The following is a 57,671-nucleotide window of genomic DNA, read 5'->3' on the forward strand; positions in this document are numbered from 1 at the left end:
CAAAGCTGCTGGGCTTACTGTAATTGTTCTTGTTTTTGAGATTGTCCTTCCTAGTTGGTCAGTGAAAGTCCAACTTTCAGTAACAGGTCCACCACAAGTTGATGGGATCGCACTTAGAGTTGAAGTTACAGAGCCACTAATGGGGCATGTTGTTGAATTATTACTATAACTAAGAGTGCTTGTTGTTAGTGCTCCACAAGCTACAGTAATATCTGATGTAGTAGCAAATTGTGTCCCTGGCGCAGCAAGAATTGTCAAAGTTACTGCAGTTCGATTTGAACTTGAACAAGTTCCGTTAGACGTTTGACCATATAAAGTGCGTGTCGCAGCAGTTGTACTTACTAAAGTCGGTGGATTTACCACATTTCCACCTATAGCTGCATCGTACCAAACGATACTAGATCCCGAAGGAACGGTGGCAGTAGCCGTCAAAGTCTGTGATGAACCCGTCTCGCATACTGTTACATTCATTGGTGCGGTTGGCGCAGCAGGTAAAGAATTAATTGAAACAACACCACTTCCTGTCATTGAAGTATTACATCCTGTAGTGGCATTTGTCGCTACAACAGTGTAAATACCTACTGCAGTTTTGTTGCCAAAACTAATCGCACTGCCTGTTCCTGCAACTGCTGCTCCGTCATTTACTCCTCCTATTTGTAATTGGTAATTGATACCTGATTGAGAATTCGCAAGTCCTACTGCAACACCTCCGCCTCCTGAACAATAAGCACCGCCACCTGTTACAGAGTATATAGATGGTAATGGATTTACAGTTATTGTCCCTCCTAAACTTATTGCTGTACATGGTGCTGTTTGACCAATTGTATTAACACTATAGGTCCCGGTTGCTGATGGTATACCAGTTATAGTAACTGTTTTTGCTGCTGCATTTTTTGTCGCAGTCAATCCCGTTGGCAAACTAGCCACAGTAACATCTGTAGCACTTCCACCCCATGTGTAAACAGTACTGCTAATTGCTGTTCCTGTACATACTGTTTGACTTTGGTTACCATTTGATAAAACAAGAGTTGGCGCTAAAATAAAACTAACATCATCTACATTAGTTGCCGCACCACTAAAGTTAAATCCTAATACGTTTCCAGATCCTCCAGTTTGATACGAGGTATTCGCTGAATTAAAAGCATTAACTAAAGGAGTAATCCTTCTAGTAGGCCCGCTAGCTGTTCTGGTGGGATCTAAATACAATGCTTGAGCATCGACACTATAGGTACCATTACTAATTGCTCCAACTATTCTTCCTGTTATGGTGATGGTAACATAACCATCTTTTGGTATGTTATACCCTCCCACAATAGGATTGTTTGCTGTACCTGTATTGATTAATGCTCCGGCAGGACCAGCTGCTCCCAAACTATAAATGGAAGTAGCTGTATCATATTCAATACCAACTGGAAATTTAAAATCCAATTGAACATTTCCAGCATTACCACTACCTGTATTTTTTATTTCAACTGCGTAGGAAAATGTTCCATTTACCTGATTACAAACTGTTGAAAATAAAGATGTAACTTTTGTTTCTAAGTTTGGTAGACATAAATTATTTAAATTCAAATTTGGTGGAAGATCTGTTGCTGCTACATAGTAAGACAAATAACCATCTTCCCCATCAATTGCTCCATGAGTGATTCCTGCACCTGCATTTGTTCTACCTGATACTCCTTTAGAGACATTAGCGCTAATTGTTACTGCTCCAACTAAGTTGTGCCTAACAATTCCACCACCACCACCACCACCTGGACCATGAGAATTATTGTTATCATTTTCTGTGTTACCACCATTTCCTCCCCTTGCTTGAATAATTATAGTAGCTGTACTACTGTTAGAAATATTTAAAAATACGGATCCCCCAGCTCCACCGCCACCTGCTCCATCAGGAGCATTAGCATAAGTCCCTGGTGCACCATTACCTCCATTTGCAAATATAGAACCATTGCCTTGTATTGTACCCGCATTGATGATTACAATAGCACCCCCAACACCTCCCTTTACTCCAGAAGTAGCATTGTTTGCATCGCCAGCACCTCCACCACCACCCATGATCAATCTATTCATATCTGGTGTTGCTGTTAGAAACGATTTAAAACCAGGGCGACCACCTCCTGTAAGCGGATTGATATCACCTCCATTACCTTGCCAGCCTCTTCCACCTAAACCGCCATTTCCACCATTACCACCACCACCACCACCTGCGTTGTGATCATTTCCTCCTCCTCCAGCATTAGCTGGAGCACCACGCCCAGCTGAGCCATTTGGCATTCCTTCTATTATATTATCTACTTGATTAAAACCATCCCACATAAATCTGGGCGTTCCCGCGATACCTTCTCCTTTTCCAGAAATTACTGTATTTGAAGAAAGTCCTACATAAGCACTTCCATTATTTGAACCAGATCCAGCTTGAGGGCTATACCCTCCTCTAAATCCTCTAGCATTTCCATCAATTGTAAAACCATTAAAATTAAAAGTACCTGAAACATTAAAGGCAATAACACCACCACATACCCCATTAAATGGAGGAGTTGTCACATTAGCAGTCAATGTTAAATTAGAATATTGAGGAACCCTAACAATTTGAAATGTCTTTTTACCAGAAGTTGTAGTTGCTGCAGCATTTACATAAGAATTCAACAGTCCATTTCCTGCTCCAGTCCCAACAAAAGTTAAGTTCCCCCCTGTTAATGGAACATTATTGGAAGCCACTACGTACTCATAAAGTCCTGTATTACCGATGCTTGTAAAACCAGTACCTCCCAACAAGTCGGGTCCTGAGTTAAGTTCTCCAGAACCATATCTATTATTATCTGTTGCATTTATCGAAGCATCTTGCATTTGAATAATCAACAACAAATCACCTGAATTAATTTGCAAAGTTCCAAAACTATTCCCATAAGAATCAGTTGGTGGAACTGCACCAAGGTTAACACTATTTTGACCAGCCGCCAAGGAGATGTTGGTCGCAATTGGGAAATAAGTATTAATAGAACTTGAAATTAGTATAGGACCATCTGCACCAGGTGTTCCGCAAACTTGGGAAAACAAAAATGGACTAACAAAAATTGCAAAAAATAAAAAAACAATTTTCTTGGAAAACAAATTATAATAATATGATGTTGAAAGCAAATTCGGAGTAAAGTTTTTAATCATAAATAAATAATAATTCAAATTTGTTAATAAGCCATTTTTACGATTAATACTCGCTGACGCAGTTAGAAAAAAATTGGATACGAAAAAGTGTAAGGACTTTATTCCAATTATGAATTTATACGTAGAATTAATACTACAAATAATAACTTTAATAATTGGCAAAATTAATAGTATTTCAATCATAACATAATAATTACTAGTTAATTAAACAAAAAATCGATTAAAAGCACAATTATATCGATGAAATGCATTTTTATCTTATAACTCTTCAATAATTAGTAATGATAAAGAGCAAAAAAAATCGATAAAAAGAACATCTTATCTTATAATAACATTTATTTTCCTGTTAATACGAGTAATGATTTTTCCTAAAAACAATAGATTTTAGGTATATATACTTGTTTTACAATATGTGTAACTTAATCGTTCCTAAGTATTTGCAAAAAATGAACCTATAACAAGAAAAGTAGAGGGAGGGAGTAATAACTTCTATGAGCTACCAATGCAAAAAATTTCAAAAAAAACATCAATGACGCTGAAATCCTTTTAAAATGGGAGATAACAATAGTAAGTTTTGAAAAAAAATATTTCTGATAAAACTTTAAAAAAAATAAAAAAATTTTGTTCAAAAGAACGAGAACTACTTTTTTGTTCAATTAATGGAAGAGAGTCCAAAAAATGGAAAGAATTGCCCGAAAAATTCAAAAATATAATATTGATGAATTTTTAAATAAAAAAAACACCAAAGGCCTTTGTATATAACAGAAGACCTTTGGTGATAGTAGAATGAAAATGAAGTTGTACCTAGATTAATTATAAATTATCGATTTCTTCTTGAACAATTTCCCAATCTGTAAGTAATTGATCTAATTCTTCTTTCTTTTTATTATAGGCAATAAAAAACTTGGCATCCTCAATATGCTTGTCGTAATTAGAAGCTAACATTTTATCATCATGTTGAATATCAATTTCCAATTGCTTAATTTGACTTTCAATTTTGCTCAATCTATTGTGCAATGCCTTATTCTTTTTTTGATCCTCGTAAGACGATTTCGACTTGGCATTGTCCTTTGGTAACGTCTGCTTTTCAATATCTTTTTTCTCAACTTCACGCATGTTTTCAAGATTGCGTTGCTCCAAGAAAAAATTTATATCACCTAAATATTGTTTAATTTTTTGATCTTTAAACTCATAGACAATATTTGACATTCCTTGCAAAAAATCACGGTCATGAGACACTAACAATAAAGTTCCTCCAAATTTTTGCAATGCGGCTTTCAAAACGTTCTTAGACTTTATGTCAAGGTGATTGGTAGGCTCATCCATCAATAAAACATTAATGGGCTGCAACAAGAGCTTGCATAACGCCAAACGATTTCTTTCACCTCCAGAAAGCACTTTTACTTTCTTCTCTACATCATCACCTCGAAACAAAAAAGCACCCAACATGTCCCTAACTTTCATTCTGTTTGTATCGGTTGCCGCATCTTCCATAGTTTGCAATAAGGTAATCTCTCCATCCAAATATTCCGCTTGATTTTGAGCAAAATACCCTACTTGAACGTTGTGTCCCAGCTTGATTTCACCAGAATACTCAAACTCGTTAACAATGGCTTTTATTAATGTGGACTTTCCTTGCCCATTTTGTCCCACAAAAGCTATCTTACTTCCTCGTTCTACTAGCAAATCTATTGCAGACAAAATGGTTTTATCACCATATTTTTTGGTCACATTATCTAACTCTAAAACCACTTTCCCAGGTTCTTTGGAAACAGGAAAGGTGATACTCATTACCGAGTTATCATCTTCATCTACCTCAATACGCTCCACTTTATCCAATTTTTTAATAAGTGATTGCGCCATCGATGCTTTGGAAGCTTTGGCACGGAATTTTTCAATCAATTTTTCGGTCTCTTCGATTTTCTTGGCTTGATTTTTTTGGGTCGCCAATTGCTTTTCGCGGATCTCATGTCGCAATTCAAGGTATTGAGAATAAGGCTTATTAAAATCATAGGCTTTACCCAAAGAAATTTCAATAGTCCTATTGGTTACATTATCCAAGAACATTTTATCGTGCGAAACAATGACAACAACGCCAGGAAAGTTACGCAAAAAACCTTCTAACCAAATGATACTTTCAATATCCAAGTGGTTAGTAGGCTCATCTAATAGTAGAATATCATTCGACTGTAATAATAATTTGGCCAACTCAATTCGCATTCTCCAACCTCCAGAAAAAGTATCGGTTTGATTATCGAATACCTCACGCTTGAAACCTAATCCTAATAAAATCTTTTCAGTATCACCAACATAATTATAGCCTCCAAGCAATTCAAAACGATGGGTATAATCAGAAAGATCTTCAATTATTTTACCGTATTCTTCACTCTCATAATCGGCACGAGTTACCAACTGATGATTGATCGCTTCAAGCTTTTTTTCGACAATTTTAATCTCTGTAAAGGCCTCATAGGCTTCTTCCAAAACAGTTCTTCCTGCCTCAAAATCGATATCCTGACGCAAAAAACCCATCCTAATTTCTTTCTCTTGAGCAATACTTCCAGAATCGGGAGCAAAATCTCGAGCTAAAATTTTCAGCATAGTTGATTTACCAGCACCATTCTTACCCACAAGTCCTACTCTATCACCAGCACCAAGCCGAAACGTTACTTCTTCAAACAAATAAGAACCCCCAAAAGAAACCGATAAATTATGTATATTGAGCATAGAATGTGACTAAAGTTACCAAGGAAGCAATCTAAAATTGTACCTTTGATTAAAATTTATGCAAATGTTAAAAAAAGGATCCAAACTAAATAGTATTTTAACAGGAACTTGTCCGAAATGCCAAAAAGAAAGCATGTATCAAGACAAGAATCCCTTTACTATCAATAAAGTACTTACAATGAACGAGACCTGCAGCCATTGTGGGTTAAAGTATCAAATTGAACCTTCTTTTTTTTATGGAGCGATGTATGTTAGTTATGGTTTAAATGTTGCCCTTGGTATCGCTACATTTATTGTTTCGTATTTGTTATTACATATTAGTATTAAAAATTCTTTTTTTGCAATAATTGGTGTTTTAGTCTTATTATTTCCTTTGGTTCTGAGAACATCACGCAACATTTACATTAATATATTTGTTGACTATGATCCTCAACAAGAAAAGTAATTTATCGCTTTATTTTTTTCAGAAAACGTGTCCAATTTATTTCGGTAGATAAAGGCTGATTCTCTTCAATACTTAAAAAAAGAGATTTGGCCATAGAAGGCGCGAGCATAACGCCACGTGTACCCAGTCCATTTAACACATGAATACAATTATATTGATCATGTGTACCTACTAGTGGTCTTCGATCTCGCACAGTAGGGCGAACTCCAGCAAAATGCTTTACAATTTGAAACTCACAGTTTATGATTTCTTTAATGCGATCCACTAACTCATCTCTTCCTTGATCCGTTGGCAAATTAGTTTTATCACTCCAATTATAAGTAGCGCCTACTTTATACAAATCATTCCCAAGTGGTAAAATAAAAATACTGGTATTAACAATAACATCAACAGACAACATAGGCGCTTTAATGATAAACAATTCGCCTTTGGTCCCGTCTAATGGAAGAAAATTAAAAAAAGGATTATGATGCAATCCGAAACCTTCTGCAAAAATGATATGTTTTGCTTGTATTCCATTGTATTCAACTCCATACTCTGTAAAAACTAAATTAGAATAGTGAAAATTTTCTTCAAAAAACAAATTCAACTCTTTAAGATAAGCTCGATAAAGATTCAACAAAAGTGCGGTGTCAACATAGCCAGTGTGTAAGACTTCACCATAACCAAAAGGAGCATCAATTCCTTTAAAAGCATCATAATGTAGCGTAGTGGATAGAAAAGGAGCTAAATTATGTTTGTCCGAAGCAGTGAACCAGTTATTTTGCTCTTCTACAGAAAAAAATTTTCTATAAATAGGCATCTTATGGTCCACATTGACATTAATCTTGTTGGCTAAGCAAGAATAAAAATCATTCATTTCTTTCAACTGTTGGGCAGCATCCCAAACTTCACTAAAGCGTTTTAAGATGACGGGGTTGTACAAACCACCAGCAACATTAGACGAATTTTGTGAATTGTTATCATAAACAACTACTTGTTTATGATTATTCAATGCTAAATCAGCAAAAGAAATACCTGCCAAACCAGCACCTACAATTATATAGTCAACCATATTTAAAAGTTAAAAAATGAACAAAAACAAAAAAACTCTTACCATAACAGTAAGAGTTTTAATTGTACTAATCTTAAAATTAATAATTCCACATATCCTGTTCGAAATTGCGGATTTTCTCTTTAATTCTTTCAGATTCTAAAAGTTGATTTTGAGAATTATCTTTCATATATTCTTCGATAGCTCTATCTCCGTATACATTCTCTTCTTTGTACACTACACCATTGAAACGTCTAGAATTCAAAATTTGATCAAAAGAAATCGGCATAGTAGAATTTTTCTCATTAAAAGCTTTAGCCTCATGCAAAACTTCTCTAGCGGCTGGAAAAAATATCCAGAACAATTCAATGTAATCTTTTTCCTCACTGTTCATGGTGAATACGTCTGGGGTAACTGGACAAATCCCAAGCAAACGATACTTCAACTCACTTTGACGCTTATCGAAATACCAAAATCCTTTAATTTTGTATTGCGCAACATCCTGAGCTGTTAAATCATTTTTAATGATGTACTCTAAAGGGATCGTCTTTGTAGGTCCAACAGTTTCATCAACATAAGAAACTTTCTTGTTTTTCCCAGTACCTGTAACCACTTTTTTCTTCACAACACGTGATCTGTAAGCATCTGGATCTTGATTTATTAACTCACGACCAGCATCAGTGGTATCAACACGGGAAAGAGAAGCTTGAATATCCTTAAGCGACTTTTTGGTATTAAAATAACTATCCGTATACACTTCAGTTATTTTACCCATTTTCATAGCCTTGGTTAACACATCATACATTGAACGTCTATCTTGACCAATGTTAGCTGTGTCGATAGGGAAATATAAAGGGAAATTGATTTTTTCACTTAAGTCAATGATCTCCCATGTGGTTTTACCCATTAAGATATCTCTGTCATGAACATACCCATATGCCAATGGCTTATCGTTATCCGAAATACGCTGTGCGGCTGTTTTAAGTCCAATTTCACTTGGAGTTTTAGCATTCAAAAGGTTGGATTGTGAAAACCCAGCTACACTACCGAATACTGAAACAATAGCTACAATAAAAAATCTTACATTCATCATGGTGTCTTATAAAATATTAAGCAATTTATAGAATACAATTATTGTATTTCAAAAATTACTGGAGCAGTTCTAGGTAACAAATAACTACCTGCTCCTACTAATTTAGTTTTAATTTCAGAAATAGTTACCTGATCTCCTCTTCCTGCTTTGGACAATGCAGAAACACATTGAGCATTTAAACGGTTTCCAGAAACCTGTACAGTAGGTTGACCTGCAATTTTAAAGTTAAAACCTACAACATCTAAACCAACCTCGAAATCAAAATCAACCAATTTCGCACCGATTGTAGCTACTTGCAAGTTAGACTTAGGCCCTTTAACAACACCCATTTCGCCTCTAATTGTTCCAGATGGCCCAGGAATACCTTTAATTCTATATACTCTTTTATCAGAAGCTACTTTACCATCTGACATTTTCCCAGAAACATTAATTACAACTTCAGAACCTGATCCTGGACTCATGTTGTATTTACCATTTCCTACTTTTGTCAAACCAGGAGCAGTAGCCACAACGTCTTTATCAGAAATACCAGCGAATGAAATAGACATAGGATTCACAACACCACGGTATACAACATTCATTTTATCAGCAGATATTGTCGCAGAATTTGGTCTAGGAACCACAACATATTTACCTGCGAATTTTAAAGGAATTGTTTTGCCATCTTCTAAGAAAGAAAACTGACCGTTAATGTTTTGCTCTCCTACACCACCAGCAGTCAATGAAATAACAGCTTGACCATTTTCTAAACGACCTGGACCTTGAAAAGAAGTTGGCTTGGTGTTTTCATCATAACGACCTAAAACCACCTTACCTTTAACATTTTCTCCTTGAAAATAAGCATTTTTCTCTAATACAACAATTGCTTGGTAATTACTATAAGAAGCTGCTTCAACAGCTGCTTTTCCTAAGGCAGAGTTATACACATCAGCCTCTGCTTTTTTAACATCATTTTGCCAAGCAGAAAGCTTAGCTACAGAAGCTACCGCTGGAAAACCTTTAAAGTGATAATTAAGATATTTAATCTTGTTACCATCTTTATCCGTTACTTCACCAATATTAAATTTATCTTGTACTTCACCAATAATAGAAGCGAATTTTTTATCAGAACCTAAAGCTGCTTTCATATCAGCTTTATAATTTTCAATTTTAGCAATAATTTCCTCTCCTTTTTTGGTATATCCTTCTCCAACAAACCAGTTGTCGATATTATCACCTTTATCCATATTTTCATAAGGCAATTTACCAGTTTCTGCATCAACTGTAAAACCTTTTAAAACATCAGATTTCAAAGTAGCTATGTAAGCATCAAATTCTTTAGTAATAACTTCTACTTTGTGTGCAGTAGCTGCAGCAGCAATAAAATTACCTTTTGCTTCGGCTGCTTTTGTATCCAAGGACATCAAAAGGGCTTGGTTATTTTGAGTAGAAGCAGCATTTGCACTTTCAAATTTTTCATTCATCAATCCAAAAGCAGACAATACTTCTTTGGACATATTCATTGCTAACATCGCGATGAAAACCAGATACATCAGGTTAATCATCTTCTGTCTAGGGGTTAATTTTCCTCCTGCCATTTTTTCTTAAATAATTAGTTTAATAAATAATAATTTTAGTGTAAAACTAATTATCCTTTGTTGTTCATTGCAGAAAGCATACCTCCATAAACATTGTTTAATGAAGCGATATTCGCAGTCATTGAAGCCATTTGCTCTTTCAATTTACTAGCGTTTTCTGCGATTTCTTTGTTCGCCTCAGCATTTCTTGAAGCGCTTTCTAATTGAACTTTATATAAACTATTTAAAGACTCCATTTGAGAAGCTGCCATTGTCAACTCATCGCTGTATTTTTTAGTAGATGCAATAGAATCAACTGTTGGAGAAATTGCTTTTGCAGCTCCTTCAAAGTTTTTGATACTTGTACCTAAACTAGCCATCAATTCAGAGTCGATTTTAGCCTCTTTCAACATGGCATCTAATTTTTGAGATAAAATTCCTTGAGCATCAACTTTTTCTTCTTTTTTAACTTGAGCCTTTGCTTGACCGTTAGCCAATTCTGGATAAACTAAAGTCCAATCCAATTCGTCTTCTACTGGTTCAAACGCAGATAAAGCAAAAATAGCCGCTTCAACTAAAAGACCGATTGACAACATCAAAGTTCCAGTTAATGGTCCTAATTCAAAGTGCGTAATTTTGAATAATGCTCCGATAATTACTACTGCCGCTCCCATACCGTAAGCGAAATTCATTGTTTTTTTGCTTAATAATGCCATAATAATTTACTTTTTTAGGTTAATTTAAAATATTTAGATTGGGTTTTTATTTTCTTTTTCCTTTAGATCCTGTTGCTTGAGTTCCCATGTAATCTTGAACAGTTCTAAATCCGATAAAACTTCTAGCTGAATCAGCATATTCAAAATCTCTAGTACTCACTTGCAAGAAGTACGCAACATCTTTCCAAGATCCTCCACGAACTACTTTTCGCTTATTAGAAGCGTCAGAAACGTTTGGATTCATTGTAGAAACATATTCAAATCCGTTTGGATCATAAGCATCATTAGTCCATTCTGCTACGTTACCAGACATATTATATAGGTTATATCCGTTTGGTTCATATGATTTTGCTTCAACAGTATATAAGGCATTGTCTGCTGCATAATCACCACGGCTTGGTTTAAAATTAGCCAAGAAACATCCTCTATCATTTTTGGTGTATGGACCTCCCCAAGGGTAAGTAGCAGATTCTAAACCACCTCTAGCAGAATATTCCCATTCCGCTTCAGTAGGTAAACGGAAAGAGTTTACTAAATCACGTCCTTTTTGTTTGGATTTAATGTAGGTGTTTTTGTTTTGTGTTCTCCAAGCACAAAATGCTTTAGCTTGCGTCCACTTCACTCCCACTACTGGATATTCGCCATACGCTTTGTGCCAAAAATAATCATTGTGCATAGGCTCATTATAAGAATATGCGTAATCTTTGATCCAAACTGTAGTATCTGGATATACATTAATTTCTTCTGTTCTAATAAAATCTTTTCTAGAACCATTTTTAGCTTTTGCAGCTGCTTGTATGTCCATCCAAGTATATTTATACTTCAATTTATTTACATCAATTGTTCTAAGACCGTTGTAGGATTGGTCTATTGGCAAATACATGGAATCCATTACCTCTGCATAAAACTCATCAGGATATTTTTTAGTTTCCTTGATTAATTTTACTCTACGATTTAATTTTCTGGCTGCATAAGGATCTTTGTCTGTACCAACACTGTAATAATTATCGTACATGTATTTATCATAAGCGGTCATTTTTGCTGGATCTGCGTCATTGAATGCAAAATCAGCAATACTACCAGCTTTCTTACCTTGGCCATCTGTAGGTTTCTGGCCATTCATATCAGCTAGAATTGCTAATCGAACTCTAATAGTAGAATCTTTCACCCATTCTACAAAAGAACGGTATTCGCTATTCGTAATTTCGGTTTCATCCATGTAAAAGGAACGCACGGTAACGGTTTTTGTTGGCGCATCATCAACAGCAGCTATATCATTATCTGATTTACCCATAATAAAAGACCCCCCAGGAACTAATGTCATTCCATACGGTTTCTCTGGGTGCCACTTGCCGCCTTTAACGCCTACTAATTCTCCTTTATCGCTTGATTTACCACAGCCGATCAACAGAGTTAATAAAGCCGTAAAAACAATGATTTTCTTCATATAAATTTGGGGGTTAACTATTCAATTAATTAAGGCCGTAAACCTATTTAATATTTTTTAAATAAACAATTTTTACTACTAACAAATACTTAAAATTTTAATTAAGTTTTAAACACTGTTTTTTCTTTGTGCTTTCCACCATCTTTCAGGCAATTCTTGATTGCAAGCCTGCAAGTATTCTTCATAAGAACAGGGTAACAACGTATTTCTTTTTAGTTTATTGTTACCATGCGATAAAAAAGGAATTTCAATCCACCAACGATCCGTTTTATTACTCTTATAAAAAACCAACTCTTCGTCTTCTAATGGCACTATATACTTGAGATAATTATCTTTTGTACCAAAAGGATATTCTCCTGAGCGATATTGAAAGCCTTCTATAAAATACCAAACAATTTGAGCCATCAGGACTGATTCATTTACGGTATTGGTATGATTAAAAATACCAAACATGGAAACCTTATCACTTATTCCAGCATATCGGGACAAAGCACAAATCTCTTTCCCAGTAAAACCATTAGGAGAAAAAGTATTAAAATTTCCTGAATCTGATGACTTAACAGATGTTAAATCCAAACTTACTACATCAGCATCTCTAAACACGGGTTCTGCTAAGGCAATATTATTGGAGATTTCTCCCAATCGATAAGCGTCAAAAAAAAGTTTTTCTATAATATCGATTTCTTCTTGTGAATTATAATAGGTTTGATAGCCAATATTACAATAGTTAAATAAATTATTTGGCGCATCAATCACCATTTTGGTCAAATAAGAATCATTAGATAATCCATCTGTTTCTTTACCAAAATCAAATTTATTATCAATGGCTACTAAATTCACCATTTGCTCTAAATCGTCATAAGCCCGATACAAGGCGTACGTTAAATCCTGAGAACCACCAATAACTATAGGCACAATTCCTTTTTTTATCAAACTTGAAGTCACTTTTTTTAAAGCAAAATAAGTATCTGAAGCAGCATTTCCAGGCAATATATCACCTAAATCCGCTATACCCATATTCCAATTTCCATTATACAATTGATATACGGATTGACGAAAGGCTTGCAGATCCACTCTAGAGAAATGTATTGTATCGCCTCGGTTTTCAAGTACGCCGATCAAAGCAATCTTAACTTCGTTTAAATCCGGAAAGGAATCATCAGTATGCACTAAAAGAGTCCCTCCGATTTGATGCGAAGACAACGTATGCTTAAAATCAAGCGTTTCACTATTTATGGGGGTAAGGAAATCAAACTCCATGGCTTACTTTTTTTTAGCTACAGTTTTCTTAGCAGTGGTCGTTTTTTTGGCCGCAGGTTTTTTAGCAGCTGCTTTTTTTGCTGGCGTCTTCTTTGCAATCATTTCTTGCACTTCAGCTAAGGTCAGTTTCGAAGCATCTACATCTTTACTCAATTCAATTTTAATCTTTCCTTTAGTAATCACCGAACGTCCCCAACGAGCTTTTTCAACCAAAATCCCCTCTTCTTCCCAATTATGAATAACTTTATCTATATTCTTTTGAATTTTATCCTCAATCAAAAATTCAATATCCGCTTGTGACAAATTATCAAAATCAAATTTTTTCGAAACATTGATAAAAATACCATTCCATTTGATAAAAGGACCAAATCGTCCGGTTCCCTTTTGAACACTTTCCCCTTTATACACAGCAATTGGTGCATCGGCTAATGCTTTCTCATCAATTAATTCTTGAGCTCGCTCTAACGAAACATCCAAGGGATCTTCACCTCTTGGCAAAGAAATAAAAGCTGCTCCGTGGCGAACATAAGGACCAAAACGACCATTACTCACCTCTACTTCTTCTCCTTTATATACACCTAAATTCTTTGGCAATAAAAATAAATTTAGTGCTTCTTCTAAAGTGATATTACCAATATTCTGTTCATTGCGCAAACTCGCAAACTTCTTTTCTTCATCTTCTGCATCGCCTATTTGCGCCATCGGACCAAACTTACCTAAACGAACCGAAACAGGTTTTCCGGTAGCAGGATCTGTTCCTAAAATCCGCTCTCCACTTTCACGATCAGCGTTGGCTTCAACATCTTTCACATTGGGATGAAATTTATCGTAGAACTCCTTCATCATTTGAGCCCATTCGATATTTCCTTCAGCAATTTCATCAAAATCCTGTTCAACTTTTGCCGTAAAATGATAATCTAATATGGAACCAAAATTCTTTACCAAGAAATCAGTAACGATTGTTCCGATGTCGGTTGGCACCAATTTCCCTTTATCTGAACCCGTATTTTCCTTTAAAAGTTTTTCAGCAATTTTGCCTGATTGCAAAGTCAGCTGTGTATACTTGCGCTCTTGACCTTCAAGTGTTCCTTTCTCCACATAATTTCTGTTAATAATAGTAGAAATAGTTGGCGCATAGGTAGAAGGACGACCGATACCTAGTTCCTCTAATTTTTTAACCAAAGAAGCCTCGGTATAACGAGCTGCTGGTCTAGAATAACGCTCTGTTGCTGTAATAAATGAATTCGCTAGTGGCTCATTTACCTTCAAAGCAGGCAACATCCCTTCTTGCTCTTCCTCATCATCATCATGCCCTTCTAAATAAACTTTAAGAAAACCTTCAAAAAGCAACACTTCTCCCGAAGCCACAAAAACCTCAGCATGATTATTTGCCTCAATTTTCACATTGGTACGCTCTAGTTCGGCATCACTCATTTGAGAAGCCAAAGTTCTTTTCCAAATCAAATCGTACAAACGTGCTTGATCTCGATCTACATTTACAGTATGCAAAGACATATCTGTTGGACGAATCGCCTCGTGAGCTTCTTGAGCTCCTTTACTCTTATTGGCAAAAGTTCTAGGTTTGGAAAATTCTTTCCCGTATGATTTTATAATTTCGGCCTCCGCAGCCGCCATAGCTTCTTTTGACAAATTCACGCTATCGGTTCTCATATAAGTAATCAATCCCGCTTCGTACAAACGTTGCGCTAACTGCATGGTAATACCAACTGGCAAATACAATTTACGAGCTGCTTCTTGTTGCAACGTTGAAGTGGTAAAAGGCGCAGTAGGTGATTTTTTAGTTGGTTTCGTTTCTAAATCAGCTACCTTATATAATGAACTAGCATTTTGATTTAAAAAATCTTCAGCTTCTTGTTTGGTAACAAAATTTTTAGGTAGTTTGGCTTTCACCGTTTTCCCTGCTTCGTTGGTAAACTCAGCAGCAACTGAGTAACTTGCTACGGCAGCAAAATTTTGTATTTCTCGCTCACGCTCCACAATCAAACGAACCGACACTGACTGTACACGTCCAGCAGAAAGCCCTCCTTTGATTTTTCTCCAAAGTACTGGCGACAATTCATATCCTACTAATCGGTCTAATACACGACGGGCTTGTTGTGCATTGACTAAATTATAATCAATTTCTCGAGGATTATCTATAGCTTTAAGAATCGCATTTTTGGTAATTTCGTGAAAAACGATACGTCTGGTTTTTTTTGCATCTAATTTCAATTCCTCTGCTAAATGCCAAGAAATAGCTTCTCCCTCGCGGTCCTCATCACTTGCTAACCAAACCATTTCGGCATTTTTAGAAAGTGTTCTTAGTTTACTCACCAAAGCCTTTTTATCGGCTGAAACTTCATACTTAGGTTTAAATCCATTCTCCACATCTACCCCAATTTCTTTAGAAGGTAAGTCGGCTATATGACCATAACTTGATTCTACTTGAAACTCACTTCCTAGAAATTTTTCGATTGTTTTGGCCTTTGCAGGTGACTCCACTATTACTAAATTCTTTGCCATATTCCATTTGTTTATGTCGGCAAAAGTATAGGATTTTTTTAAATTTCACCTTTTTATCATTTTAAAAGTCAAAATTAGCCGTTAAACAAAGACAGACATTCATGCGCAATCCATGTATTTATTCAATCAATAGAAATAAGATTAGTATTTTTCTACCAATTATTTTATCAAAAAGGAGTTAGATAAAGAATGTGATAATTTTTCATCCAACTTTAAAAAAAATATTGAGCTACTTAAAAAAACGAATGTTATTGATAATTCCACATCTGCCATCTTGTCATATTCGATAAAAATCTATTATCTTTGCGCTTTTAAAACACCCATGGAAAAGATTATTGAAGAAAGCAAACAAGGCGAAAGTCTCGTTTTAGAAAACAAACCCGAGAACACCAAAAAACTCTTTATAGAAAGTTACGGTTGCGCAATGAATTTTTCAGACAGCGAGGTAGTAGCTTCTATTTTATCAAGTAATGGTTACAATACGACTCAAAAATTAGAAGAAGCCGACTTGGTGCTAGTGAATACTTGCTCAATTAGAGACAAGGCCGAGCAAACCATCCGCAAACGCTTGGAGAAATACAATGCTGTAAAACGCATCAACCCTAAAATGAAAGTAGGCGTTTTGGGCTGTATGGCCGAACGTTTAAAAAGTCAATTTTTAGAAGAAGAAAAAATAGTAGACTTAGTAGTTGGTCCAGACGCCTACAAAGACTTACCAAATTTATTGAACGAAGTCGAAGAAGGCCGAGATGCTATTAATGTGATTCTTTCCAAAGAAGAAACCTATGGCGATATATCACCAGTTCGTTTAATGACCAACGGTGTGAGTGCTTTGGTGTCCATTACAAGAGGTTGCGACAATATGTGTACGTTTTGTGTTGTGCCATTTACTCGCGGACGCGAACGCAGTCGTGATCCTCAAAGCATTCTGAAAGAGATTCAAGATTTATGGAATCACGGCTATAAAGAAGTAACCCTTTTAGGCCAGAATGTCGATAGTTATTTATGGTACGGTGGCGGCTTGAAAAAAGATTTTGTAAACGCCTCCGAAATGCAAAAAGCCACTGCCGTGGATTTTGATCATTTATTAGAAATGGTAGCCGTAGGATTTCCGAAAATGAGAATTCGCTTCTCGACATCTAATCCTCAAGACATGCACGAAAGTATTTTGCATGTAGTGGCCAAATATCCAAATATTTGTGAACATATTCATTTGCCTGTTCAATCCGGCAGCAACCGAATTCTAAAAGAAATGAATCGCTTGCATACCCGTGAAGAATACATGACATTGATTGACAAGATTAATGCTATCATTCCAAATTGCGCCATTTCTCAAGACATGATTGCGGGCTTCCCTACAGAAACTGAGCAAGACCATCAAGATACGTTAAGCTTGATGGAATATGTGAAATATAGCTTTGGCTACATGTACAGCTATTCCGAACGACCTGGAACTTTAGCAGGAAGAAAAATGGAAGATGATGTTCCCGAAGACACCAAAGCCAGAAGATTACAAGAAATTGTAGACTTACAACAAGTACATGCTCGCTTTAGAACTGAACAATATATAGGACAAACCGTAGAAGTATTAGTAGAGAAAGTGTCCAAAAAATCACCTAACGAATTCTCCGGAAGAAATTCACAAAGCATTACAGTTGTTTTTCCGAAAGAAAATTATAAAATTGGTGATTTTGTAAACGTGCTAGTTGAACGCACCACTAGCGCTACACTTATCGGTAAAGCAATTGGGCTTAGCGAGATGAATTAAGAAAAAGTTTAATAGTTTAAAATGGTTTAAAGTCGTCCCAAAAAACAACTCGAAACCATTAAACACTTAAACCTTTAAACAAAACAATATGGAAACAGTTCAAGCAATAAAACAACGATTTGAAATTATTGGAAATGATTCCAAGCTCAATCGTGCCATCGAGAAGGCCATTCAAGTGGCTCCAACAGATATTTCCGTTTTGGTTTCTGGAGAAAGTGGTGTAGGTAAAGAAAACATACCTAAAATCATTCATTCTCTTTCACATCGAAAACACGGAAAATACATTGCCGTAAACTGCGGTGCTATCCCTGAAGGAACTATTGATAGTGAACTTTTTGGTCACGAAAAAGGAGCATTTACAGGTGCCACCAATACTCGTGAAGGCTATTTTGAAGTAGCCGATGGCGGAACCATATTTCTGGATGAAGTAGGCGAATTGCCTCTGACTACTCAAGTTCGTTTACTGCGTATTCTTGAAAATGGTGAATTTCTAAAAGTAGGTTCCTCTCAAGTTCAAAAAACCAATGTAAGAATTGTGGCCGCCACCAATGTTAATTTATTTGATGCGATAGAAAAAGGAAAATTCAGAGAAGATCTATACTACCGTTTAAGTACAGTAGACATTACACTACCACCATTGCGAGATCGCAAAGACGATATTCATTTATTGTTCAGAAAATTTGCAGCCGACTTTGCGCATAAATACAAAATGCCTCCGTTAAAACTAGACGATAATGCCGTTTTGGTTTTGCAAAAATTCCGCTGGGGCGGTAACATTAGGCAACTTCGAAACGTAGCAGAACAAATCTCTGTCTTAGAAACCAATCGCGATATCAATGCTGCCACTTTGCAATCTTATTTACCTGTCGAGAGTAGCAACTTACCCTCGGTAATAAAAGACAAAAAAGGTGATAGTGACTTTAATACCGAAAGAGAAATTTTATACAAAGTCCTTTTTGATATGAAAAGCGACTTGCACGATTTAAAAAAACTCACCTTAGAATTAATGCAGAATGGTAGCTCAACAGTGCAAGAAACCAATCAGAATTTGATTCAGAAAATTTATGGTTCAAAATCAGATAGTGAAATTGAGTATGAAGAAGAGCCGAGAACAGCCGTAATTACTACTCAAAACATCGACAACAATTATCAAGAACCTGAGGAAAACTATCTTTTTGCCGAAACCATTGAAGAAGAAGAAATTCTGAAACTAGAACAAAAAGAAATCGAGCTGATTAAAAAATCATTAGAAAAAAACAAAGGAAAGCGAAAAGCCGCCGCCGATGAATTAGGCATTTCAGAACGCACTTTGTATCGAAAAATCAAACAATTTGATTTGTAAGAAGTAATTGTAATTCAAAGCAAAACAACAGTACCTAATACAAAACAGTGAACCTTTCACTTTATATTATATGAAAAAAATACTTTATTTATCTGCCGTAGTAAGTCTTCTATTACTTAACAGCTGTGGTGTATACAACTTCACAGGATCAGGAAAAATAGACGCTAAAACCTTTCAGGTCAATTTCTTTCAAAACAATGCCGAGTTGATTGAACCTGGAATCGACCGAACTTTTACCTTGCAATTGCAAGATTTGATTCAAAACCAAACCAATCTAAACCTAGTAAAATACGGTGGTGATCTAGTATATGATGGTGAAATTACCGATTACCGAATCAGTCCAATGACCGCAACCGCCGATCAAAAAGCGGCTCAAAACCGATTAAAAATAAGAATCAAAGTAAATTTTACCAACAAAAACAAGGAAACCGATAATTTTGACAAAACGTTTGAGTTTTTCTATGACTACCCCGCCGACCAACAACTTACAGGCGCTACCTTAAATACCGCACTCAAAGAAATTTTTGACCGAATTTCACAAGACATATTTAATGAGTCATTGGCCAAATGGTAATTGAAATAAATTCCTATATTGCAACCCTATGAATGTTACCGATTATACTTTTCTGCTCAACCAACCCGAAACGATAAATACTGTTTATACAGACGCTTTGGGCAATGTTTTGAATGACTTTCCTTATTTTCAAAGTGCACGAGCATTACGATTAAAAGGCTTATTCATCCAAAACAGTTTCAAATATAATTATGCTTTAAAGGTAACCGCTGCACATACAACAGATCGCTCCGTATTGTTTGATTTTATTACAGCTGATCAATTTGTCACCATCAAAAACGAACACCAGGAGAATAAAAATGGTGCCGTGATGAATATTGAGGTGATCGATTGTGAAATAGTCCACCCAAAAACCATTCAAGAGCAACAAAAAAATGCCTTAGAATTATCGATTCTTACTTCTATCAAAGAAGCTTCAACTGTAAATACTCTAGCAAAAGAAGTACCTACATCTTCCGACAGTGTTTTTGAACTTGAAAAACCCTTTGATTTTTCGGCAAGAGAAAAACATTCTTTTCAAGAATGGCTTCAGTTATCAAGAGTTAAGCCTATTGATCGAAACCAAGACACCCAAGCCAAAGCCATCGCAGAAAACTTGGAAGAAGAAGAACGAAAGAAAAAAGCGGCCATCATTGATAAGTTCATAGAAACCAACCCTAAAATCGCTCCTTTAAAGCAAGGATCGACACCGGCGCCTCAATTTGAACTCAACGCTTCAGACAATACGCACTTAATGACGGAGACCCTAGCCAAAGTCTACTTAGCACAAAAAAAATATCAGAAAGCAATTCAAGCCTATGAAATATTAATTTTGAAATATCCAGAAAAAAGTAGTTTCTTTGCAGACCATATCACAGAAATAAAGTTTTTACAAAATAACAATAATTAAACAATGAGCACATTTTCAATTTTTTTAGTTTTAATAACTATAGTTTGTTTTTTACTAATCGTAGTAATCATGGTTCAAAATCCTAAAGGTGGCGGTTTATCATCAGCTATTGGAGGATCACAAATGTTGGGTGGTGTTCAAAAAACAACTGATTTCTTAGACAAAAGTACTTGGACATTAGCAACGATTTTGATTGCATTAATCTTACTTTCTAGCTTAAGTTTCACAAGCTCAATGGGTGATTCTGATTCTAAAATCATCCAAAAAACAGAAACTGCTGCACCACAAACAGCACCAGTTCAAAATGCACCAGCAACGCCTGCTGCACCAGCTACTAAATAACAGTAACTCTTATCATATAAAAATGCCAGCCTGTCAAAGCTGGCATTTTTTTTAAGTAAAAGTGTCAGTTTATTGGGCTTGGCACAGTTTCTGAAATTCAAGAACACAATTAATAATTAATTCATAATAAAATTAAAACCATGGCATTAAACATTAAACCCCTATCGGATAGAGTTCTTATCGAACCTGTTGCCGCTGAAACAAAAACAGCTTCAGGGATTTTTATTCCTGATACCGCAAAAGAAAAACCTCAAAAAGGAACTGTAATTGCTGTTGGTAACGGAACCAAAGACCACGCAATGACAGTAAAAGTAGGCGATACCGTACTTTATGGTAAATATGCGGGTACAGAATTAAAATTAGAAGGAACCGATTATTTGATTATGCGCGAGGATGATATTCTTGCAATTATCTAAAAAATTAAACAGTACGGACAAGTCGCGACTTGTCCCTTCAATTTATTAATTATTCTAAAAAAATAAAAAAATGGCAAAAGATATTAAATTTGATATTGAAGCACGTGACGGTTTAAAACGTGGGGTAGACGCATTAGCTAATGCGGTAAAAGTAACACTTGGACCAAAAGGACGAAATGTTATTATTGGAAAAGCTTTTGGAGGACCAAATGTAACGAAAGACGGTGTAACGGTAGCTAAAGAAATCGAATTGAAAGACCCATTAGAAAACATGGGAGCTCAAATGGTAAAAGAAGTAGCTTCAAAAACCAACGACTTAGCGGGAGATGGTACTACAACTGCAACTGTTTTAGCACAAGCCATCGTAAAAGAAGGTTTAAAAAACGTAGCCGCTGGAGCCAATCCAATGGATTTAAAAAGAGGAATCGACAAAGCTGTTGAAGCTATTGTTGCTGACCTAGCCAAACAAGCTAAAGTAGTAGGAAGTGATTCTGAAAAAATCAAACAAATTGCTTCTATTTCTGCCAACAATGACGAAGTAATTGGTGAATTAATCGCTACTGCTTTCGCAAAAGTTGGAAAAGAAGGTGTAATCACTGTTGAGGAAGCTAAAGGAACCGAAACCTTTGTAGATGTAGTAGAAGGAATGCAATTCGACAGAGGCTATTTATCTCCTTACTTCGTAACGAATCCAGAGAAAATGGAAGCTGAATTAGAGAATCCATACATTCTTTTGTATGACAAAAAAGTTTCTTCATTAAAAGAATTATTGCCAGTTTTAGAGCCTGTAGCACAATCAGGAAAACCATTATTAATTATTGCAGAAGATGTAGACGGAGAAGCTTTATCTACTTTGGTGGTAAATAAATTACGTGGTGCCTTGAAAATTGCTGCTGTAAAAGCACCAGGTTTTGGCGATAGAAGAAAAGCAATGTTAGAAGACATCGCAATCTTAACAGGAGGAACTGTAATCTCTGAAGAAAGAGGCTACACTTTAGAAAACACCACTATCGAAATGTTAGGAACTGCGAAAAGAGTAGCAATCGATAAAGACAACACAACTATTGTGAGTGGTGCTGGTGAAGCCGATATGATTAAAAATCGTGTGAACCAAATCAAAGGTCAAATGGAAGCTACTACGTCTGACTACGATAAAGAAAAATTACAAGAGCGTTTGGCTAAACTAGCTGGCGGTGTTGCTGTTCTTTATGTAGGTGCTGCTTCTGAAGTAGAAATGAAAGAGAAAAAAGACAGAGTTGACGATGCTTTACACGCTACTCGCGCTGCTGTAGAAGAAGGTATTGTAGCTGGTGGTGGTGTTGCTTTATTAAGAGCTAAAAATGTATTAAGCACATTAAAAACAGACAACGCTGATGAAGCTACTGGTATCCAAATCGTATCTCGCGCAGTAGAGGCTCCATTGAGAACTATCGTAGAAAACGCTGGATTAGAAGGTTCTGTTGTAGTAGCCAAAGTAGCTGAAGGTACAGGAGATTTTGGTTACAATGCTAAAACTGACGAATATGTTGACATGCTTGCCGCTGGAATTATTGATCCTAAAAAAGTAACTCGTGTAGCTTTAGAAAATGCAGCATCAGTTGCAGGAATGATCCTTACTACTGAATGTGCTTTGATTGATATTAAAGAAGAAAATGCCGGAGGTGGAATGCCAATGGGAGGCGGTATGCCAGGAATGATGTAATAAACATTAATTCCCAATACAAAAATTCCAAACTCCAATTTGGGGAAACCATAAAAAAAATCCGAAGTTTAAAAGCTTCGGATTTTTTGTTTGTATAAAAAACTAAGGACTAATTACTATGAACTAAATTATTCTGGTCGCTTTTTCAACATTTTCATAAATACTGGAAACGTGGAAATAAGAATAATTCCTATCACAATAAACTCAATGTGTTTCTTAAGATCGATACCGTATTTCAAAAACACACCATACAAATAGTGCCCTGCAAAAATCAATACAAAGGCCCACATAAAAGAACTCAAAATATTAAAGAACATAAATTTCTTTTTATCCATTGATACAATTCCTGCTACAATGGGCGCAAAAGTTCTAAAAATAGGCAAAAATCTCGCATAAATAATCGCTTTTCCACCGTACTTTTCAAAAAAGTCTTTGGATTGTAATAAGTATTTCTTCTTGAACCAAAAGGTGTCTTCTTTTTTAAACAAATAGTACCCACTTTTGGCACCAAACCAATAGCCTACCATATTTCCCAAAATACCTGCAATAGCTACCATGGTAGCTAAAAAAGTAACATTAACAAAATCACTTTCAACAACAAACAAACTCTCTACAAGATCGCGGCTGTATATTCCCGATAAGAACAACAAACTATCACCAGGCAGGAAGAAACCGGCAAAAAGACCCGTCTCTGCAAAAACAATAAACAGAACAACATACAATCCTATTTGAATGCCACCCACACTTAAAGTGATATAAAACTCAGGATTCAATAATTGGGTCCATTCAAAATTATTCATATGCTGTCTTAAATTTGGATTTATAAGTTGGTGAAATTAGGGATTTTTTAACAAAGCGACAAAACAAACCCTTATTTTAAAATTTTATTAACGATTTCAAAAGAAAACACCCAAAACGATAGTCTTTGGCGCTTCAAAATTTTTATTCTTTACGTTCATACATACAACAAGTATGCAATTTTTCATAATCTTCTTTAGTAGCCTTCACCTCATCAGTATCATGCCCTACTTTGGCAACGGCTTTCTTTACGGCCAATGGTGTACATTTTTCTTCATTCAAAATCAAACTCAATTGATGCGATTCGATATCCCAAACAGCAGACTTTACTCCTTCTACTGAAAGAGCTGCTTTTTGAATGCGCTTTTGGCACATCCCACAATTTCCGTTGACCTCAATCATAATTTTGGCATTTTTATTCAACTTTTCTTGTGCTTGAGCAACAACGCCAACAAAGGCCATTACCATAATTAATACTAGTTTTTTCATGTTATTTTGGATTTAATAGTTAAGGTTATTTTAGTTTAAAACGCAAACCAGCGTAATACATTTGCCCAAAAATTGGCGCATACACTATAGAGGCATCAAAATTTGGTCCAAAAGGCGCATCGGCTCCAAGAATGGCAGTCGGCTGCTTGTAATTCCCAATGTTCTCTCCTCCCACATAAACTTCAAAAGAAGAAGAAAAAACACGAGTAATTTGTGCATTCACCAAACTATAAGCTGGCGAAAATTCCGGCAAACGATCGGCTCCTGGATTCGAGGCAGTAACTGGCAATTGTTGCTTACCTAACCAATTGTAAGTAGCATCAAAACGCCATTGTCCTCCTTTTTCTGTACGATGGGTTTCATATTCAAGATTCGCAAACAAACGATGTTTAGCTTGCAAAGGACGTTGATACACTCCAGATAAATATTGTGTTTGAATATCATAATATTTATAGGCCGAACGCAAATTAAAGTGATTAAACAACTCATAGTTAAACTCTACCTGCAAACTATTAGCATACGATTTCCCTTTCAAATTATAAAACAAAACCTCTTGAGGCGATTGCATCACATCAACCACTACTTGATTTTGAAAATCAGTTCTATAAAAATCTATCCCTGCATCAGCATTTCTACCAAACAATTGAAATTTTTGATTAAAACTCACACCATAATTCCAAGCAATTTCAGGGTTTAACCCATAAATTTTTCCCTCCGTATCCAAAATAGAAAGCGCTCTAGAACTGGCAAACAATGACTGATTTTCGGCAAAAACATTGGCCGCACGTTTCCCTCTTCCTGCTGAAAAACGAAACACCGATTTTTCCCAAGGATTGTAACGAAGATGCAAACGAGGGGTTACAAAAGTCCCCAATCTGTTGTGATTGTCCACTCTTCCGCCCAAAACCAAACTAAAATTATCATCATTATCATACGTATACTCAAAAAAGGCTCCTATAGAATTATCCACTCTTCCAAAATCCTTCAAGCTCACAAACTCTTGATAATTATCATAAGCAAAGTTGATTCCTGTAGCAAATTTATGCTTGGTATTATTGATAATCGAATTGAAAATCAAGTTCGAATAAAAACTAGTTTGCTTAATATCATACACATTCAACCCATAATATGAGTTTTGATCGTGCAACGTAAAAGCATTCTGGAAACCAATACTCTGAAAAGGCTTATCCTTAAATACATAGCCTACTTTTGTCGACAAATCCAATCGTTGCGTATTGATCTCAGAACCCCATTTATTAGTCGTTCCTTTGTCTTTCTCAGTATCAAAACCAACTTCGCCCGATTGCTTGGCATCATTCATGTACCTGAAATTGATAAAACTCACCAACCCCTTTTCAGCATCATAGTACTGGTAACGGTTCATCACATTAATTTGCTTTGCCAACGGATTATCCAAAAAACCATCTTTGTTCTGATCCATTTCAGACACACGCGTATTGGCATGCAAAAACAAACTACTACTCCATTTTTTAGACAATTGCGTATTAAAATGCGTATTCAACTCAAATCGAGAATCAGTAGAACCATACGCATTCAAAAAGAACGGAATATCATTAATCGGCTTGATCAATTCGGTATTAATTTGCCCCGAAATACTCTCAAAACCATTCACCACACTTCCGGCACCTTTAGTAATTTGAATACTTTCCACCCACGTTCCGGGCGTAAACGACAAGCCATATGCCTGCGAAGCACCACGAACCGAAGGCACATTTTCTTCCGTAATCATTAGGTACGGACTCGTAAGTCCCAACATTTTGATTTGTTTCGTACCCGTCAAAGCATCCGAAAAATTAACATCAATAGACGGATTGGTTTCAAAACTTTCGGCCAAGTTACAACAAGCCGCCTTTAGCAATTCTTTGCTCGTTACCAATGTAGTATTTCCGGTAACCGTATAGGATTTCTGTAATCCTTTGCGCTTCTTAGTCACCTTTACTTCGTCTAGATTTTCTTGAGAAAAAACCGGCAACGCCAGTAAAAAAGCAGCCAAAAGCCATATTTTATTTTGCATTATTTATTCTGAATTATGCTGTCGTTCCAACACAATTAGGGCGTGACCCCATTGCCACAAGCGGGCAACAAAGCAACGTACTAATCGCCCACTTGTGACAATGCGGTCGGGCTATACGCACTACTTCGGTAGTTAGCTACTATCCCTCACGCAAAACCATAACACAACAAAAAAATTGCGTCACAACGACAACGGTTTATAAAATTTTAAAAAAAAATTAAATAAACGAAATCAGGCGTAAAAAATATATTGATGATACAATTGATAAAGCGGAGGCGCAGGAACGGCCACATAAAAAGGAGTGCTTTCCGCTTTCTTAAAATTGGTCTTTGTAGTAAAACCAAACAACTGAGTCTGTTGTGGCACACCAACAAATGGCGAAAACAAACTAGATAAAACTATCTTTACAGTAGCTTCATCGGCTTTTTTATCCAAATGAACCCATTTGTCCTTACAACAAGTGTCCTCTCCCGCCGACTCGGCAATAGCGCAACAATCTTCGGGCTCAGTAACAGATAAAAAATCCGAATCTAAACTTATCGATGCAATCGAATCACCACAGTAATGCACGTTAATTGTCATCCCTATATTAGGAATCAACAACAACAGCACTAAAAATAAACTAGTGATTTTTTTTACATTCATGCCGCAAAATTACAGATTAGTACACTAAAGCAGTCAAAATATTTGTTAAAATTACAACTCAAACACTTGTCCCATCAAAGGCACCACACATTCAAAACCATACCGCTCTTGAACCTTAATTCGAAGTTCATCCGCCGGTTGATTCTCACCATGAACCAAAAACACTTTTTTAGGTTTATTTTGCAAAACTGAGAGCCAATGCAATAAATCGTTTTGATCACCATGTGCCGATAATCCTTCAATCTCAAGAATAGTGGCTTTCACCTCATAATATTTACCACGGATTTTAATCTCCTCTGCACCTTCTAACAATTTTCTACCCCTAGTTCCTTCGGCTTGATAGCCAATAATAATCACTGTAGTTTCAGGGAGTCCAATGTAGCGTTCTAAATAAGTCAAAACCCTACCTCCAGTAATCATTCCGCTTGCTGCAATGACCACTTTAGGCTGTTTGTTGAAAATGATATCCATAGTTTCTTGATAATCTGCTACCATAGTAAACATGTTGCACATCCCCACAAACTCTTCCTCAGACAATTTATGCCATTTTCTATTATTCTCAAAAATCTCCAAAACACTAATTCCCATTGGTGTATCGATAACATAAGGCACCGATGGAATTCGACCTTCTTCTTTCAATTGCCACAACAAGAACATCACACTTTGTGCTCGTTCGACAGCAAAACTGGGCAAAATCACCGTTCCGCCTTTGGCTACAGCATTGTTAATATACAACTCTAGCTCCAGTTTAGGATCGGTTGCTGGATGCAATTTATTGCCATACGTACTTTCTAAAAACAAATAATCACCTCGCAGCGGAGGCGTCGGTGGAAACATCAAAACATCGTTATCCCTTCCAATATCTCCAGAGAAAACCAAATATTGATTTTCTAAATGCAATTCGATACTACAAGCACCTAAAATGTGCCCTGCATTACTAAAAACCGCTTCAATTTCAGCATCCAAAGCAATAGCCGTTTTAGGTTGAATCACTCTAAAATGGGAAAACACGCGTTCGGCTTGAGCTACAGTATAAAGCGGCTCAGCAATTTGATGTTTTGAATAATGACCTTCATTGGCTTTGTTGGCTTCTTCCTCTTGAATTTTAGCACTATCCAACAAAATTAATTTGGCGATCGCTGCAGTAGGGCTCGTGCAATAAATTTTTCCCTTAAAACCTTGATCGACCAATCTTGGCAACCAACCGCAGTGATCCAAATGTCCATGAGTCAACAAAACAAAATCAATCGACGAAGGCAAAACTGGCAAAGGCTCCCAATTCAATTCTCTCAAAGGTTTAATACCTTGAAACTGCCCACAATCAATCAAAATGCGAATTCCGTTACTTTCGATGAGCGTTTTAGAACCTGTTACGGTTCCTGCTCCTCCAATACATGTAATTTTCATGAGGAATGTTTTTTTAAATTAAATGCTAGTTATCACACAAATCTCTTACTTCTTTCAAAATATTTTGAATCCTATTTGGACTCAAACCAATCGTATTCAAAACCGAAGAATGGGTCAAAATATCTTTTACCAAGAGTAAATCTTCTTGCAATAAATGGCCCTTTTCAGCCAGAGACAAAGTCGTCAAACAGGTAATTGGATATAATTTATTTTGGTCTGTTTTGGATTTCAAGCCATTATTTTCAGGATAATTCCAACTCAAAAGTTGTAATCCAGAACAGTTTGCAAAAGTGATGGCATCGGTTGTAAATCGGTTATTGGTTACTATCCAACAAGAATTCAAAGGGCTTTGAGTATTAAAAAAAGGATACGATTTAGTTTTTAAATCATTGAATCTTGACAAAATGTACATCGGGACTTTTACATCCGAAGCCACTTCTCTACCCGCATGAAACTTACATTCAATCATTCCGAATTCTGAGTGTTTTTGAATCAAAACATCTATTTCATGTGTAACACATTTTCCTTGTAAAACTAAATTGGTTTGCACTCGATAGCCTTCCGATTCAAAAAGACGGGCAATATATTTTTCAAAATAAAAACCCGCAGGACCTAACATTCGTATGGCTTCACGCAAGTTGTACCGCGCTGCATGTGCATTTGAATTTTTCTTCAGCAACCCAAAAGCTAATTTATAAATTTGTTTGGTCGCCATTCCATCATAAAGTTGTGCACTGATGGCAGCAATAATTTGATCAGCTTGTTCCCTATTTGCACCGGCTTTGCGTAATGATTTCAATAATTTATCAGCATTAAAATCAACGGTATCTCCTGAATATTTAACAACTTTCATCGCACTTTAGTTTACTTAACTCTAAATCCAACTAAAGATAGCTATAAATTAGTTACTTAACCTTTTTTTGATAATAAAATCCAGGGATAAAAAGCAGGATAAAAATAGGTTGAATCAAAAACCTACGCACATAAAAAAGAAGTAAATAGTTTTGATTTTGAAAAGAAAGAAGGAAAAAAAAGGCACCCACTAATAAGACAAAAAAAACAGCAAAAAGTAAACACGAAAACTGAAGCATATCCTTGTCTTCAAAAATAACATACAATAACCCCAAGGAAACCAATGTATTCAATCCGAACCTAAAAAATAATCCCAAAAACAACTGAAACGAATCATATTGCGGCAAGGATAAACCTGCAAAATCACTTTTAAAAAAGGCCAAAAAAGGATCATAAAACAGTTGGTTTTCAAATTCACGAATTAGCGCTAAAAGAAAAACCAGCAGCAATCCGAGCATGATTTTGCCTTTATTTTGAAGTATTTTTTTTAGCATAAGTAGAAAAGTAGTTAACCCAAACAAACCAAAGAACAAAAACAACACCATAAATAAATAGCGGAAAAATCACACCATGCAAAAGGTGCTCATATGCAGGAAAACGATACAAAAGAAGGCTCAAAAGCACAATTCGCATCACATTGAGCACATAAATCAACACACAGCCTCCGAGTAAAAAAAAGAAAGTAGTCTTAAACCGTCCCGCAAAAGCAATCACAAAAGAAACAAAAAGAATCATTACACTTACCGCATTGCACCCTTCAATGATTCGAGCGACTTCCTTCATATATAACAAAATACTGATTTTTGTATTTTCTCGATAAACAACATCGCTATTGGGGGCCAAGATTTGTAGCATTTTCTTGGTATGACTAGCCACAAGACGTGTGATACCATCTAACTGATCTCCATCAAATCTGGACAAATACCACTGATAACAAAGAGTAAGCCCGATAAATGTTAACAAAAAAGCCCCTATGAATTGCAAAAAAGGCTTATACAATGTCCAATAGTTCCTCAAATTGATTTTTTTTTCAAATTTATGCAAATTATAATACTGGCATTAAATACTTTTGTTTAAAAAAATAAAAAAATGACCTTCCAAGAATTACAACCAAAAGTAATCGCTATTACCCATAACGATACTACTTCAAGAGACGAAAAATTACTGGCCATTTGCCAACTATTGAACGAAAATATTGAATACTACAATTGGGTAGGTTTTTACTTTGCCAATCACGAATCCAAAACCTTGCACTTAGGCCCTTATGTGGGCGCTGAAACCGACCATACGGTGATTCCTTTCGGCAAAGGAATTTGCGGACAAGTAGCTGAATCGAATGCGAACTTTGTGGTTCCTGATGTAGCCGCACAGGACAACTATATTGCCTGTAGCTTTACAGTGAAATCAGAAATTGTGGTACCACTATTCGTAAATGGTGTCAACATTGGTCAAATCGATATTGATAGCCATGTGATTGATCCTTTCACAGAAGCTGACGAACGATTCTTGGAGTTTGTGAATGAAGAAATTGCGAAACTATTTTAAATCATTTTTTATGAGTGTAAAAAAACGTTTTGCCGTATTGCTTCTATTAATTTCCTCAACGATTTATTCCCAAAACGGCACCAAGAAATTATTTCACATCGATAAATATCTAGTTACATCCAACGAAAAAAACTTTGAATACATCAAAGAAGTTGAAGAATATGACACGAATAAAAAAGCATATCCCATAAAGATATACTACAAATCAGGCAAAATATATCTAATAGGAACTACTTTAAACAAAGACAAAGTTGTCCTAGACGGTAAATGCTTGTATTACTATGAAAATGGCAAAAAAAAACGAGTAGCAAACTATGAAAATAATATACTCGTAGACAAGCAATATTATTATCACGAAAATGGAGTTCTCAAATTAGAATCAGAATTCGAAGTAAGCAAAAACAAAAAAGAGTCTACACTGAAAATTCTTAACTATTTTGATGAAAATAATGTACAAAAAGTAACAAATGGCGAGGGAGAATATGTAGAAGAAGGCTGGAACGATCAAACCTCTACTGGCACAATAAAGAACTTTTTAAAAGAAGGTATTTGGAGAGGACATTTAATAAAGGAAAAAGTCAGTTTTACCGAACAATTCAACAAAGGAAAACTAGTTGTAGGCCATAGCATTGACTCTTTGAATAACAAATTCACTTACAATGTAGTCAACGAAAGAGCACATCCCAAAAAAGGCATGAATGATTTTTATAATTATTTAAAAAAAAACGACATCATTCCAAGAAACATCAATGGTAAAGTTACAGGCAAAATAATCATTAACATTGATATTGACAAAAACGGTAAATTAGAAAATGTTTCTTGCTATACAGGAGACCAATATGGCATTACAGAGAATGCTGTAAAATTAATTGCTCAATATGAAAACTGGATACCAGGAAAACACAGAGGCATTACTGTTAAAACACATTTCACATTACCTATTGCCTTTGAATAAATTATCGCAGTGTTTTTAAACAACTAACACCTAACCACTTGTCAACTCTAAAAATAAAGAAACGTTTCTTTTGTTCTAGTCAAAATTATTTTCTACTTTTGCACCCGTCTTACAAGAGTATGTTCGACATACATAAAAATCATTTAAATAATATTAGCATGTATTTAACTAAAGAAGTTAAAGCGGAAATTTTCGCTAAACACGGAGGAAAAGCAGAAAACACTGGATCTGCAGAAGGACAAATCGCTTTATTCACTCACAGAATTAGCCACCTTACTGAGCACTTGAAAAAAAATCGTCACGATTATAATACTGAGCGTTCTTTGGTACTATTAGTAGGTAAAAGAAGAGCTTTGTTGGATTACTTGAAAAAGAAAGAAATCAACAGATACCGTGAGATTATCAAAGTATTGGGTATTAGAAAATAATCAATATACAAAAAAGAGGTGCGAAAGTGCCTCTTTTTTTATTTAAAACATGCAGTTTTTAAATTTTTCAAAAACAACTGACAATCATCAGGATAAGAAGTCAAATTTATATAAATGTATAGCTGTCTTTTGCTATATTTGCAACTGATAAAAAAGTTTGGTTTTTCATTGGGTTTTAGACGATAACTACACACAACAACTACAACACAACTAAAACCCATTGTATAATCCAATAAGAAAAAAAGTATGATTCCACAATTATTTGTAGAAAGTATCGATTTAGGTGATGGCAGAAGCATCACAATCGAGACAGGTCGTTTAGCCAAACAAGCCGATGGATCTGTTGTAGTAAGAATGGGCGACACGATGATCCTTGCAACAGCAGTTTCAGCACGTAGCGCCAACCCAGCAGTAGATTTTTTACCTTTAACAGTAGATTACCGCGAAAAATTTGCAGCAGCTGGTCGTTTTCCTGGAGGTTTCTTCAAAAGAGAAGCGCGTCCTAGCGATAGCGAAGTATTGACGATGCGTTTAGTAGACCGTGTATTACGTCCACTTTTCCCAGACGATTACCATGCTGAAACACAAGTTATGATTCAATTAATGTCTCATGACGAAGAAGTAATGCCAGATGCATTGGCTGGTTTGGCAGCATCTGCAGCATTAGCAGTATCTGACATTCCATTTTACAATTTGATTTCAGAAGTACGTGTTGCACGTATTGATGGTAAATTTGTAATCAACCCAAGTAGAGAAGACTTAGCAAAATCAGACATCGACATGATGATTGGAGCTTCTATGGACTCTGTAGCTATGGTGGAAGGTGAAATGAAAGAAATTTCAGAAGGTGAAATGGTAGAAGCTATCAAATTTGCCCACGAAGCGATTAAAGTTCAAATTCAAGCACAATTGCGTTTGCAAGCTGCTTTTGGTAAAAAAGAAATTCGTACTTACGAAGGAGAAAAAGAAAACGAAGCAATTTACAAAAAAGTAAAAGCTGCTGCTTACGATAAAATTTATGCTATCGCAAAAGTAGGTTCTGCTAAACACGAAAGAAGTGCTGCATTTGCTGAAGTAAAAGAAGAAGTAAAAGCTTTATTTACAGAAGAAGAATTAGCTGCTGATGGCGATTTAGTTTCTAAATATTTTTACAAAACCAACAAAGAAGCGGTTCGTAATGTAGTGTTAGAATTAGGCGTACGTTTAGATGGTAGAAAAACAACTGATATTAGACCAATTTGGTGTGAAACAGATTATTTACCAAGAGTACATGGATCTTCTTTATTTACTCGTGGAGAAACTCAAGCTTTGGCTACGGTAACTTTAGGAACTTCTAGAGAAGCCAATCAAATAGATTCTCCATCTGAACAAGGTGAAGAGAAATTCTATTTACACTATAACTTCCCTCCTTTCTCTACAGGTGAAGCAAAACCATTAAGAGGAACTTCAAGAAGAGAAGTAGGTCACGGAAACTTAGCACAACGTGCGTTAAAAAATATGATTCCTGCTGATTGTCCTTATACTATTCGTATTGTTTCTGAAGTATTAGAATCTAACGGCTCTTCTTCAATGGCAACCGTTTGTGCAGGTACAATGGCTTTGATGGATGCTGGAGTTCAAATGGTAAAACCAGTTTCTGGAATTGCTATGGGATTGATTACTGACGGAGAGAAATTTGCGGTATTGTCTGATATTTTAGGTGACGAAGATCACTTAGGAGATATGGACTTTAAAGTAACTGGAACTGCTGACGGTATCACAGCTTGCCAAATGGATATCAAAATTGATGGATTGCGTTATGACATCATGGAACAAGCGCTTAACCAAGCTCGTGACGGACGTATGCATATTTTAGGCAAATTGACTGAAACTATCGCTGCACCTAGAGCTGACGTTAAAGCACATGCTCCTAAAATCATCACTAGAACCATTCCTGGAAACTTTATTGGTGCTTTGATTGGACCTGGTGGAAAAGTAATTCAAGAATTACAAAAAGCTACAGGAACAACCATCGTAATCAACGAAGTAGACGAGCAAGGTGTTATCGAGATTCTTGGAACAGATCCTGCTGGAATTGAAGCGGTATTGGCCAAAATTCAATCAATCACTTTCAAACCACAAATGGGAGAAGCGTATGAAGTGAAAGTAATCAAAATGCTTGACTTTGGTGCTGTGGTAGAATATACTGCTGCTCCAGGAAACGAAGTTTTATTGCACGTATCTGAGTTAGCTTGGGAACGTACTGAAAATGTTGCCGATGTAGTGAATATGGGTGACGTATTTCAAATAAAGTATCTTGGTCTTGATCCAAAAACAAGAAAAGAAAAAGTATCAAGAAAAGCATTGTTGCCTAGACCTCCACGCGAAGAGAAAAAAGAATAACGATTTAAGTAAAGGTCACTATTCAAAAGCCCCTTATTCATTATGACTAAGGGGCTTTTTTTTGCATAAAAATTAGCAACATCCTAGGGCTATCTGTGAATTTCACAATAAAAATTAAAAATAAATAAACGACTTTACATTTAATTCATATAAAAAAAATATCTTTAACCTTATTAACCTTATAAACAAGTATTAGACATGGCATTTACAGTTATTCAAAACACAAAAATTAACACAACTCCTTTTACTTTTTCAAGCCCAGGAACAGTACAATATCCTGTTTCTCCTTTGGTTTCGGCAAAATTCTACACCCCTGAAGGCGGTGCTTTAACCCTAAAAATTAGAGCTACTTTGTACATGAACTCTGAGGACACTATCCCACCAACAGTGCAAACGCCAATAGAATCTGGCAATGTACTAACCATGAACTACGATTACAATTTCTCGGAAGAAACCCCAGAAAGTTGCGATGTATATTATGTAGAAGTAGATTATACTTCAGACACTGTGGGTGATATAACTACCATCATGTCTTATATGGTAGACTTAGATCCTGAGACTTCTAGAGGAACCGAAACAACTGTAGGACACTAACAATAAGCTTATTGAAAACCAAACATACGTCGTTTAAAAAACAAACGATGTATGTTTTAGCACATATAATTTGAAATGGCAAAATTTAAACTTATTCTAGTTATATTATATCTAATTATTCCATCTCTTTTATTTTCTCAAAAAATTTTAGAAAATGATGTTTTTGTAAAAACGCTTGAGAAAAAAACGAAAGAATTTAGTACTGAATACAACTTTAACAAGGCTCAATCTTTTTTTATTAAAAAGAATTGGGATTCAACATTGGTCAACTCAATGAAACAATTGCATTCAAGTAACAACAAAGAATTAGCAGATTATTGCCATTATTTTAGAGGAAGTAGTTTTAGAGAAAAAAAACTATTCAAAGAAGCCATTTCAGAATTAAATTTAGTTTCTAAAAATTTTAAATTTTACTCATTAATAAATAAAGATTTAGGTGAAAATTTTTTAGAATTAAAACAGTATAAAAAAGCCATTAATCATTTCAAAAAAATAGAAAAAACACCAATTCCAAACCAACAAGGATATCAAATAAGTATTATTTATCAAAATTTAGGCATTTGTTATTTACACCTCAATCAATTTACTGAGGCCGAAGCATACCTATTGAAAAGTCTCCAACTTCAAGAAAAAGACACAGTATCTATATTTGGCATATACAATGACATAGCTAATTTATATTATGTCCAATACAAAGACGCCCAAGCCATAACCTATTTTGAAAAAACCTATACGTTATCCAAAACAATAAAAGATTTTGATAAAAAAAGGCAAGCTTGTAAAAACATGGCTGTAGTCGAAGAAAACAGAGGCAACTTCAAAAAAGCCCTAGCCTACCGTAAAGAATCAGAGCAATGGAAAGATTCCCTCAACAACCAAAACAAAATTTGGGCACTCGCAGACTACGAGAAAAAGTATGCGGTAGCTCAAAAACAAAAACAAATCTCAGTACTCAAAGTAGAAAATGAATTAAAAAAAACGCAACGTAATACTATGTTTTTTTCTACTATAGGTTTACTACTCCTTTTAACAGGTGGTGTGTATATCTATGGGCAAAAGGAGAAAAACACCAAAATTATTTTAAGCCAAAAAGAAAAACTAGACGAGCTCAATACGACCAAAGACCAATTGTTTTCTATTGTAAGTCACGATTTACGTTCGTCCGTCAATGCGCTCAAAACCAGCAACACCAAACTCACCAATTCCCTAGAATCCAAAAACTACGAGGAACTCGACAAACTCCTGCATCAAAACAGTGCGATTGCCAACAGCGCTTATAGTTTACTAGATAATTTGTTGCATTGGGCGTTATTACAAACCCAACAATTGTATTTTCATAAAGATTCAGTGCATTTGTTTTCTATTGTACAACAAATAGAATACAGCTACAAACCCCTACTGTTAGAAAAAACAATTGCCTTTGAAAACGAAGTGTCCAAAAACGGTTTCATCTTCGTAGATCTCGATTCGTTAAAAATCATTTTGCGCAACTTGTTGGATAATGCTATTAAATTCTCTCCAGAGTACAGCAGCATTCGTTTTTACAGCCTAGACACCCCATCCGAGTTCCATCAATTGATTATTGAAGATCAAGGCATCGGGATGCGTCCAGAAACCATAGCCGAGTTATTAGAAGACAACGAACTATTGGCTAAGAAAAGCAATTCAGAAATCATAGGAACGGGACTTGGCATGCAATTATGCAAACAAATGATCAAGAAAAATGGCGGCACACTCGCCATAGAAAGCGAACTCAACAAAGGCACTAAGATGATTTTATCATTCCCTAAAACCGTATAGCATGGATACCATCAACATTCTAATCATAGAAGATACGCTAGAAGAAAGCAACGCCTTGAGCAAAGTACTTTTGGAAAACAACTACAACATCGTTGGGGTAGCAAGAACCTTTAAAGATGCCTTAACGCTGTTTTATAGCCAAAAAGTAGACATTGCCATCATAGATGTTTTTTTGGATGGAAAACCCGATGGTATTGCTTTTGCTGAAGCGATTAGCATAATGCCTAATGCCGTAAAGCCTTTTGTGTTTTTGACCAGTTCACAAGACCGTCAAATCTTCGAAAGAGCCAAACTCACCAAACCGTTTAGTTTCTTGATGAAACCTTTCAATGCATTAGAAATTTTGTATGCTATTGAAATGGCAGTAGAAAAATTTTATGCCCAAAGCCAAGTCTTTCAAAGCGAAGAACAAGATACCGTGGTGAGCCATGAGTATTTGTTCATCAAGAAAAAAAATGCCTTAAAAAAAGTAGCCCTAAAAGACATCCTCTACATCGAGGTGGAAGAAAGGTATTGCAACATCATTACTGAGAAAGAAAAATTTGTGATTTTAATTTCGCTCACCAAAATTAGCGGTTTACTCAACCCAAATGAATTCATCAAGACCCATCGTAATTACTTGGTCAATGTAAACAAAATCGAAGAAATCATCCTCGCCGACAATTTAATCATCGTACAAGGCGGACACAAAGTCAACCTAAGCGACACCTACAAAGACTTCATTAAGAAAATGAATATTTTGTCTTAAAACAAATAAATCTCTCAAAAGGAGATTTTTTTTTTTGATGTAAACGCAATAGCGTCCTAAACGTTTAAAAAAAAGAAAAGAAAAAGAGGGTAATTTTTGTATCTCAAATTAACTTTGAGTTGCACAACAAAAAAGCCCTCTTCTATGGCAAATATAACTTTGTTTTCTCAAATAATTTCAAAATTAGATCGTTCAAAATTCAGCAAAATAGTTGCAAGGAAAGAAACCGACAAGCACAATAAAGGATTCAATAGTTGGAATCATTTAATTTCAATGCTTTTCTGCCAGTTCGCCAAGAGTCAATCTGTTCGAGATATAAGCAACGGGCTTCGTTCGGCTACTGGGAACTTAAATCATCTTGGAATTAACAAAGCTCCCTCAAAATCTTCAATTAGTTATCAAAATAAAAATCGTTCACATGACCTCTTTAAAGAATATTATTTTGAATTGCTACAAAGTTTAGGACAGCATCCTAGATTTAAACAAGTGAAATTCAGAATAAAATCAAAGATTTTTTTATTAGACTCAACTACCATCAGTTTATGCTTAAGTTTATTTGATTGGGCAAAATACAAGAGAGCCAAGGAGCTGTTAAAATGCATACACTGCTTGATTTTGATGGCAATTTACCTGCTTACATCAATATTACCAACGGCAAAACAGCTGATAATAAGGGAGCTTACGACATTCCTCTTTTAAAGGGCAGTGTGATTGTTGCAGACCGATTTTATAATGACTTTTCCCTTTTGAATATTTGGGACAGCAACGAGGTGTTTTTTGTAATTAGACATAAAGAGAATTTACAATTTACTACAGTGAAAGAAAATGAATTACCTGAAAATCGTCACGAACACATCATGAAAGACGAATTGATTGAATTAAAAAATGAGCCTTCAAAAAATAAATATCCAAAGAAATTAAGACGGGTAGCGGTGTGGGATGAAGAAAATGGACAAGTTGTTGAACTTATTACAAACCAGTTTTATTGGTCTCCCAACACTATTGGGGAATTATATAAAAGCAGATGGCAGGTAGAAATCTTTTTCAGAGATATAAAGCAGCTACTTCATATAAAATCGTTTATAGGAACATCCGAAAATGCTGTTATGATTCAAATTTGGACGGCTTTAATTACCATTCTCATTCTAAAAGCATTAAAAGCACAATCAAAATTTGATTGGTATTTATCCAATTTAGTAGCTTTCATACGATTGAATCTTTTCGTTAAAATTGACTTGCAAAAATGGTTAGATAAGCCATTTGAAGAACACATAGAGCCTCCTCCAAAAAACATACAAGGGGTTCTGTTTTAAAAAACGACCATTTCTAAGGAGTAAACTCAATGAAATGGTCGGATTTTATATGATGTAATTTTATTTAGGACAGGATTGATGTAAACGCTAAGAAGTGCTTTCATGGCAAAAAAAAGGAGCCTCACGACAATCGCTTCCAAAAATCTTTATAACAAAAGTATTTTTACACCATCATTAACAAAGCAACTAAAATGAGTATAGCAGCAAAAAACCAATTTGAAATGAGACTTTTGAAACAACTTCTAACTATCAAACTAAATCCATGGATTGGAATTCTAGTTTCGTTACTGATCATAGTACCTAGTTTGTATCAAATTTTAGACGATGTGACAGTTTTACGCAAAGAATATCTTTTTTTAGCGATAGGATTCCCTTTATATATTAAATCTCTAAAAAAATTATTTGATGATATGCTACAAACACCAAATGATTTTTTGTAATCACCAACATAAACTCCTATACACAAGCCCTCTGTTAGTACTTTAGCAGAGGGCTTTTTAATTTATTTAAAAAAAACATCATAAATTGTAACTTTTAAACCACTCTTACCGTATAAGATTTGTACACTTAAACAATAAGGAGACAAATACCATGAGACAACTTAAAATCACCAAGCAGGTAACCAATCGTGAAACTGCATCATTAGACAAGTACTTACAAGAAATAGGAAAGGTAGACTTAATTACTGCCGATGAAGAAGTAGAATTAGCACAACGTATAAAAGCCGGTGATCAAAGAGCCTTAGAAAAACTAACTAAAGCTAATTTACGTTTCGTAGTCTCTGTTGCCAAACAATATCAAAATCAAGGACTAACGTTGCCCGATTTGATCAATGAAGGAAACTTAGGATTGATTAAAGCAGCACAACGTTTTGATGAAACTCGTGGTTTCAAATTCATTTCGTATGCAGTATGGTGGATTCGTCAATCAATCCTTCAAGCTTTAGCAGAACAATCTCGTATCGTTCGTTTACCTTTGAACAAAATTGGTTCTATCAATAAAATCAACAAAATGTACGCCTTATTAGAGCAATCTAATGAGCGCCCACCTTCTGCAGAAGAAATTGCAAAAGAGTTAGACATGACTGTAAATGATGTAAAAGAGTCTATGAAAAACTCTGGTCGTCACTTATCGATGGATGCCCCTTTAGTTGAAGGAGAAGATTCTAACCTTTATGATGTTTTACGTTCAGGAGAATCTCCAAACCCAGATAGAGAATTAATTCACGAATCATTACGTACGGAAATTGAGCGTTCTTTAGAAACGCTTACTCCAAGAGAAGCAGATGTAGTTCGTTTGTATTTTGGTTTAGGTGATCAACACCCAATGACTTTAGAAGAAATTGGTGAAACATTTGACTTAACTCGTGAGCGTGTGCGTCAAATTAAAGAAAAAGCTATCCGTAGATTAAAACACACTTCTAGAAGTAAAATCTTAAAAACCTATTTAGGATAAATTCCAAAAAGTAAATTCCAAATCCAAATTTTATTATTTTTGGCGTTTAGAATTTCAAAAAAATGGAATTTTAAAAGTAACGACGGTCTGATTAACTGTTCGTTTTTTGATTGATGATTGAAAACTCCGGCTGATTACCGGAGTTTTGTTTTTTGCAGGGCAAACAAAACTCCAGTCAATTCGCTTCGCTCGGGTATCCGGAGTTTTGTTTTTTTTATAAACACTCCACATATTTTTTTTTTTGAAACCAAGAGAAAAATCTTGAAAACGACTATCATTCAATGATTGCGAAATGGCTTTGATTTCAGAAAAAAATCTTTGCGAACTATGCGATTAAAAAAATTATATTTGCAAAAAAATAACACAACACAACAATGAGTAAAAACACCCTTATAGCGCCTTCGGTTCTTGCAGCCGATTTTGCTAACTTACAGCGTGATATCGAAATGATTAATGCAAGCCAAGCTGATTGGTTTCATATTGACATCATGGATGGCGTTTTTGTACCCAACATTTCGTTTGGTATGCCAGTTCTTGAGGCTATCGCAAAACACGCCACTAAAACAATTGATGTCCATTTGATGATTGTAGACCCAGATCGTTACATCAAAACTTTTGCTGAACTTGGGGCCAATGTATTAACGGTTCACTACGAAGCTTGTAATCATCTTCACCGTACCTTACAAGCTATTAAAGCTGAAGGGATGCTAGCTGGTGTAGCGATTAATCCACATACCTCTATCGATTTATTAGAAGACGTGATAAATGATATCGATTTGGTTTGTATTATGAGTGTAAATCCAGGATTTGGAGGACAATCCTTTATTGAAAATACCTATACTAAAGTAAGTAAACTAAAAGATTTGATTATAAAAAAAGGCGCCAACACCATCATCGAAATTGACGGTGGAGTAACGAACAAAAACGCAAAACAATTAGCAGAAGCCGGAGCCGATGTATTGGTTGCAGGAAGTTTTGTTTTTAAAGCCAACAACCCAACAGAAACTATCGCTGATTTAAAGACCATCACGGCTTTTTAAATCAAAAAACAGTTGTAATCAAAAGGCTGTAACCTATGTTTTAGGATACAGCCTTTTGTTTATTAATGCAGATCAATTAAATACTGGATTAAATCAGTTGTTGTGACTATTCCAACCAACAATTCTCCTTCACATACAGGTAACGCGTGAAAATCATTGTGGGTTAATATTTCGGCGGCTTCCTTAATGGAGGTTTCAGGTGATATTGTTGTGACTTTTTTAACCATAACTTGCTCAACTGAAAACATATTATAAACGGTGGTATCCACCACTTCCTCATCATCGTCAATAGCATCTGCAAAAGAAATTCGAAGCAAATCCGTATAACTTAATATACCTAAAATTTTATTACCTCTAACAACGGGTATATGACGAATTTTATGATGTTTGAACAAACTTTCAGCTTTAGTTAAATCATCCGACAAGTGAAGCTTAACCAAATTTTTGGACATAATTTTTGAAACGGGGACAGTATTTTTCATAATCCTAACTTTTACTATTCTCAAATTTATAGTAAAAAAAAATCAAAAATCCTGATGATTATCAGACGAGAAGTCAATTGTTTTACTTAAATTATCGTGATTAAGATTTTTGCTAAAAATTTTTCTAGGCTATAAAATACTTTTCATTATAATTTATCATTCGTTTAACGTGTCCGTATAAGGTGGGATGATTTTTTTCAAAATCTTTAGGGGTTTCAAAAAAATGTTCAAGTAGAACAGAAATGAACTCGAATTGATTCTCATAAGCATACTTTCGAAAATAAGCCTTATCATTAATTGCTTGAATCAAATGTGGTGTTTTAAAAATAGTGAGTATCGCTTCAAATTCATCTTGAAAAATAACCGAGTTGACATCGTTTTTCTTTAAACAATGAAAATGCAATACATGAGTAAATTCATGTAATCCCAAATTTATATTATCCGAAGCTACTCCATGTCCCGACAAAAAATCTGTCCAAGAAAAAACAACAGTCTTCATTCTAGGATTAAACTCTCCCTTGTGATACAAATCGTTTAAAGTAGAATAATACACCGTTGGGTAAACAAGAATTTTATGAAACAAATCACTTAAATAATGCCTCATCCCAAACGTCAACATCACATAAGTTCCAGCAACAAGTAACCGCATTTCTTCGGTGATGTTTATTTCGTGTCCAATAAATTCATACTTTTCAATAAACTTATTTATTCTGTGTTCAAAAACCCGTTTCTTGCTAGGGGATAACCTAACATAGAAAGGGAAATTTAGACTTAAAAAACTTCTTTGCTCCTCAGCAATAGGCGTTGGAAACAAATGCCAATGGACTAGCAATGGTTTATTATAAAAAAACACATAAATTGGCTCAAGGATGCTAAAGAAAACAAATACCAATCCGATAAATCCAAGTAAAATTTGCACTAAAAAAATTCCCATTTCTTAATTGTATCTATGTTTACAAAAAAAAATATTTCATAAAAAAAGGACAAGAAACATACATTCCTCATCCTTTGTTGTGACCACGGCAGGGTTCGAACCTGCAACCCTCAGAGTCGAAATCTGATATTCTATCCAGTTGAACTACGCAGTCTTACCTTACCAAATTAATTTTTTAAAATTCCAAGTTGAAAAAACTTAGCGTTCATTAAAAAATTAAGACAATAATTTTTTTACAATTGTTGATATTGTTTTTCCATCAGCTTTCCCCGCTAATGCTCCAGAAGCCAATCCCATTACTTTGCCCATAGCTGCCATTCCAGAAGCATCATTATCAGCAATGATTTTAGCCACCACAGCTTCTACTTCAGCTTCACTCAATTGTGCTGGTAAAAACTTCTCGATTACAGCCGCTTGTAACAACTCTGGTTCAGCCAAATCAGGTCTTCCTTGTTGCGTGTAAATAGCCGCACTATCTTTTCTTTGTTTTACCAAACGTTGCAACAATTTAATTTCTTCTTCTTCGGAAATTTCTTCTTTAGCACCACTTTCAGTTTGCGCTAAAAGTATTGCAGATTTCACTGCTCTTAAAGCTTCCAAAGCCATAGTGTCTTTTGCTCTCATGGCGGTTTTAATATCGTCCATGATACGTACTGATAAACTCATTGTATCGTTATTTTAAGTATTTGTAATTCCTAACCTGCTATTACGCTTTTCTTGAAAAGCAATCATTAAAGCGTTGCAAATTTAGAACAATTTAATGGCAATAACAACTCTTAACCCTAACGCGAAAATAATAGTTTGTCCATAAAAAAGCCTGAAAATATCAGGCTTTTTTTATGATATATTCTAGAATTATACTTAATCTACATTGTCATGCAAATAAGAATTATTAGAACGAAATTGCAAATCATTATTACTATCCGTACTCACAGACACTCTTGAAGTTGTATTTACCGCTTGTGTATTAGTCAATTCAACTCCTAGACGTTTATAAGCAGGTTCACGCTCTAATTCATCAATCCGAGTTACATTATTGTGAAACTTATAATTGAATTCTTTTAATTTCTTTCTTCGCTCTTCTGCTCTAAAACGTAAAGTTTCTTCAATGGTCATATCCATTGGAGATATAGCTTCAGCAGGCATAGCATGTGGCTCAACAGAAGGCACTTGCTTCATTGTAATATTCAATTCAGCTGGGACTTCTTCTTCTTTTTTGGCTACTGGTTTTGACTGTAGAAAATCATTTTCTACTTCCATATACTCCTCCAAAGAATATCTTACAACGCCATTATCTGATAATTCAGTAACTGGAACAAATTGAACTGGTTGTACAACATGAATATCATTGGCTTCGTTTGTCAATTCAAAAATTAATTTCTCCTCCACTTTCGGTGCAACAGGCGCTACAAAAGCAGGCTTAGAAGCTACAGGCAAATCAAAAGAAAAGGCTGTTTGAGAATCCTCCGCTGCTGTTTTTGCTGCAGGTAATTGCACTTCTTCTTTAGAAGGTAGGGCAATAGTAAAATCCAAATCTTCTATTGGTGAAACAATTTCAAAAGTAACATCTAAATTTTTGATAAATTCAGACATAACCATCAACTCATCATTATTAATAGCTGGTTTTGCAACCTCAAAAACAACCGGTTCTTCTTCCTCGATTTCCTCTTCTAATTCAAAAACTACACGCTCATTTGACTCCTCTTTACTCGTTTCATTACTATTAAAACTGGTAACTGGCGTACTAATTAAATTATGAACACTTCGTTGCTCTTCTTCAAGTGTATGGATGATTTTTTTTGGCTCAGTATTTACAATTTCATTTTGCTGTTCTACGTCAAATCCAGTGGCAATAATAGTCACCGAAATGGCATCCCCTAACAAATCATCTTCACCCACACCCATGATAATATTGGCATTATGACCTGCTTCATTTTGAATATGATCATTAATTTCACCAATCTCATCAATAGTTATTTCGTTAGCACCAGAAACGATAAGCAACAATACATTTTTGGCACCCGTAATTTTATTATCATTTAATAGCGGCGAATCCAAAGCAGAAACAATAGCTTCTTTCGCTCGGTTTTCACCCGACGCATTCGCTGACCCCATAATAGCCGTTCCACTATTATAAAGTACCGTTTTGGCATCGCGTAAATCGATATTTTGTGTATAATGATGCGTAATTACCTCGGCTATACCTCTAGAAGCAGTTGCTAAAACCTCATCAGCTTTAGAAAAACCAGCTTTGAAACCTAAATTACCATAAACTTCTCTTAGTTTATTGTTGTTAATTACGATTAAAGAATCCACTTGTCTACGCAATTTTTCGATACCAATAATCGCTTGCTCTTGACGTATTTTACCTTCGAATAAGAACGGTAAAGTTACAATTCCAACCGTCAGGATATCTCTTTCTTTAGCCAGCTGCGCAATTACGGGAGCGGCTCCAGTTCCGGTACCTCCACCCATACCCGCAGTGATAAACACCATTTTGGTATTACTGTCTAACATTTTTTCGATATCACCAATACTCTCAATGGCAGATTGATGTCCTACATCAGGGTTTGCACCAGCGCCTAAACCTTCTGTTAAATGTACTCCCAATTGAATTTTATTGGGAACTGGGCTGTTTTGTAGGGCTTGAGAATCGGTGTTACAAACGATAAAATCCACACCGTTAATTCCTTGTTTAAACATGTGATTTATGGCATTACTACCACCACCACCTACGCCAATAACTTTAATTACATTTGATTGGTTTTTTGGCAAATCAAATGAAATGCTTCCAAATTCTGAGTTGCTTGTCATCTTATTGGGTTTTTGATATTCTATTTTTATTTTTAGCTCTTTTGCTTGGGGCAAAAAAGGAGGAAATCTGACTCTTTAATTATTCTGCGTTTTCTAAGAACTCCTTTATTTTATCGACATATTTGTCTAAAAATGATCTTCTGATTTTGTTTTCAGTGGATTCACCATTTGGAATATGTTTTTCTTGTTGTGGTTTGGTCTCAATTTGAGCAATCTCATCAACAATTGGAACTGAAAGCACTTCTGGCGCCGGTTCTCTGTAAACAGGAATTCTATCAATACTTGGTGCTTTTTCAATTTTAACGGCGCTTTGCGATTTTTTCTCAATGCTGTTCATGACCAATCCCACGGCGGTTGCGTACAAAGGGCTAGAAATTTCCTCATCTGAGTTACCCGCTAAATGTTCATTTGGATACCCAATTCTAGTATCAATACCTGTAATATATTCTACTAACTGCTTGATATGCTTTAATTGTGCACCACCTCCGGTTAATACAATACCAGCAATTAATTTTTTACGAGGATCTTCGTGTCCATATAATTTAATCTCAGCGAAAACTTGTTCAATGATTTCTACTACACGAGCATGAATGATTTTTGACAAGTTTTTCAACGAAATTTCTTTAGGCTCTCTACCTCGTATTCCAGGAATAGAAACAATTTCGTTGTCTTTATTTTCACCTGGCCAAGCGGATCCAAACTTCACTTTCAACAATTCGGCTTGTTTCTCTACGATAGAACAGCCCTCTTTAATGTCTTCTGTGATTACATTCCCACCAAATGGAATAACAGCAGTGTGTCTGATAATACCATCTTTAAAAATGGCTAAATCTGTGGTTCCCCCACCGATATCAATCAATGCAACACCTGCTTCTTTTTCTTCTTGACTCAAAACAGCATCGGAAGAAGCCAAAGGTTCCAATGTTAACCCTGATAATTCGATACCTGAACTTTGTATACATCTCCCTACGTTACGTATAGACGAAGCTTGTCCCACTACGATATGAAAACTACTTTCCAATCTACCTCCATACATTCCAACGGGCTCTTTGATATCGGATTGTCCGTCAATTTTAAATTCTTGAGGCAAAACATGAATAATCTCTTCACCCGGAAGCATGGCTAATTTATGCACTTGACTAATGAGTAAATCAATATCACAGTCTCCAATAACTTCCTCTGGATTATTTCTGCTGATATAGTCACTATGTTGAATACTACGAATGTGTTGACCGGCAATACCTACCACCACATCTTTAATTTTATAACCTGAATTATTTTCGGCTTCAAGAATAGCTTGTTGAATGGATTGTATCGTTTGGGTAATATTATTTACTACACCACGAGCCACACCGAGGCTTTTGGACTTACCAACTCCCAAAATTTCCAATTTTCCATATTCATTTCGCTTGCCAATCATGGCAACTATTTTGGTTGTTCCAATATCTAGACCTACCGCAATATTCTCTTTTTCCATTTTCTATTATTTAGTACACACTACTTGTTTCGTAAACCGAAGATCAATTTTTTTGTATTTTGTAATTGAACTATCCAACGCAACTTTTTGAAAAAAAGCTTTATAATTTTTAAATTTTTGTTCAACGTTTATTACTTGGCCAAAATCTATTTGATAATTAAAATTTCTATTTAACATCACCACACCATCATTCGGCATAATTTGAATTCCAATGATATTTTTTTTCAAAAAAGGATCGTCATAAATCATTCGGAATAGCTCCACTAATCCTTCTTTGTTTTGATCATCTATCTCACCTGAAACTAGAAGTACTCTTGCCGTGTAATTAGACGATAAAGGCATTTTGACACCATTATAATCGATATAATATTCCCGGCCTCGTTCATTGATTCTTGCAATAGGAGTCTTTTGTTTGACTTCTGCTTTCAACGTACCATCAACACTCACAAACACTTGTGATTTCTCAATCATTGGATGTGAGTCAATGATTTTTTCGAGTTTATTCAAATCTAAGGCATCTCTTTCAATAGTTTTTGGATCAGTTCTATTTTCTATCAACATTTTATTAACCGTTTTTTGTTGTACAAAAAGCGGGTTTTTACCAACAAAAACAACTACTGCTCCTGCTATTTTTCGTTCTCTGTTGCGTTTTCCTGTAAAAGAATACAAAAAAATGATTCCAATCACAAGGATCACCAAGCGTATCAAAGACCAATTAACGCGTTTCATCAAGTGCTGCTTTAATTGATGGAACCATTTCGCCAAGATCTCCTGCGCCAATGGTCACTACCACTGTGGCATCAGACCCTTTTAAAGCAGGAATCAATTGGTCTTTAATAATTAATTTTTTATTAGTTGATGTCATTTTATCCAATAACCATTGCGAGGTAATTCCTTCCATTGGAAGTTCTCTCGCTGGATAAATATCTAACAACAATAACTCATCAAACTGCGACAAACTGGTCGCAAAATCATCCGCAAAATCTTTAGTTCGACTAAACAAATGCGGTTGAAAAACAGCCAAAACTTTTTGTCCTGGATACAATTCTCTTACCGCTTGATGTACGGCATTAATTTCTGTTGGATGATGTGCATAATCATCTATATAAACAAAATCAGATTTTTTGATCTGATATGAAAATCGTCTTCTAATCCCTCTAAAAGTTGACAATGCCTTGGCAATCGCTGCGGTTGGTGTACCGTAGGTTTTAGCCATAGCTAATGCCATCAAAGCATTCATTAAATTATGTCTTCCAGGCAACCCAAAACGAAGATTAGCGATCACTTCAGTTGGTGTTTGCACATCAAAAACATAACTAGAAACTTCAACCCTTACATTAAAAGCCTTAAAAGCAGCATCTTCGTTAATAGCACAGATCATCCCTTCAAGAGGTAAATCTTTAGCAATAAACAACTTAGTTTTATCGGTTACTTTATTCGCAAATTCCCTAAAAGAATCCTCAATAGCATCACTTGTTCCATAAATATCTAAATGATCGGCATCCATTGAGGTAATGCAGGCAATATCGGGGTGCAAATGTAGAAAAGATCTATCAAATTCGTCTGCTTCTACCACACTAATTGTCTTACCTAAACCAATTAAATTTGAATTGTAGTTCTCCACAACTCCACCAATGAAGGCAGTCACATCGGCTCCACTTTCATATAAAATATGACCTAAAATACTGGAGGTCGTTGTTTTACCATGCGTTCCAGCAACGGCAAAACTGAAGGTGTTTTTGGTAATTATACCCAAAACTTCAGCACGTTTTTTTACAATAAATTTTTGATCTAAAAAATAATTCCACTCCGAATGTGACTTTGGTACAGCTGGAGTAATGATAACCAAAGTGTTTTCTGACTTAAAATGTTCTGGAATTAATGCAATTTCATCTTCAAAATGAATCTCAATCCCACTTGCTATAAGTTCATTGGTCAAAATCGAAGGTGTTTTATCATAACCCGAAACTTGTTTTCCTATATTCTTGAAATAACGAGCCAAGGCACTCATGCCAATACCTCCTATTCCAATAAAATAAACGTTATGTATTTGTGATAAGTTCATGTTTCTTATTTTTTTTGCATTTAACAAATTGTCTTTCTATTTATTCAACAATTCTTCAATTTCATCTACAATTTTGATCGTTGCCATTGGCATGGCTAGTTTTTTTATATTATCGCCTAAAAGCTGTTGTTTACCTTTATCTTTCAATAACGCTTCTATCACAATGCTAAATTCAGATTCTAAAGCGGCTTCTTTTATCATGATTGCCCCTTTTTTATCGACTATGGCTTGTGCATTTTTTGTTTGATGGTCTTCGGCTACATTAGGCGAAGGAATAAAAATCACAGGCTTACCCACGATGCATAACTCCGAAACCGAAGAAGCACCAGCTCTTGAAATCACAAGATCAGCGGCAGCATACACTAAATCCATTCGTTCAATAAACGCCACAACATGTACTTGATTTGATGTATGTTTAGCGTATTGATCAATATACAATTTCCCACATTGCCAAATGATTTGTACTTGCTGAGCCAAAAGAGATTTCAATTCTTTTTCGATTAATTGGTTGATGCGTCGAGCCCCTAAACTACCTCCTAAAACAAGAATTGTTTTTTTATTAGGATCTAATTTAAAAAAGGCAACGGCCTCCTCCTTTTTAGATGAAACATCAATTAAATCTTGTCGTACTGGATTTCCTGTCAAAATCATTTTTTCGGCAGGAAAAAATCGCTCCAAATCATTGTAGGCAACACATATTTTAGAGGCCTTTTTGCTGAGCAATTTATTTGTAATTCCTGGATATGAATTTTGTTCTTGAATTAAAGTCGGAATATTTAAAGTATTCGCCATTTTTAATAAAGGCCCACTCGCAAAACCTCCAGTTCCAATAACAACATCTGGTTTGAATTCTTTTAAAATTTTTCGAGAATCCCACAAACTACTGATCAACTTGAAAGGAAACATAGCATTTTGGAGCGTCAATCGTCTTTGCAATCCTGCAATCCAAAGCCCTTTAATATCATATCCGGCTTGAGGTACTTTTTGCATTTCCATCTTATCATTGGCACCAACAAAAAGAAATTCCGCCTCAGGAAAACGTCTTTTTAACTCGTTCGCAATTGCAATTGCAGGATAAATATGTCCTCCAGTACCGCCACCACTTAATATGAATCTAAATTTTGACATCTCTAAAAATTTTAAAATAAATAATCTTATTCAGCTAATTCTTATTTGTTAAGCACAGCATTCATAGGATTAGAATGATCTTCAATAGTATATACCTCTTCTTTTGATTCGTTTGTATCGGATTCGATTTGTGCATCAATTAACTTTTGAAGCGCATCCTCACGTATTTGTTTATCCTTAAGTTCCTTTGCAATTTCTTCCTCCTTTTTGGTCACACTTAAAATAACACCTAAGGCAAAACAAGTCATCCAAATCGAGCTACCTCCACTACTAATTAAAGGCAACGTTTGCCCCGTTACCGGCAACAATTCAACGGCTACCGACATGTTAATCATGGCTTGAAAAATCATAGGAAACCCCAAAGCAATTACAATTAATTTCCCAAATAGCGTATTGGCTTTATGAGACGCAATAACAAAGCGAAACATCAAAAGCAAATACAACCCAAGAACAGATAAACCACCAATCAATCCCCACTCTTCAACGATAATGGCAAAGATGAAATCAGAGGAGGATTGAGGTAGAAAATTTTTCTGGACACTTTTACCAGGCCCTAAGCCGTATAAGCCTCCGGATGCGATTGCTGTTTTTGCTTTTTCAATTTGATAATTATCTTCATCCGCCTTATCAGATAAAAATCGTTCCATACGACTTTCCCAAGTACCCACTCTACTAAAGAATTTAGAATCGGGAAAGGCCTTGGCGATTAATACAAAAAACGTCAGCATTACAATTCCAGAACCAATAATTACAGCAATGTATTTTAAAGGATATTTTCCAACAAACACCAACATTAACACCATGGCAAAAATTAAAGCCGCAGTTGAAAAGTTAGAAGGCAAAATAAACATTAAGGTAAAAAAAACAGGCAACCACAACTCAATCAATGAAGATTTAAAATCAATAGGATTTTCTCTTTTTTTAGACAAATAACGAGCTACAAAAACAAAAAGTACAATAGACGCTAAAGTCGAAGGCTGAAACGTAATTTTGATGAATGGAATTTGAATCCAACGACTCGCATTGGCTCCCGCTATTACTGTCCCCTTAATTAGTGCATAGGCCAAAAGCACCCAAATTACTGGTAACAAACCCTTGGATATGGCTCGAAAATACAAATAAGGAACATTGTGCACCCAATAAATAATCATAAATCCAATACCAATATGCCCTAAATGTTTTAACAAATACCCTAAAGTATTCCCTTTACCCAAACCGATATAGGCTAAATTACTACTCGCACTAAAAACAGGCATAAACGAAAACAGAGCCAATAAAGCCACGAATGACCATATTACCCTATCTCCTTTTAATTTGTTTACTAGTTCCTTCATAATTACAATATTCTAGAGAATTATTTATTTCTATTACAAGTTAAATACCGCTTGTTTGAATTGACGTCCACGATCTTCATAACTTTCAAACAAGTCGAAACTCGCACAAGCTGGGGATAACAAAACGGCATCTCCTTTTTCGGTAAAACTTTGTGCTAATCTCACCGCTTCTTGCATCGAATTTACTTCTACTACATCATCTACCACATTTCCAAAAGTGGCAATAATTTTAGAATTATCAATTCCTAAACAAATAATGGCTTTCACTTTCTCGCGAACCAAAGACATTAATTCATTATAATCATTCCCTTTGTCCACTCCACCTACAATCCAAACCGTAGGTACATTCATACTGTCTAATGCAAAATAAGTAGCATTAACATTGGTCGCTTTTGAATCATTAATATATTGTACATTTTGAATTTTCAACACCTTTTCTAAACGGTGTTCTACTCCTTGAAAATCAGACAAACTTTCACGAATGGTCGCGTTTCGAATTTGCATCAATTTAGCTACAGAAGTGGCTGCCATGGCATTTTTCATATTGTGCTTACCTTCTAATGCGATGTACTCTGTTTCCATTGAAAATTCTTCTTGATTCATTCTAACTTCCATAATATTATTTTTTAAAAATGCGCCCAGTTCAAAGGTTTGAGTGATCGAAAAGGGGATTAATTGTGCGTTTGTTGTATTGTTGTTTAACCAATTTTTTGTGGCTTCATCATCAGCATCATAAATCAAATAATCCGAGGATGTTTGATTCATTGTAATTCTAAACTTTGAAGCAATATAGTTTTCATATTTATATTCGTATCGATCCAAATGATCTGGACTTATATTGGTTAAAATGGCAATATGTGGTTTGTAATTAATGATTCCATCTAACTGAAAACTACTTAATTCCAAAACATACACATCATATTCACTTTCTGCTACTTGCCATGCGAAACTTTTCCCAATATTTCCTCCTAGAGCCACATTGAGACCCGCTTGTTTTAGTAAATGATAGGTCAACATTGTAGTGGTAGTTTTTCCATTACTACCGGTAATCCCAATAGTTACCGCATTTGTAAAAGGCGCTGCAAACTCAATTTCAGAAATAACTACAATTCCACTTTCGATCAACTTCTTTACTATCGGAGCTTTATCAGGAATTCCGGGGCTTTTCATCACAACCGTTGCATTTAGAATCAAGGCTTCGGTATGTTGCTCTTCTTCCCAAGGAATGTTATATTGATTAAGAACGTCTTTATATTTTTGTTTTATCTTTCCAAAATCAGATACAAAAACATCGTATCCTTTTTTCAACCCTAAAATTGCGGTTCCAACACCACTTTCACCACCTCCTAAAACTACTAGTCTCATACTATCTTAATTTTAAAGTTACGATTGACAAAATCGCTAACATGATCGCTACAATCCAAAAACGAGTTACAATTTTACTCTCGTGATATCCTTTCTTTTGATAATGATGATGCAATGGAGACATTAAAAAAACACGTCTACCCTCGCCAAAACGTTTCTTGGTATACTTAAAATAAGCCACTTGCAATACCACAGAAAAATTTTCAACTAGAAAAATTCCACATAATAACGGAATCAACATTTCTTTACGAACGGCAATAGCCAAAACAGCTATAATACCACCAATAGTCAAACTACCGGTATCGCCCATGAATACGGAGGCTGGATATGAGTTATACCAAAGAAATCCAATTAAGGCCCCCACAAAAGAGAAAATAAACACGGTCATTTCCCCGGAATGCGGGATATACATAATATTGAGATAATTAGAAAAAATGATATTACCCGAAACAAACGTAAAAATACCCAGCGCAAAAACGGACACCGCCGAAGTACCAGCCGCTAATCCATCTATTCCATCTGTAAGATTCGCACCATTGGATACCGCCGTAATAATAAAAATAACTACAGGAATAAAAATCAACCAAGCCCATTTTTCATAGCCTTCTCCAGTCCAAGCCAAGAGTTCAGCATAATCAAATTCGTTGTTTTTGAAGAAAGGAATCGTAGTTGCTGTAGATTTTTCTTCTATGGGTGCAGGCAAAATCACGGCTTCAGTAGTAGTCGTGGCGGTTTTGAAAACATCAATTTTACCTGTATCTGTTCGTACGGTTACCGCTGGACTAAAATAAAGCACCGAACCTACTATTAATCCCAAACCAACTTGTCCAAACACTTTAAAAATACCTTTTAATCCCTGCTTATCTTTCTTGAAAATCTTGATATAATCATCTACAAAACCAATGGTACCCATCCAAAGCGTGGTTACAATAAGCAAAATAATGTATATATTTTGCAACCTTGCAAACAATACTACTGGAACCAACGTTGCAAAAATGATAATTAGTCCACCCATAGTAGGTGTTCCTGCTTTTTCATTTTGACCTGCTAAACCAAGTTCTCTTACCGTTTCTCCTACTTGTTGATTGCGTAAAAAACCAATAATTCGTTTACCGTAAATAGTAGACAATAGTAATGACAACATGAAAGCCAAAGCCGATCTAAAGGTGATGTACTGAAATACTCCAGTTCCAGGAATATCCATTGTCTTGTTTAAGTATTCAAATAAGTAGTACAGCATATTTTTTATTTTTTAAAATTTACATTCCAAATAAAACCAGTCTTTTTGGAATTTTGATTTTGTTAATTTTTATTTTCCTAATTGCTCCAATGTTTCCTTAACAATTTTCATATCGTCAAAATCGTATCGTACGCCTTTAATCTCTTGATACGTTTCGTGACCTTTGCCCGCAATCAAAATAATGTCATTTGGATTAGCTAGCTGACAGGCAGTTTTGATCGCTTGTTTTCTATCGGTAATTACCAAGACCTTCTTAGAATTATGAGGTGCTACACCCGCTTCCATTTCGGCTATAATTGTTTCGGGTTCTTCATCTCTTGGATTGTCAGAAGTAAGCACTGCTTTATCACTTAGATCGGCAGCTGTTGCCGCCATAATGGGACGTTTCGTTTTATCCCTATTACCACCACAACCTACCACAGTAATCAATTGTTCGTTCTGAGTTCGAACATCGTTTAGCGTATTCAAAACATTCTCTAAAGCATCTGGCGTATGCGCATAATCTACTACAGCAGTAATGTTTTGAGCTGAAACAATGTATTGAAAACGACCCGAAACACTCTCTAATTCTGACAATAATCGAAGTACTTCCAAGGACTCTAATCCTAACTCCATAGCAGCACCATAAATAGCCAATAGATTATAAGCATTAAAAGTGCCTATTAATTTTACCCAAACTTCATTATCGTTGATTTTCAACAACAACCCAGACAATTGACTTTCGAGAATCACTGCTTTATAATCCGCATATGATTTCAATGCATATGTTCGCTTTTGTGCTTGCGTATTTTGAAGCATTATTGCTCCATTTTTATCATCATTATTCGTAATTGCAAAAGCACTTTTAGGCAAGAAATCAAAAAAAGCTTTCTTCACATCGCGGTACTCTGCAAACGTAGGGTGATAATCTAAATGATCGTGCGACAGGTTGGTGAAGATACCTCCAACAAAATGCAAGCCCTCTGTTCGTTTTTGATGAATGCCATGAGAACTCACTTCCATAAAACAAAATTCAACCCCTTGACTAACCATTGTATTTAAATAATAGTTAATCGTTAAAGAATCTGGAGTAGTGTGTGTAGCCTTAAACTCTTGATCGTCCACTAGAATTTTGACTGTCGAGATCAAACCAACTTTAAATCCTGCTTTCTTAAACAATTGATACAACAAAGAAGCGACGGTTGTTTTACCATTTGTCCCAGTAATTCCAACTAATTTCAATTTTTGTGAGGGATTCTCATAAAAATTGGTAGCCATGTAAGCCAAAGCCGTATTGGTATCATTGACTTTAACATAGGTTACATTTGGATGCAATTGGTTTGGAAACTCATCACATACAATAGCCGTAGCTCCTAATGCTATCGCTTTATCTATAAATTGATGCCCATCTGCGATAGCTCCCCTAATGGCTACAAATACATCGTTAGCTTCTATTTTTCTAGAATCAAAATGCAAATGATTCACTGTAATATCAGTGGTTCCATTTAGGGCTTCAATGGCTACTTTGTAGAGTATATCTTTTAATGTTTTCATGATAATTCTAATACTATTGTTGCGTTTTTAGCTAAACTTTCACCTGCCATTAGTGACTGTTTTTTCACTTTCCCAATGCCATTTACTTTTACTTTAAGACCCAAGTTTTCAAGCAGAGCAACAGCATCCATGCCTGGCATTCCTTTTACATTTGGAATTGATTTAAAATTCTTTTGTGCTTTGGCAAAATAAGCATCGTAATTTTGCTCTTGATTCTTAACTTTTCTATTTAAATTTTTTATCTCGTTTGTGGTCGGAGAATCTGTAAATATTTTTTGAGCGATACGCTTAAAAACAGGTCCTGCTACATCGGCACCATAATAGTTATTGTTAGCAGTATTCGGTTTATGCACAACTACAATACAAGAATATTTAGGTTCATCTGCTGGAAAATACCCCACAAAGGATGAAGAATAATATTTTTCTGCACCTCCAGCTTTGGCATAATTTACTTGTGCCGTACCTGTTTTTCCAGCCATTGAAAAATCTTTTGAATACAATTTATTCCCAGTTCCTTTTTTAACCACATTGGCTAAAACAGCTTTCAATTTATCAATAGTTTCTTGCGAGCAAATTTTTGGATTCAGGATTACTTTATCGAATTTTTTAATCGAGGTATTCCATTCCTTAATTTCTGAAACAAATAGTGGTTTTACCATTTCACCATTATTCGCCACCGCATTATAATACGTTAAGGTTTGCAATGGCGTCACCGATACGTTGTACCCAAAAGCCATCCACGGCAATGTTACACGCGACCAACTTTTATCAGAAGGCTGAGGAATATATGGTCTGCCTTCTCCATTGAACCCTAATCCCAATTTTTTGTTTAAACCATAGGAATTGATATGATTCACAAACTGAGTTGGATTGGATTTATAATTTTCGTACACCGCTTGAACCATTACAGTATTTGAAGATAACTCAAATCCTCTTGCTAAAGAAATTTTACCATAGCCCCCTTTTTTGGAATCTCTTACAGCTCGTCCAAAATATCTTATTTCGCCGCCTTTGCTATCAAAAACAGTACTAGTATCGGCTTTTTTATCTTCTAACAATGCCATTAAATCAACCAATTTAAAGGTTGATCCTGGCTCGTGCGACTCACGAATGGCATAATTCAATCGCTCAGAATACATTCCTGTGCTTTCGTTTCTTCCTAAATTTGAAATGGCTTTCACATAACCTGTTTTGGTCTCCATCACTACCACACAACCATGATCCGCTTGGTATTCTTCTAATTGCTTCAACAGTGCATGATGCGCAATATCCTGAATATAAACATCAATTGTTGAAATTACATCATATCCATCTTGAGGTTCAACTTGATTTACATCGCTAATTGGCTTCCATTGCCCTTTGGCTATTTTTTGTTTCAAAATTCGGCCATCTTTACCATTTAAATAATGGCTATAGGCTCCCTCTACTCCTACTGGATTAATATGACCATAGATATCTCTCCCAATATACCCAATAGTTCGCTCGGCTATTTTACCGATAGGATGCTCACGAACAGTTTCTTGTTCTACAATAATTCCTCCTTTATAAGCCCCAAGATTAAATAAAGGAAACTTTTTTAGTGAAATATAATCGGTGTAACTTAATCCTTTGCACAATAAAAAATAGCGATTACGGTGGGCTCTTGCCAAACGCAATTCTTTTTCCAAAGCATCGGAAGATTTATTCAAAAGTTTACCGAGCGAATCCGCTAATTGTTTTACATTTTTTTCAAAATCTTCTGCTTTTGGCGCTATGGCATCAAACCGAATTTCATAATTTGGTATTGAGGTCGCCAAAAGACTTCCATCTGCAGAA

The 57,671-nt window shown here is 35.5% G+C and carries 48 protein-coding genes, 1 tRNA gene and 1 pseudogene (1 of these 50 running past the window's edge); 19 read left to right on the plus strand and 31 right to left on the minus strand.

Annotation, left to right across the window (positions count from 1 at the left end; all coding sequences use genetic code 11):
* Both AO58_RS17845 and AO58_RS0113790 read right to left on the minus strand, forming a co-directional pair.
* Positions 1 to 3,060, minus strand: a 3,060-nt coding sequence (locus AO58_RS17845; protein WP_155959425.1) for a beta strand repeat-containing protein, incomplete at its 3' end; no start/stop codon positions are given.
* 918 nt (positions 3,061 to 3,978) lie between these two features.
* Entirely contained in the window at positions 3,979 to 5,892 is a 1,914-nt protein-coding gene (locus AO58_RS0113790) for an ABC-F family ATP-binding cassette domain-containing protein (protein WP_024982265.1), read from the minus strand.
* Positions 5,893 to 5,956: 64 nt separating this feature from the next.
* Here AO58_RS0113790 and AO58_RS0113795 point away from each other — a divergent pair, with 64 nt between their 5' ends.
* Complete coding sequence (locus AO58_RS0113795; protein ID WP_024982266.1) at positions 5,957 to 6,337, plus strand: DUF983 domain-containing protein; 381 nt, start codon at positions 5,957 to 5,959, stop codon at positions 6,335 to 6,337.
* 1 nt (position 6,338) lies between these two features.
* Here AO58_RS0113795 and AO58_RS0113800 read toward each other — a convergent pair whose 3' ends face one another.
* The 7 genes from AO58_RS0113800 to topA all read right to left on the minus strand — a co-directional run bounded on the left by AO58_RS0113800 (position 6,339) and on the right by topA (position 15,965).
* A complete protein-coding gene (locus tag AO58_RS0113800) occupies positions 6,339 to 7,391 on the minus strand; it encodes an NAD(P)/FAD-dependent oxidoreductase (protein ID WP_024982267.1) in 1,053 nt (350 codons plus the stop codon).
* A gap of 79 nt (positions 7,392 to 7,470) precedes the next feature.
* Entirely contained in the window at positions 7,471 to 8,460 is a 990-nt protein-coding gene (porN, locus tag AO58_RS0113805; protein ID WP_024982268.1) for a type IX secretion system ring subunit PorN/GldN, read from the minus strand.
* 41 nt (positions 8,461 to 8,501) lie between these two features.
* Positions 8,502 to 10,040, minus strand: a complete 1,539-nt coding sequence (gene porM, locus AO58_RS0113810) for a type IX secretion system motor protein PorM/GldM (RefSeq protein WP_024982269.1) — start codon at positions 10,038 to 10,040, stop codon at positions 8,502 to 8,504.
* 50 nt (positions 10,041 to 10,090) lie between these two features.
* Complete coding sequence (gene porL, locus AO58_RS0113815; protein ID WP_024982270.1) at positions 10,091 to 10,735, minus strand: type IX secretion system motor protein PorL/GldL; 645 nt, start codon at positions 10,733 to 10,735, stop codon at positions 10,091 to 10,093.
* A 46-nt stretch (positions 10,736 to 10,781) separates the two neighbouring features.
* Positions 10,782 to 12,182 (minus strand): T9SS ring complex lipoprotein PorK/GldK, encoded by a 1,401-nt coding sequence (porK, locus tag AO58_RS0113820; RefSeq protein WP_024982271.1) that lies wholly within the window; start codon positions 12,180 to 12,182, stop codon positions 10,782 to 10,784.
* 108 nt (positions 12,183 to 12,290) lie between these two features.
* Positions 12,291 to 13,442 carry a formimidoylglutamase gene (locus tag AO58_RS0113825; protein ID WP_024982272.1) on the minus strand — a complete coding sequence of 384 codons (1,152 nt, stop codon included), beginning with the start codon at positions 13,440 to 13,442 and terminating at the stop codon, positions 12,291 to 12,293.
* Between the two features lie 3 nt (positions 13,443 to 13,445).
* Positions 13,446 to 15,965 (minus strand): type I DNA topoisomerase, encoded by a 2,520-nt coding sequence (topA, locus tag AO58_RS0113830; RefSeq protein WP_024982273.1) that lies wholly within the window; start codon positions 15,963 to 15,965, stop codon positions 13,446 to 13,448.
* Between the two features lie 322 nt (positions 15,966 to 16,287).
* Between topA and miaB the strand changes: the two genes are divergently transcribed.
* The 7 genes from miaB (at position 16,288) to groL (ending at position 22,998) form a co-directional block, all read left to right on the plus strand.
* Entirely contained in the window at positions 16,288 to 17,733 is a 1,446-nt protein-coding gene (miaB, locus tag AO58_RS0113835) for a tRNA (N6-isopentenyl adenosine(37)-C2)-methylthiotransferase MiaB (protein WP_024982274.1), read from the plus strand.
* Positions 17,734 to 17,821: 88 nt separating this feature from the next.
* Positions 17,822 to 19,075 carry a sigma 54-interacting transcriptional regulator gene (locus tag AO58_RS0113840; protein WP_024982275.1) on the plus strand — a complete coding sequence of 418 codons (1,254 nt, stop codon included), beginning with the start codon at positions 17,822 to 17,824 and terminating at the stop codon, positions 19,073 to 19,075.
* Positions 19,076 to 19,145: 70 nt separating this feature from the next.
* Positions 19,146 to 19,649 carry an LPS assembly lipoprotein LptE gene (gene lptE / locus AO58_RS0113845; RefSeq protein WP_024982276.1) on the plus strand — a complete coding sequence of 168 codons (504 nt, stop codon included), beginning with the start codon at positions 19,146 to 19,148 and terminating at the stop codon, positions 19,647 to 19,649.
* A gap of 28 nt (positions 19,650 to 19,677) precedes the next feature.
* Positions 19,678 to 20,538 (plus strand): tetratricopeptide repeat protein, encoded by an 861-nt coding sequence (locus AO58_RS0113850; protein WP_024982277.1) that lies wholly within the window; start codon positions 19,678 to 19,680, stop codon positions 20,536 to 20,538.
* Positions 20,539 to 20,541: 3 nt separating this feature from the next.
* Positions 20,542 to 20,880 carry a preprotein translocase subunit SecG gene (secG, locus tag AO58_RS0113855; protein WP_024982278.1) on the plus strand — a complete coding sequence of 113 codons (339 nt, stop codon included), beginning with the start codon at positions 20,542 to 20,544 and terminating at the stop codon, positions 20,878 to 20,880.
* 140 nt (positions 20,881 to 21,020) lie between these two features.
* The gene (locus AO58_RS0113860; RefSeq protein ID WP_024982279.1) at positions 21,021 to 21,296 is read left to right on the plus strand and encodes a co-chaperone GroES; all 276 of its coding nucleotides are present in this window, start codon (positions 21,021 to 21,023) and stop codon (positions 21,294 to 21,296) included.
* Between the two features lie 70 nt (positions 21,297 to 21,366).
* Complete coding sequence (groL, locus tag AO58_RS0113865) at positions 21,367 to 22,998, plus strand: chaperonin GroEL (RefSeq protein WP_024982280.1); 1,632 nt, start codon at positions 21,367 to 21,369, stop codon at positions 22,996 to 22,998.
* 128 nt (positions 22,999 to 23,126) lie between these two features.
* Here the strand turns inward: groL and AO58_RS0113870 are convergent, their stop codons facing one another.
* The 8 genes from AO58_RS0113870 to xrtF form a co-directional block, all read right to left on the minus strand.
* On the minus strand, positions 23,127 to 23,798 hold the full coding sequence (locus AO58_RS0113870) for a DedA family protein (protein ID WP_024982281.1): 672 nt from the start codon (positions 23,796 to 23,798) through the stop codon (positions 23,127 to 23,129).
* A gap of 142 nt (positions 23,799 to 23,940) precedes the next feature.
* Positions 23,941 to 24,285, minus strand: coding sequence for a heavy-metal-associated domain-containing protein (locus AO58_RS0113875; RefSeq protein ID WP_024982282.1), 345 nt, complete (start codon positions 24,283 to 24,285; stop codon positions 23,941 to 23,943).
* A gap of 25 nt (positions 24,286 to 24,310) precedes the next feature.
* Complete coding sequence (locus AO58_RS0113880) at positions 24,311 to 26,320, minus strand: TonB-dependent receptor plug domain-containing protein (protein ID WP_024982283.1); 2,010 nt, start codon at positions 26,318 to 26,320, stop codon at positions 24,311 to 24,313.
* 231 nt (positions 26,321 to 26,551) lie between these two features.
* On the minus strand, positions 26,552 to 26,965 hold the full coding sequence (locus AO58_RS0113885; RefSeq protein WP_024982284.1) for an HYC_CC_PP family protein: 414 nt from the start codon (positions 26,963 to 26,965) through the stop codon (positions 26,552 to 26,554).
* Between the two features lie 51 nt (positions 26,966 to 27,016).
* Positions 27,017 to 28,372 carry an MBL fold metallo-hydrolase RNA specificity domain-containing protein gene (locus tag AO58_RS0113890; protein WP_024982285.1) on the minus strand — a complete coding sequence of 452 codons (1,356 nt, stop codon included), beginning with the start codon at positions 28,370 to 28,372 and terminating at the stop codon, positions 27,017 to 27,019.
* A gap of 25 nt (positions 28,373 to 28,397) precedes the next feature.
* On the minus strand, positions 28,398 to 29,225 hold the full coding sequence (locus tag AO58_RS0113895; RefSeq protein ID WP_024982286.1) for an ATP cone domain-containing protein: 828 nt from the start codon (positions 29,223 to 29,225) through the stop codon (positions 28,398 to 28,400).
* Positions 29,226 to 29,277: 52 nt separating this feature from the next.
* On the minus strand, positions 29,278 to 29,718 hold the full coding sequence (locus AO58_RS0113900; RefSeq protein WP_024982287.1) for an exosortase F system-associated membrane protein: 441 nt from the start codon (positions 29,716 to 29,718) through the stop codon (positions 29,278 to 29,280).
* The gene (xrtF, locus tag AO58_RS0113905) at positions 29,693 to 30,187 is read right to left on the minus strand and encodes an exosortase family protein XrtF (RefSeq protein WP_244530714.1); all 495 of its coding nucleotides are present in this window, start codon (positions 30,185 to 30,187) and stop codon (positions 29,693 to 29,695) included. The genes AO58_RS0113900 and xrtF overlap by 26 nt, the downstream gene beginning before the upstream one ends.
* Before the next feature lie 126 nt (positions 30,188 to 30,313).
* Between xrtF and AO58_RS0113910 the strand changes: the two genes are divergently transcribed.
* From AO58_RS0113910 to rpe, 11 genes and pseudogenes are all read left to right on the plus strand, one after another.
* Entirely contained in the window at positions 30,314 to 30,769 is a 456-nt protein-coding gene (locus AO58_RS0113910; protein ID WP_024982289.1) for an XrtF-associated fRMsr-like GAF protein, read from the plus strand.
* 10 nt (positions 30,770 to 30,779) lie between these two features.
* Complete coding sequence (locus AO58_RS0113915; RefSeq protein WP_162150407.1) at positions 30,780 to 31,724, plus strand: energy transducer TonB; 945 nt, start codon at positions 30,780 to 30,782, stop codon at positions 31,722 to 31,724.
* A gap of 158 nt (positions 31,725 to 31,882) precedes the next feature.
* Complete coding sequence (rpsO, locus tag AO58_RS0113920; protein WP_024982291.1) at positions 31,883 to 32,152, plus strand: 30S ribosomal protein S15; 270 nt, start codon at positions 31,883 to 31,885, stop codon at positions 32,150 to 32,152.
* Between the two features lie 246 nt (positions 32,153 to 32,398).
* Positions 32,399 to 34,534: a polyribonucleotide nucleotidyltransferase gene (locus tag AO58_RS0113925; RefSeq protein WP_024982292.1), complete on the plus strand. Its 2,136-nt coding sequence runs from the start codon at positions 32,399 to 32,401 to the stop codon at positions 34,532 to 34,534.
* A gap of 198 nt (positions 34,535 to 34,732) precedes the next feature.
* Positions 34,733 to 35,128, plus strand: a complete 396-nt coding sequence (locus AO58_RS0113930; RefSeq protein WP_024982293.1) for a hypothetical protein — start codon at positions 34,733 to 34,735, stop codon at positions 35,126 to 35,128.
* Between the two features lie 75 nt (positions 35,129 to 35,203).
* Positions 35,204 to 36,928, plus strand: coding sequence for an ATP-binding protein (locus tag AO58_RS0113935; RefSeq protein WP_024982294.1), 1,725 nt, complete (start codon positions 35,204 to 35,206; stop codon positions 36,926 to 36,928).
* 1 nt (position 36,929) lies between these two features.
* On the plus strand, positions 36,930 to 37,676 hold the full coding sequence (locus tag AO58_RS0113940) for a LytR/AlgR family response regulator transcription factor (protein ID WP_024982295.1): 747 nt from the start codon (positions 36,930 to 36,932) through the stop codon (positions 37,674 to 37,676).
* A gap of 144 nt (positions 37,677 to 37,820) precedes the next feature.
* A pseudogene (locus tag AO58_RS17320) lies at positions 37,821 to 38,989 on the plus strand (IS4 family transposase).
* A 191-nt stretch (positions 38,990 to 39,180) separates the two neighbouring features.
* The gene (locus AO58_RS0113950; protein WP_024982296.1) at positions 39,181 to 39,429 is read left to right on the plus strand and encodes a hypothetical protein; all 249 of its coding nucleotides are present in this window, start codon (positions 39,181 to 39,183) and stop codon (positions 39,427 to 39,429) included.
* Positions 39,430 to 39,580: 151 nt separating this feature from the next.
* On the plus strand, positions 39,581 to 40,444 hold the full coding sequence (locus AO58_RS0113955) for a sigma-70 family RNA polymerase sigma factor (RefSeq protein ID WP_007804760.1): 864 nt from the start codon (positions 39,581 to 39,583) through the stop codon (positions 40,442 to 40,444).
* Between the two features lie 374 nt (positions 40,445 to 40,818).
* The gene (rpe, locus tag AO58_RS0113965; RefSeq protein ID WP_024982298.1) at positions 40,819 to 41,484 is read left to right on the plus strand and encodes a ribulose-phosphate 3-epimerase; all 666 of its coding nucleotides are present in this window, start codon (positions 40,819 to 40,821) and stop codon (positions 41,482 to 41,484) included.
* Between the two features lie 62 nt (positions 41,485 to 41,546).
* On the opposite strand, the gene AO58_RS0113970 is transcribed toward rpe, so the two are convergent.
* The 14 genes from AO58_RS0113970 to AO58_RS0114035 form a co-directional block, all read right to left on the minus strand.
* Entirely contained in the window at positions 41,547 to 41,966 is a 420-nt protein-coding gene (locus AO58_RS0113970; protein ID WP_024982299.1) for a CBS domain-containing protein, read from the minus strand.
* Between the two features lie 124 nt (positions 41,967 to 42,090).
* Complete coding sequence (locus AO58_RS0113975; RefSeq protein ID WP_024982300.1) at positions 42,091 to 42,900, minus strand: zinc-dependent peptidase; 810 nt, start codon at positions 42,898 to 42,900, stop codon at positions 42,091 to 42,093.
* Between the two features lie 80 nt (positions 42,901 to 42,980).
* Positions 42,981 to 43,054: transfer RNA gene (locus AO58_RS0113980), tRNA-Arg, on the minus strand.
* Between the two features lie 62 nt (positions 43,055 to 43,116).
* Positions 43,117 to 43,566 carry a GatB/YqeY domain-containing protein gene (locus AO58_RS0113985; RefSeq protein WP_024982301.1) on the minus strand — a complete coding sequence of 150 codons (450 nt, stop codon included), beginning with the start codon at positions 43,564 to 43,566 and terminating at the stop codon, positions 43,117 to 43,119.
* Positions 43,567 to 43,761: 195 nt separating this feature from the next.
* A complete protein-coding gene (gene ftsZ, locus AO58_RS0113990; protein ID WP_024982302.1) occupies positions 43,762 to 45,714 on the minus strand; it encodes a cell division protein FtsZ in 1,953 nt (650 codons plus the stop codon).
* Positions 45,715 to 45,793: 79 nt separating this feature from the next.
* Positions 45,794 to 47,191, minus strand: a complete 1,398-nt coding sequence (gene ftsA / locus AO58_RS0113995; protein WP_024982303.1) for a cell division protein FtsA — start codon at positions 47,189 to 47,191, stop codon at positions 45,794 to 45,796.
* 6 nt (positions 47,192 to 47,197) lie between these two features.
* On the minus strand, positions 47,198 to 47,920 hold the full coding sequence (locus AO58_RS0114000; protein ID WP_024982304.1) for a cell division protein FtsQ/DivIB: 723 nt from the start codon (positions 47,918 to 47,920) through the stop codon (positions 47,198 to 47,200).
* A complete protein-coding gene (gene murC, locus AO58_RS0114005) occupies positions 47,907 to 49,256 on the minus strand; it encodes a UDP-N-acetylmuramate--L-alanine ligase (protein WP_024982305.1) in 1,350 nt (449 codons plus the stop codon). Before murC ends, AO58_RS0114000 begins: the two co-directional genes overlap by 14 nt.
* A gap of 36 nt (positions 49,257 to 49,292) precedes the next feature.
* Positions 49,293 to 50,384, minus strand: a complete 1,092-nt coding sequence (murG, locus tag AO58_RS0114010) for an undecaprenyldiphospho-muramoylpentapeptide beta-N-acetylglucosaminyltransferase (protein WP_024982306.1) — start codon at positions 50,382 to 50,384, stop codon at positions 49,293 to 49,295.
* A 41-nt stretch (positions 50,385 to 50,425) separates the two neighbouring features.
* Positions 50,426 to 51,718, minus strand: a complete 1,293-nt coding sequence (locus tag AO58_RS0114015) for an FtsW/RodA/SpoVE family cell cycle protein (protein ID WP_024982307.1) — start codon at positions 51,716 to 51,718, stop codon at positions 50,426 to 50,428.
* 33 nt (positions 51,719 to 51,751) lie between these two features.
* Entirely contained in the window at positions 51,752 to 53,083 is a 1,332-nt protein-coding gene (gene murD / locus AO58_RS0114020) for a UDP-N-acetylmuramoyl-L-alanine--D-glutamate ligase (RefSeq protein ID WP_024982308.1), read from the minus strand.
* 1 nt (position 53,084) lies between these two features.
* Positions 53,085 to 54,323 carry a phospho-N-acetylmuramoyl-pentapeptide-transferase gene (gene mraY, locus AO58_RS0114025; RefSeq protein WP_024982309.1) on the minus strand — a complete coding sequence of 413 codons (1,239 nt, stop codon included), beginning with the start codon at positions 54,321 to 54,323 and terminating at the stop codon, positions 53,085 to 53,087.
* Between the two features lie 69 nt (positions 54,324 to 54,392).
* On the minus strand, positions 54,393 to 55,856 hold the full coding sequence (locus AO58_RS0114030; RefSeq protein ID WP_024982310.1) for a UDP-N-acetylmuramoyl-L-alanyl-D-glutamate--2,6-diaminopimelate ligase: 1,464 nt from the start codon (positions 55,854 to 55,856) through the stop codon (positions 54,393 to 54,395).
* Positions 55,853 to 57,671 carry the 3' portion of a PASTA domain-containing penicillin-binding protein gene (locus AO58_RS0114035; RefSeq protein ID WP_024982311.1) on the minus strand. Its footprint extends 188 nt past the window's final position, so only the last 1,819 of its 2,007 coding nucleotides appear in the window; its start codon lies beyond the right edge, outside the window — the gene reads right to left on this strand; its stop codon occupies positions 55,853 to 55,855. Before AO58_RS0114035 ends, AO58_RS0114030 begins: the two co-directional genes overlap by 4 nt.

Source organism: Flavobacterium succinicans LMG 10402, assembly GCF_000611675.1.
GTDB classification, from domain to species: Bacteria; Bacteroidota; Bacteroidia; order Flavobacteriales; family Flavobacteriaceae; genus Flavobacterium; species Flavobacterium succinicans.

Bases quoted from the DNA above. Each gene is read 5' to 3' on its own strand.
- AO58_RS0113790 (WP_024982265.1), bottom strand. From the start codon at position 5,892: ATGCTCAATATACATAATTTATCGGTTTCTTTTGGGGGTTCTTATTTG.
- AO58_RS0113795 (WP_024982266.1), top strand. From the start codon at position 5,957: ATGTTAAAAAAAGGATCCAAACTAAATAGTATTTTAACAGGAACTTGT.
- AO58_RS0113800 (WP_024982267.1), bottom strand. From the start codon at position 7,391: ATGGTTGACTATATAATTGTAGGTGCTGGTTTGGCAGGTATTTCTTTT.
- porN (WP_024982268.1), bottom strand. From the start codon at position 8,460: ATGAATGTAAGATTTTTTATTGTAGCTATTGTTTCAGTATTCGGTAGT.
- porM (WP_024982269.1), bottom strand. From the start codon at position 10,040: ATGGCAGGAGGAAAATTAACCCCTAGACAGAAGATGATTAACCTGATG.
- porL (WP_024982270.1), bottom strand. From the start codon at position 10,735: ATGGCATTATTAAGCAAAAAAACAATGAATTTCGCTTACGGTATGGGA.
- porK (WP_024982271.1), bottom strand. From the start codon at position 12,182: ATGAAGAAAATCATTGTTTTTACGGCTTTATTAACTCTGTTGATCGGC.
- AO58_RS0113825 (WP_024982272.1), bottom strand. From the start codon at position 13,442: ATGGAGTTTGATTTCCTTACCCCCATAAATAGTGAAACGCTTGATTTT.
- topA (WP_024982273.1), bottom strand. From the start codon at position 15,965: ATGGCAAAGAATTTAGTAATAGTGGAGTCACCTGCAAAGGCCAAAACA.
- miaB (WP_024982274.1), top strand. From the start codon at position 16,288: ATGGAAAAGATTATTGAAGAAAGCAAACAAGGCGAAAGTCTCGTTTTA.
- AO58_RS0113840 (WP_024982275.1), top strand. From the start codon at position 17,822: ATGGAAACAGTTCAAGCAATAAAACAACGATTTGAAATTATTGGAAAT.
- lptE (WP_024982276.1), top strand. From the start codon at position 19,146: ATGAAAAAAATACTTTATTTATCTGCCGTAGTAAGTCTTCTATTACTT.
- AO58_RS0113850 (WP_024982277.1), top strand. From the start codon at position 19,678: ATGAATGTTACCGATTATACTTTTCTGCTCAACCAACCCGAAACGATA.
- secG (WP_024982278.1), top strand. From the start codon at position 20,542: ATGAGCACATTTTCAATTTTTTTAGTTTTAATAACTATAGTTTGTTTT.
- AO58_RS0113860 (WP_024982279.1), top strand. From the start codon at position 21,021: ATGGCATTAAACATTAAACCCCTATCGGATAGAGTTCTTATCGAACCT.
- groL (WP_024982280.1), top strand. From the start codon at position 21,367: ATGGCAAAAGATATTAAATTTGATATTGAAGCACGTGACGGTTTAAAA.
- AO58_RS0113870 (WP_024982281.1), bottom strand. From the start codon at position 23,798: ATGAATAATTTTGAATGGACCCAATTATTGAATCCTGAGTTTTATATC.
- AO58_RS0113875 (WP_024982282.1), bottom strand. From the start codon at position 24,285: ATGAAAAAACTAGTATTAATTATGGTAATGGCCTTTGTTGGCGTTGTT.
- AO58_RS0113880 (WP_024982283.1), bottom strand. From the start codon at position 26,320: ATGCAAAATAAAATATGGCTTTTGGCTGCTTTTTTACTGGCGTTGCCG.
- AO58_RS0113885 (WP_024982284.1), bottom strand. From the start codon at position 26,965: ATGAATGTAAAAAAAATCACTAGTTTATTTTTAGTGCTGTTGTTGTTG.
- AO58_RS0113890 (WP_024982285.1), bottom strand. From the start codon at position 28,372: ATGAAAATTACATGTATTGGAGGAGCAGGAACCGTAACAGGTTCTAAA.
- AO58_RS0113895 (WP_024982286.1), bottom strand. From the start codon at position 29,225: ATGAAAGTTGTTAAATATTCAGGAGATACCGTTGATTTTAATGCTGAT.
- AO58_RS0113900 (WP_024982287.1), bottom strand. From the start codon at position 29,718: ATGCTAAAAAAAATACTTCAAAATAAAGGCAAAATCATGCTCGGATTG.
- AO58_RS0113910 (WP_024982289.1), top strand. From the start codon at position 30,314: ATGACCTTCCAAGAATTACAACCAAAAGTAATCGCTATTACCCATAAC.
- AO58_RS0113915 (WP_162150407.1), top strand. From the start codon at position 30,780: ATGAGTGTAAAAAAACGTTTTGCCGTATTGCTTCTATTAATTTCCTCA.
- rpsO (WP_024982291.1), top strand. From the start codon at position 31,883: ATGTATTTAACTAAAGAAGTTAAAGCGGAAATTTTCGCTAAACACGGA.
- AO58_RS0113925 (WP_024982292.1), top strand. From the start codon at position 32,399: ATGATTCCACAATTATTTGTAGAAAGTATCGATTTAGGTGATGGCAGA.
- AO58_RS0113930 (WP_024982293.1), top strand. From the start codon at position 34,733: ATGGCATTTACAGTTATTCAAAACACAAAAATTAACACAACTCCTTTT.
- AO58_RS0113935 (WP_024982294.1), top strand. From the start codon at position 35,204: ATGGCAAAATTTAAACTTATTCTAGTTATATTATATCTAATTATTCCA.
- AO58_RS0113940 (WP_024982295.1), top strand. From the start codon at position 36,930: ATGGATACCATCAACATTCTAATCATAGAAGATACGCTAGAAGAAAGC.
- AO58_RS0113950 (WP_024982296.1), top strand. From the start codon at position 39,181: ATGAGTATAGCAGCAAAAAACCAATTTGAAATGAGACTTTTGAAACAA.
- AO58_RS0113955 (WP_007804760.1), top strand. From the start codon at position 39,581: ATGAGACAACTTAAAATCACCAAGCAGGTAACCAATCGTGAAACTGCA.
- rpe (WP_024982298.1), top strand. From the start codon at position 40,819: ATGAGTAAAAACACCCTTATAGCGCCTTCGGTTCTTGCAGCCGATTTT.
- AO58_RS0113970 (WP_024982299.1), bottom strand. From the start codon at position 41,966: ATGAAAAATACTGTCCCCGTTTCAAAAATTATGTCCAAAAATTTGGTT.
- AO58_RS0113975 (WP_024982300.1), bottom strand. From the start codon at position 42,900: ATGGGAATTTTTTTAGTGCAAATTTTACTTGGATTTATCGGATTGGTA.
- AO58_RS0113985 (WP_024982301.1), bottom strand. From the start codon at position 43,566: ATGAGTTTATCAGTACGTATCATGGACGATATTAAAACCGCCATGAGA.
- ftsZ (WP_024982302.1), bottom strand. From the start codon at position 45,714: ATGACAAGCAACTCAGAATTTGGAAGCATTTCATTTGATTTGCCAAAA.
- ftsA (WP_024982303.1), bottom strand. From the start codon at position 47,191: ATGGAAAAAGAGAATATTGCGGTAGGTCTAGATATTGGAACAACCAAA.
- AO58_RS0114000 (WP_024982304.1), bottom strand. From the start codon at position 47,920: ATGAAACGCGTTAATTGGTCTTTGATACGCTTGGTGATCCTTGTGATT.
- murC (WP_024982305.1), bottom strand. From the start codon at position 49,256: ATGAACTTATCACAAATACATAACGTTTATTTTATTGGAATAGGAGGT.
- murG (WP_024982306.1), bottom strand. From the start codon at position 50,384: ATGTCAAAATTTAGATTCATATTAAGTGGTGGCGGTACTGGAGGACAT.
- AO58_RS0114015 (WP_024982307.1), bottom strand. From the start codon at position 51,718: ATGAAGGAACTAGTAAACAAATTAAAAGGAGATAGGGTAATATGGTCA.
- murD (WP_024982308.1), bottom strand. From the start codon at position 53,083: ATGAGACTAGTAGTTTTAGGAGGTGGTGAAAGTGGTGTTGGAACCGCA.
- mraY (WP_024982309.1), bottom strand. From the start codon at position 54,323: ATGCTGTACTACTTATTTGAATACTTAAACAAGACAATGGATATTCCT.
- AO58_RS0114030 (WP_024982310.1), bottom strand. From the start codon at position 55,856: ATGAAAACATTAAAAGATATACTCTACAAAGTAGCCATTGAAGCCCTA.